This window comes from Paenibacillus sp. FSL R7-0210, from assembly GCF_038009085.1.
In the GTDB taxonomy this organism is placed as follows: Bacteria; Bacillota; Bacilli; order Paenibacillales; family Paenibacillaceae; genus Paenibacillus_AQ; species Paenibacillus_AQ silagei.
In genome coordinates, this window is the sequence record NZ_JBBPAR010000001.1 from 3747789 (window position 1) to 3805459 (window position 57671).

Genomic DNA, 57671 nt, shown 5'->3' on the forward strand with positions numbered 1-57671 from the left:
CTTCAGGAATAACGAATAGTGGCTCATCCCTTGAACCTGATATTTCAATTCAATGATGCCATACACCGGGCCATTCGTTATTTCCTTCACGCCTGAGAGGAGCCCCTCCGACCGCTGAACATTCATGCCTTTGCGGTTCCTGCCCATGATTCTACGCACGGTCATCTGGTCGTCACCGCCGCCGGGGGTCACTTCATACACCGGAGTGAAGGCTCCGTGAGCCTGACGGGGATCAATGAATTCCCGGCCGGTTTGCTTATCGATCCAGGAGACGATGCCTTCTCCGGCTCTCCACGCAATACGTACGTAAGGCGATTCAATATGATTCTCCGTGATGAACAGCCGGGGGGTCTCCTCCTGCACAGGAGGGAAGATATCCCGGATATCATGAATCCGGTCGGCTCCCCGCAAGCGGGTGCTGCTCGTCGTCACCGGGACGGTCTTCGAGGCTTCCCGGATACGGAACCGCTTCTCTTCCTTTGCGCCCAGCTTGACCATGACCGCAATCTGGTATCCTCTGCTTACCTTCTCCTGCTGATGGTGGACCACTTCTCCACTCTGCTCATCGACCACCTCGAGCCCCTGCCGGAAATAATCCGCTTCCCACTGCTCCTCGAGATAGAAATGAGCCAGATCCTCAACGGGGTAATCGAAGGAATTGATTACTTTATAGGTGAATGCCCGGTCAGCCCGCAGCAGCACATCGCCCCGCGCCTTCAGTACCGCATCCAGCGAGGCATGAACCAGTCTGCTGGCATTGGCGGCATACGCCTCTTTGCGGACGGCCAGCTCCTGCACCATGATGTGCCAGGGCTCCGAGATGGAGGAGTGATATCCCCAGGTATGCTCGGCATACATCATTAACTGCTGCTCTGCATGGGCAATATCGCTTGCCGCCGCCAGCTTGCGCTCCGGGTCCAGCCGCTTGACGACGTCCAGGGTCCGCTGGGCATTCCTGAAGATCTGGGTGTGCATCGCGGTTGATGCCACGCCATCGGACCACCAGTCCGGCCAGTCCCCGCTATAGACAGGAATCTCGGCCTCCTGCTGCCGCAACAGGTCGAAGTACCGGTTAAGCGTTGTCATTTCAAGCTCAACACGGTCCCCGTGCTTCTCATTCCATTCCTTGATGAAGGTTATGATTCCGGGGTTCGGCGCCGAGTTATCCCGCAGCAGCCCCATGACATTCACCAATACAAAATCGTAGGGATACTGCTCCTTCTCCAGCTGATCCAGATAGCGGGCAATCCGGGTCTCGGCCAGCTTCCAGTGATCTTTAGAGATCCCCCATACCGGGTCTTCGTCTTTGATGGTATAAGACAATGCCCCATCCGGATTGATCCCCAGATCATTCCCCATCATGTAATGCTCGCCGCTCCATACCAGCAGGCGGTTGCCTTTGGGTGTCTCCCAATAAAAGGGGAATTGCTTGCGCCCGATGGCAAACATCCCGTGATGCGTGTGGATACTGGACAGCAAATTCTCGACTCCTGCATCTGCCAGAGCCTGTGCATAACCCCAGCTGTATCCGTTAATATCCGCGGTCATGGCCGACTTCACCTGAAGCCCCAGCGGCCGGGCGAATTGCCCTGCCCGTGCAAGCATACTGCCCAGCAGCTCGAAATTAATCAGCTCCGTCATATTCAAGTAGGTGCCCGACAGCTCAATATCCCCGCGTCTGAGCGCGGCTGCAAATTGTTCCTTTTCCTGTTCCGTGGCTTCCTCCAGAAACTTCTCCACGGCCCAGAAGGTTTCGCAGGTCCATTTAAAGCCCGCCCATTCCTTACGGTCTTCCGTCTGAGCCGCCTCGCAGATCGCAATGGCCTGCCTGATAAAGTCCACGTGATATTGCTCGATCTTCTCTTGCCGCTCGGTGTAGCCAATATCCGTATGAGAATGATGAATCACATAAATCGTCCATTTCTTCTTGTTGTTCATGTTTGATTCTCCAATCAATATGGCATTTTATTTTTTACATTTTTATTATATCCAGCAGGCCAAATGGAAGGATATCCTACTTTTTTTTGAATCATATCAGATTTTTGAGGCTTGAGTGATATCAGGCAGTCCCCACACTTCAAGCTCATAGATCCGCGCCTGAAAATCATTCTGGGCCGGATAAGTAATATATAGTCTGATGTATCTGAACGAACAGCCGTCAGCCTCATGCACGGTTAAGACAGACTCATTATTCCGTACAGCCGCTATCTGCTCCCACTGCTCTGTGTCGTTGCTTCCCTGAAGCTCATAATCCATCGTGATATAGCCGGGGGCAGGAGAATGCCTGATCACAACTCTCAGAATATCTCTCTGCTTCAGCAGATCCAGCAGCAACCAATGGACGGGCCGGGCGGTGTCCGAATGCCAGGAATCCGTGACCCAGTTCTCCCACCTGCCATTCACCGCCTGGCTGGCTTGACAGACGGTCTCCGGGTCAAGGCTATACTCACTGTCCGCAGACACCTCAGCGCAAGCTGCATAATTCGTCCAGGCCTGTGCGGCATTGTGAGATTCCCGCTCCTTATGGTGATGGGTGAGCAGCTTACGGAGCAGAGAGAACAGCTCCGTATCCAGTTGGCTAATCTCCACTGTAAGCTGAAAAATTCGATCCGGCGGCAGCAGCTTCCGTCTCAGCGTATCCGCATGGAAACTAGAGATCAGATGGTATCTGAATTTGATATACCGGTCCCGGAACCCGCCGAATATCTGCCCCCATTCTTCATGAGAGGATAACCAGGGCAACGCCTTCTCGAAGATATCGAACATGATGATAGCCGAGCCGTGATAACTCCTGCGCATGGTTTCAAATTCAACCGCAACGGCATTTGCGTCATTGAGTCCATCCATAAGAGAGACATTGTCATTGAAACGTTCCACGGCTTCGATCAAATGACTGGAACGATTTTTATTGGACTCCACGAAATCCTCAACCAGCTCCAGATAGCTGTGAATCTCCGGTTCGCCTATTTTCGCTACGCTGAACAGCTTGTTATAACAATAATTCCTGATTTCCTTAAAAGAAGCATTGGATTTATTCCAGATATCCGCTATCAATTCCTCGGTCAGCTGCAGCTTGAAAAAAGGCTCCCCCTTCATCACATTCAGGGTTACCTCCTTGTTCAGCTGATTCTCCCGGATCACGATCAGTCGTCTGGCTGAATCATATTCCGTAATTAACACGGCATGATCGTCAACGACCGTCCTGTATTGGCTCAAAAAAAACAGATCGTTGTAGTTGGCAATCATCACGACCGGGCACTGCTGATCAATGTTCATGCGAATCGCAGACAGCAGCCCAGCAGCATCCAGGACCTCAGTCACCTTAAGGGTCAAGCCGAGCTTGTTAAGAATGCTGCGTCTGGAGGCCACCCAGTCCCCGTCCGCTGCCTCTCCCCAATTCATCATGACGGCATACAGGAAGGTATAGTAGAAATAATTCTCATACTGATGAAAGCCCGCAGCACCCGCCATGGGCAAATCCACGCAATTGGAGTGCATGGTCCGGTAGCCCTCGCTGTAATAGTCCATCTCCAGGGCCACTAACATACGAGATCCTGTGAATCAATATATTCTCTCCACTTCTGAAGACTGTATAGTTTATCTATATCGAGAAATTCCGGGCTTACCTCTATTGAGAAATGCTCTTCCAGGACCACCGCAAAATGAATAAACAACAAAGAAACCATGCCATAGCTTCGCAAATCCGCGTCCATACCTGCATTCTTCAGACGGGGAGAACCGCCGGGCAATTGAGCGAGCAGCTTACGAATCTCCTGTTCCCGGTCATCCATAATTCACAGCCTCCCCGTCCGGTCTATCTTCCAGGGTAGGCTGCCCAGCATGCTTGTTCCTCGCAATCTCATAGATGGCGTTCATAGTTGCCACTCGTTCATAGGATTCGGATAAGGGGATATTCTCTCTAGTGCCCCCAAGCACCTCAGCCAAAAACTTAAGCTGGTTCACATAGTAATTCTGCGGAGAGTATACAAGCCTGTCTGTTGTTCCCGCTTCCGTATGTTCAACCTGAATGATGATCTTGTAATCCCCATAACAAGGCTTGAAAAAGCCGCTGATCCTTACCCTGGCCCGCTCAAACTCCAGCCAGTGGGTGGCATTGTTCGGCATTTCAAAGGAACCCAGGAACTCTGCCTCGACGCCCCCTTCATATTGCAGCGCCGCATGAAAGGTCCAATCACATTGATTGACACCGGAGAAGGTCGAGAATCCGTCCAGTGTCTGCGGCTTCAAGCCGATGACCTTTTGGATAAACTGCAGCCAGTACGAGCATTCGTCGATGAAGCAGCCGCCGCCGTACTCCGGCTTGAACCGGTAATTATCCGCGCTGTAGTTGCTTTGCAGAATTTCAAAGGAGATCCGGGTTTTGATTTTTGTCAGTTTGCCGTAGGTTTCTGCTGCTATCATGTCTGTTATATCCTGCTGCCAGGAATGATGCTGGACCATTAGCGCTTCAAGGACGTGCACACCCTGCTCCTTCGCCCGTTCATTGATGAGCAGCACCTCATCGGCATGCAAGGCCATCGGTTTCTCAATCAAGACATGCTTGCCAGCCTCAATCGCCCTCAGCGTCCATTCCTTATGCAGGAAATTGGATAACGGAATATAGACCACATCAATGTCCGCCGACGCCAGCAGCTGATCGTAGCTGTCAAACACATGCGGAATCTGATGCTTCAGCGCATAGGCTGTAGACCGGTCCAAATCACGCGACGCTACACCATACGTTACAAATTGATCAAGCTCCCTGACCGGGTTAATGATCGAGAACGGAGCGATTGTGGAGCAGCCCAAAATTCCAATACGATATGGCTTCTGAGTATTCATATCCTTACCTCCTGTGATTCCGGATATCTAGCCGCCTGAGCTGTTGTAATTACGAATCGCTTTGGACCAGATCCATCTCGTAATTCCCAGCAACAGGATAGGAGACAGAATGGCCCAGAGGAAGAGGCCCGGATGTAACCGGTCCAGCACGAATAAGGGTGAGAAGTTAGTAATCAATAGAACAGGAACCACAAATATCCCTATTCGCTGTATCCATTTGGAGTAAATCATCATTGGCATGTTATTCAGCTCGAACAGGCCGTTTGAGATGTCATTGACAGCAGCAATCTGAATGAACCAGAACGATAATAACTGCGGGATCAGGAACAAGGTGTAGGTCACGAACAGCCCCAGCACAAGGAAGAAGATGAACCCGCCTATTGAAGCGGCATCGGCCGGAAGCCCCTGTCTTCTCCAGCCCACCACAATCATGGTCACTCCGCCCAGCACATTCGGAATCGCCAGCCCAAAGTCAACATTCCGTAAGGTCATCATGAATTGCAGGGAAATCGGCTTGGTTAGCAAAATATCAAGTGACCCGGTTCTTACATGCTCCGGGATCTGCACAAAGTTGATGGCAAATAGTCCCCAATATAACCCCGTCATCAAGGTATAGGTGCCAATAAATAGCAATATCGCATCCATGGGCACGCCATCCAGCGTTAATCCCGCCTCATAGACAATAATCACATACAGGAATTTGGCGAACAGATAGGAGGTCTCCACCAGCAGGCCCATCAGGAAGTTAACTCTATACTCCATTTGGGACATCAGGGAATTTTTGATGAACAAGCTGTATATGAAACCGTACTTCCGGAGTGATCTAAGCATCGGGTTCCCTTAACCCCCTACGGCAATATATTTCTTGATCGCCACTGTCCAAATATAGCGCGTAAGCAACAGAAGGAGTCCAATCCATAGCAGTTGCAGCTCTATCACATGCAGCGCCTGAAGCAGGGTCAGCTTGCCGTTGATTACATTCACCGGCATGTAGATCGTATACTTGAACGGCAGGTAATCGAAGACAGCCAGCCATGTCGCCCCAAAAATATCGAGCGGAAAAATCCCGCCGCTAAAGATCTGAATCAATAACGCTGTAACATGAAAAAAGTAAGAAACATCGGTTAACCAGAAGGCAATCGCGCTGACCGAGAAGGAGATCATGAAATTAAGGACAACCGCCAGTATAAGCACGACACCAAAAACCAGGATACGCGATACGCTGATTGGCGCCTTGAAGTAATAAACCATGAACAGTACCACGCCCAGCAGCATGATTAACGTAATGGCAAACGAGAGGACCTTCCCGCCAAGGTAGACACATATTTTATAAGGAAAATAACCGATCGGCCGCACCAGATATTTATTGAGCCCCCCGCTCTTGATATCATGGTTAATGTCATATTCCAGACCCGTAGCCACCAGCCGCGAGATCAGGGCAGCTACGATGGTGTAGACGATCATCTGCTGGTAAGTATAGCCATACAAGTTCATATTAGAGGCATGGCTATAGACCGCCTTCCACAGGAAGAGCTGGATGAAGATCGGGAAGAAGAGACTGGCAAAACCCATAAAAAAGTTAAAGCGGTATTCCATGGAGTTCTGGATTCCCAGCGAAAAGCTGACGGCAAATTTATTGTTCATCCGCGCGGCTCCGGCTGTTCATATAAACGTGCAATGGCCTCCTCCAGAGGAATGTCCTCCAGATTCAGATCAATGACGGGAAAGTGATCCATGGCCATTCTGGAATACTCCTTGAACTTCGCTCGCTCCACTTCCAGAATGACGTCATAGCCTCTATATTCTTTGATAGAACCCATAACGGCCAGATCCTTCCGCTCGACGATGGCCGAGAACGTCAGCTTCATTCGTTTTTTCTCATTCATGACCTCATTGATCTTGCGGATCTCCCCGTCATACACCAGCTTGCCCTGATTGATTACGATGGTCCGCTTACAGAGGTCTTCAATATCCTTCATATAGTGGCTCGTAAGCAGCAGAGTCGTGCGGAATTCATGATTGTAGGCCTTGAGGAACTCACGGATGTTCTTCTGAGAGACCAGATCCAGGCCTATCGTCGGCTCATCCAGAAAAATAATTCTCGGCCGGTGCAGCAAAGCTGCGATCAGCTCCATCTTCATCCGCTCACCCAGGGACAGTCTTCGGACCTGTACATGCAGCAGGTGCCTGACATCCATCAGCGTCACTAACTCGTCAAGTGTCTCCTTATACTTCTGATCGCTGATTTCATAAATACACTTGTTTAAATACAGGGAATCGCTTGCCGGCAGATCCAGCCACAGCTGGTTTTTTTGGCCCATGACAATGGAAAATTGCTTCTTGAAGTCATTTTTCCTCTCCCAGGGCGTGTAGCCCAGCACCTCCGCACTGCCATCAGTCGGATAAAGAATACCGGAGAGCATTTTCAAAGTGGTGGTTTTGCCTGCTCCGTTCGGACCCAGAAAGGCAACCATCTCGCCTTCGTTAATATCGAATGAGACCTTATTTACTGCATCCTTGGTTAATTTCTCCCTGTGGAACAGATTCTTGACAGAGTTTCTGATTCCCGTTTCTTTTTTGTAGTAGTCAAAGGACTTGCTCAATTGATCCACATGAATGACCATACCGGCATCCCTACTTTGCAATGGTTATCAATCTGATGAACGGGCTGTACCTCCGGATATGCTCCGGCTGCAGACCAAATATATTCTGTGCCTGCACTTCCGCAGCGCTATCCAGCTCAACAAGCTCCTCTGCGGACAGTTGAAAGAGTTGATACTGATACTCCTTCAAAAACCGGAATACATCACTTATCGAATTCCCGAACCGTAAAGCCAGAACTTCCGTCGCTTCCAGCATGAGCATGGGCTTCTCATGATGCTGTAAATACTGTTCCATTCCCTGTAATGCTTTTAATTCGCCGCCTTCAATATCGATTTTGATCAGGTCAATATGGCTGATCTGCTGCAACTCAATGTACGTATCCAGCGTTTGCACCCGGCAATGGTAGGTTTCATGCTGCAAGGCCGGGTCAATGATTAACGCAGCATCCTCAGATCCGCTTTGTACAGGCAGATAGATCTCGGCTTCCCCGTTATAGTCCGACAGCGCAAGCTGATTCAACACTACATTCTGCAGCTTATTTAATTGGATGTTTCTTGCCAGTTCAGAGAAGGTAGGGCTTACCGGCTCAAAGCTATGAACTCTGCCCCCAGGCCCCACCGCTTGTGCGAATAACGTGGAATACCATCCATAATTCGCCCCGATATCCAATACTTCAAATCCTTCACGGATCAGAATAGATAATAACCGGCTCTCTTCCCGCTCGACATATCCATCCCGCATCAGGAATCCGAGACTGTTCACATGCCCGAGATCCCAATGAAACCGTCTCCCATCTGTAAGCCTGATCCGGGTCTCATCCTTATGAATCTCAATCTGCTCCACCTGCTCTTTAAGCGCCCGTCTAAGCAATTGGACAGCCTCGACCCTCTTCTCCCAAAACATCCGCTGGATCTGCTCATACCTGGTTTCTTCCGGCATCATCGGCCTCCTGTTGCATAGGAATGTAAATAAGCCAGCTCATCCTCCGCAATCTGCTTCAATTGCTTCACGGTAGCGGTTAACCCTCTGTCCATATTCAGGGTCATCTTCATAAAGCTCACTTCAAGCTTCCTCCAGGCTGAGCCGTGGTGAGCAACATCCATGGTGCTGCAGGTGCCGAAATGCCTTGACCGTGATAGGGCAATCGTGCGGATGCAGCCAAACTGTTGTTTGAACACCGGATGATCCATTACATTCTCCGGCCCCCTATAAGCTCCAACATCCATGATCCGTTCCGAAATTCGGGCAAAGGCGCGGGGGAGCAGCTCTTCATAGGGCTGTGTAGTTAAGTAAGGCCGGATAGAGTTCAGGCCAGGCTTCAGGCTGAGCGGCGGGCTGATTTCGATAACCGGTTCACTGAAGGTGCGCCAGGCCTGCTCCACGCAAGTTCTGTCGGCCAATAGGCTTGTTGCAAAATAAGGATCTGTTATTCTCAGGCTCTGGTCGTCTGCCGCTTCCGCAAGCACATAATGCAGCATATGGTCCTTCCCGTAAAATTCCTTCATGTAGGGAACATGATAAGCGTCCACCGGCAGCAGATACATCCGTCCACGATCCACCGAGTCTAAACGGCAAGGCTTGCATTCAACCCCATAAGCATGCCGGATGAAGCTAAACAGCTCATTCACCGGCACCGAACTGTCGAACCAGTCATAGCCAGCATAATAATTAATGGAGAAATTATACCTGTACAGCGGATTCGGATCGGCATGATGGACAGACAGCCACAATGTAACCGCATTCAACAAACAATCATAGGGGCCAAAGGGAACCGCCCAATCCGCCAGTTTGCGGCTCACAGCGGAATTCTTCGTGATAGCCTCCATCCCTATTTTCCGTGAAGATACAGCAGAATGCATTTGGAGCATACCGGCATCAGGCCGCATTGCAGGGTTTCCCGTACCCTTTCAAAATTGTCGCCATCCCATATCTCTTTGAGATCCTGATCGGCCAGATTCCCCAGGGAGAACTCCGGAAATAATTTGCACGCACTGACTTCACCGTCAGCCAGCACATCCAGTCTGGTGCGGATCGACAAGCATTGCGTTTTATTCTGGGCAGGCTTCTCTGAACCGAGTACAAAGTCCCGTACTTCATCCAGTTCGAGCGCGGGCTGATACCGTGTTCTTAAATTCCAGGTTCGCTGGTTAATTCTCTCCATCTGCGCAAGCAACGGATCGATCCTGTCGGGCGAAATTTTATATTTAAACGAATGCCAGCTGTTGCGGTGCCCTTCCTCCAGATCATCCGCCAGCCACTTGAAATGCTCGTTGAAATAGCGGTCCATATTGCTCGATACCTCATCCGGCAAATACCACGGGAAGGTAATATACACCGAGTCAATTCCTTTATTCTCAAAAAACTCCACAAAATCATACAGCTTATCAATCATGACATCGCTAATGGTCAGATGGATGGAGATTTTCCCCTGATAGATGCCCTCCTTCTCCAGCTCCAGCAGCTTATCAATGCCCGCCATCACCTTCTTGAAGGTACCCTTTCCCCGGATCGCATCATTCTCTGCTTCGAAGCCTTCCAGGCTGATCAGACAGACCAGACTTTTGGACATTTTGAGGATGGAATCCAGCTTCTCGATGATTTGAATACCGTTGGTACATAACACCGTCCATCTGGGGTCCTGCTCCAGCAGGTCGGCCAGCTCATTGAACCGGCTGTAATACAGAGGTTCTCCTCCCCAAAGGAACATATTGGCGTTCGTTTCTTTGGTTTGCCGGAACACTTTTTCAATCACAGCGAAATCAAGCTCTTCCCGTTGCTCGGCTCTGCCCAAATCCCGGTGGTACCCCTCAGCGTTCCATTCAAAGCAATGCTTGCAGGTCGAGTAGGCGGGGCCTTTCCTTCGTGGATTGTGCCCCTACCCCTCACAGATCCGTACGTGCGCAATTTACGCATACGGCTCTTCACCCCATCGTTCACAATTGGCCTTAATCGTAGATATTGACGTAGATCCGCGGCTTAGGTAGCCTGAATTCGTTTAGCACTTCGTAGAACCTCTCCCAGGTGAAACTCCTGCGCTGACTTCTGCGGTTTAGCCATGTATAGATCAAGTCGAGCGTTTGCATGTAATAGGTTTTTATTTTCTCCGAGTTATCCGTGATTCCATAGTATCGGTAGTGTCCCGACAGTTTGGACCGGATGACGCCTAGGAAATCCTCCTGCTTCATGTGGCGATTCCACCTGACCCAGCTCTTCATGGCTCTGACCTTCTGTCTGAATTTCTTCCCACTCGTTTTACGCTTTACCCGGAAGGTTCCTTTTCGGCTCTTGGCGCAGTAGTGCGTGAAGCCTAGGAAATCGAATGTTTTCGGTTTCCCTTCGCCCTTCCTCCGTGATTCTGCTTCCGCAAAACGACCGAACGCGATGATTTTCGTCTTCTCTTCCGCAATGCTTAACCCGAATTTCTCCAGCCGGAGCACAAGTGCGGTATAGAAGCGTTCTGCATCTTCTTTGTACTGGAAGCAGCATACAAAATCATCGGCGAAGCGCACCATTTCGGCTTGCCCCCCGCACTGCTTCCTCACCGTCACGGTAAACCATAGGTCAAGGACATAGTGCAGGTAGACGTTGGCTAGCAGGGGCGACACCACCGAACCTTGGGGAGTTCCTTCCTCCGTCGGTTCAAAGTGTCCATCCTCCTGAATACCTGCTTTCAGCATCCGTCTCACCAGCCGGTGGATGTTTGGATCTCCGATTCGCAGTTCGAGGAATTTCATCAGCCATTCGTGATTTACATGGTTGAAGAAGCCGGAGATGTCTGCATCGACGACATAGCTGGTTTTTCCCTGCTCGATGACCCGGTTTAGATGTTTCAGCGCACTGTGCATGTTTCGGTTCGGGCGAAATCCATACGAGAAATCCATGAAGTCTTGTTCATAAATGGCTTCCAGTACTCTTTTCAGCGCATGTTGCACCAGTTTGTCTTCATACGCAGGAATTCCTAGGGGCCGCATGTTTTTCCCGTCCTTTGGGATGTACACTCTTCTCGCGGGCTGAGGTCTGTAGCTTCTTCGCTTTAACCGGTCCACCAGGTGTGTTACATTCGCTTCCACGTTGGCTTCGTACGTCTCTTTGGTCGATCCATCGACTCCGGTTGCCTTTCCCGGTTTCATCTCTTTGTGACTTCTCTTTAATGCTTCTGTGTCAATGAGATGTCCGATGGAGTTGAACCGTAACTTCGGATCTGCTTTGGCCATTTCTGCTATTCTTGTTAATTTCGTTTCCATTTTTTTTTCCCACCTCTGTGTGTGGCCAATGTGTCCTTACCAAGATTGATGGGGTGTCGCCTGCCTTTCCTCCGCCCCCATTACAGGGGTTTCACAGGTCTTATGCGGCAATCCGACTCCCTGAACGCCGTTTGACATTCTTACGTGTTACGGCTTGTTTGCCATACTCCTGCAAAGGTTCCTAAATAGTACTTCTCTCGCAGAAGAGCGTCAGGGTCTCCCGAGTTGCTGAGTAACCATGGGTATACATGCCTGGCTCTTCGACCCCGGGGAAGCTCCTCCATCCTCGCCTTTTTTTTTTTTTTTCGGCTGGAGTCATGTTGTCTTCCGGGAAAGTGAGCCCGTCGACCTTCCCGTTTGCTGCATTTCGAGGCTCCATCACTTTCAGGCCTGCATCCTAACTGTCTACGCTTAAACGGCAGGGTTACCCTTGCCGCTCCAAGACTCGCTATTGGTGGCGTGGCTTTCGCCTTTCCAAGCAGGGGTTCCACCTGCTAAGTTACTCAACCTAGGCTCGGTCGCTCCGCAGATTACAGCCATTGGTTAATTTAAGCCCGACCTCGACCGGAAGATTCGTGGAATACGCAGGATTGAGATGAACCTGCTTATGCGTGACCGACATATGTTTAATGGTTTTTTTCAGGCGCTCAAAGGAATCCCGGTCCAGAACTACGGATGTTTGCGGCTGTCTCATCAAAACACCTCCCGTAATGTAATACTTGAGTTTTATAGCTTTTGAGGTTCTCACTGCATGTCTCCAGCACCTCAAGCGGACACCCCATACTCATCCAGTGCTCATCCCTTATGCCAAAACCCAGCCGCTCCCATAGCTCCGCGTTGCAGGCTTCATGCTCACCCAGCGGCTCCAGGAAAATAACCGGCGTGAAGGATTCCAGCGAATCCAGCAGGGTTCCTCCCCCCGGCTTGCTGATAATAGCCTTCGAGTTACAGATCAGCTGATAGAAGCTATGCTTCACCCCGGTATCCTCGCTAAAACAATGATTGATAACTTCACCGAATGGCGGCAGGGTATATTCATTCTCGTCGTTCTTCATCCAGGGCGACCAGCCCGGCTTCACCATGTAGTAACGGTGGTCGGGTCCATAAGCCTGATCATCCGTCAACTCATGAATGACGATGTTCAAATCCAGGGAGTGATTCAGCTCTGCTGCCGTCTCCTTGTAGGTCCCCATTCCCCAGCCGCCGCCATGGATGACGAACCGGTTGTCACGTTCCTTATAGTCTTTAGGGGCAGCATGACCCATGGAAATACTGTAATTCACCCGCCCAGCCGCCCCGTCAAAAAACCAGACATCGTTCACCGTAAACAGATCATTCCGGATACTGTTGGAATACAGCTTCCACGATGGAGATATGACCGCGTCCATATGAATCAGCTCGACATGCACATCCTTGCGGTAACTCTTCGCGTACTCTTCCAGAACGGGCATCCAGAATCCCGAGAAAACCATAAACACCCTCCGGTTCTCTTCTGCCCACTTGCCTAAAAGCCGGGTTACCAGCTGCGGGTCCAGATTCGGTGTGATATCCCTAATCATTCTGTGACCCAGCTTGGCTACATCAAACCTGGTAGAGAAAACCTTCTTATTTTCGATTAATTTCAGTCTCGTTTCGGGCGGATACAGGCTCTCCAGCACTTCCAGATCGGCCTCATATGACCTGCTTAGCTCGTCACGTAACAGGACTGCGGGCGTATAGACTCCCAATGCGACAGATGAGCATAAAATGGTAATCATTTGTCAGCTCCCTCTTTTTACGATCAAGACTGGTCAGTTATAAACCTTAATGGTTAGAGACTTCAAGACGTCCTTCACCCGCTGGATTAGCGTGAATGCTTCACTCACATCAGAGGCATAGGGAGCAGCTACATAAAGCTTCCCCTTCCTCCATTCAGACTCCGCGTCAGCAAATGCGGTATTGCCGGAGCCGAACAGCGTGTTTGCACCCAGCGGTATAATTCCTTGCCTGTTCTCTTGCGTAAACAACAATTCGTTGGCTTGGAGAACCTCCAGTACGTGCAGCATGGTCACTTCCGCAGCGCAGCCTGCCGGGATAAAGGTCAAAAAGCTGGACAAGGAATACTGCTGTAAATCGTTATTGAGATGATGATTAATCAGCCCCATGGACTTTCTGGCATTAATCTCAACGATGGGCACCAGCTCACCGCTTGCCAGCTGCATGGAATCTATACATACCTCGCCGTGATAGCCTGTCTCGAACAAGTCCTTGCAGGCATATTCCATAATGCTGAAATAATTGTTTTTCCAGAGCATCTCAATGAACCCGGGATCGGCGGGATAAGAGCCTGAATAGGAGAAGGATTCGTTTACCATTTGTTGAACAGAGATGTACTGCACATCCCCCTGCTCTGTTATGAACAGCTGACAGGAGAAATCCTCGGTTTTATCAAGCAGGGGTTCGATTATGAACTGTGTTTGTTTGCCCCTACTCTCTTGCTCTAGCAGATAGGCGGCAATTCTCTTCAGCATTCTCTCGCTTGAAATTAACATATTGCCTTTGCCTGAGACACCCAGCGGGTCCTTCACCAGCACTTGTCCGGTCTGTAGCAGCTGAAGCCCGTAGGTCAGCAGTTCCTCAGAACTTTCAGCTATAGAAGAACTATTGCGAATGCCCAATCTTTGTCTTAGTTCATGAGAATAAATCTTTGAATTCACAGCTCGAACTGTATCTAAGGGGGGAAACTGATTACCGAAATTGAACCTGCGCACTAACTCACTGGTATCGGACAGAATAGAATAGGGAGAGATCAGAGCATCTTGCGGGAGTAGCTGCTGGTAGTAGCCTGCATCAGCCATTAGAAGATCAAACACATGCAGCCTGTAGTCATCCGCATGAATGGGATTTCTGCAATGAACATTGGTGAAGGTATAGCCGAGCAGCGATAAATAGCTTCTAAGATGCTCGTCCATGGGCTGCCGGGTGAACAGAATGTCCTGCTCCTTACATAACGGAAACAACAATTCATCCATGCCCATCGTCACAGCTTGGCTGCTGTTCATAGAAGGAAGCATAGATCCATGCGGACTCCGCCACCACGCTTCAGAATCAAAGGTGCCTAGAACCACGGTTGACTTCATCCATGAAGCCTCCTTAAGAAGCAGTTTGCGTCGCTGTGATGAACCCCATGAAATCCCCGATCGACTGGAAATCCTCATAGGCAAAGTGATCAAAATCAAACTCAATTTCAAATTCGTCTTCGATCCGGAGAATGAAATTAATCATCTGCAGGGAATCCAGACCTACCTCATTCACAATATCGGTGGCTTCAGTGGCAGTGAGCAACAGCTCGGGATTGTTCTTAATTTCACTCAAGATCCGCACAATGGTATCCTGCATATCACCGTTCTCCTCGCATCATGAATTTTAAATAAACAGCCTTGCTTACTAGTTATGATACAGCCTCAGGGTTCCGGCTTCTAACTCACATTTTTATGATATGTATAGGATTTTTATTGGATTGATTGCAGCTGAGAGATTACTGTTTGGAGTAAGATCCGCTTGAGCACTTGGGTGGACGCTGCGTGAACGGACCGCTGTTTAAGCGGGGAACGAACTAATCATTAAAATACCAAACAAAAACAGGTCCCTGCTGGCATAAATGCCAAGCAAGAACCTGTATTGTAAGCTATGATGCGGTCAAGAGGACTCGAACCTCCACGATATTGCTATCACTGGCACCTGAAGCCAGCGCGTCTGCCAATTCCGCCATGACCGCATATTATGTATTACAGTGATTCAATCACCGTAATTAAGAATATACTCTCTTTGGCCGGGAATTGCAAGCTTTTTTTGTGTGTATTTCTGTAGGGAGGTGTGCCTTAAGCCAATACCTTCAGCACATCCGCGATCTTCCGCTGATGCGACAGGACACCGTAATTCATCCAGGCCATGAAATCCACCTCGTACACGCAGCGGTTGCGTACTGCAGGCAGGCTTCTCCAGATTGGGGTATCGAGCAGTTCCCGCCCCTCACCTTCCTGCCGGTCGAACGTAATGAACAAATGATCTGTGTTCAAGCCGGACAGCTCTTCAGGGCTCAGGCTCACGCACTTCTGTCCACGGGTGAGCTGCCGTACCAGGGGATTCCGCCCCAGCTCCAGATCTTCATAGAGGACACCCGCTGCATATCCCAGATGCTCACTGCCATACAGAGCAATGCCATGGGCAGAAATCCGCAGCAGTGCCACTGTCTGCCCCCGGACGCTGCGGCTGAGCTGACGTTTTGCCTGCCGGGCCTGCTGCTCATAATCGCTGATGACCTCCTGCACCCGACCCGTTCTCCCGAAGACTGCACCTGCGCTGCGGAGCGTGGCACGCCAGTCCTCCTGATGGAACGGGAGCCGGAACAGCGGGGCGACACGGCTGCATTCCCCCAGCTGCCAGCGCTGGAAGCCGTCATCCAGCATAATCAGCTCAGGACTGTAACGGATGAGTCCTTGCCAGTCTCCGCTGGAGATATCGAACGCCGGAACCTGATCCAGCCCGAGGTATTCCTGCTTGCCCCACTTGGCATGGCAATACTGCACGACCGGAGTAATGCCGAGTGCCAGCAGATAATCCTCCAGAAAAGGGGCAAATACCCGGACGCCCTCCTGATGGAGGCTTCTGTATTGTCCGGGAGTCACCCCTACTGTTCTTTTGAAGCGCCGGTTGAAATAATACTCATTGCTGTAGCCTGCAGCCAGGGCCACCTCATGCAGCCGGTCCCGGGTCAGCAGAAGCTGCTGCTGTGCCCGTTCAATACGCAGACCGTTCAGGTGCTCCAAGGGCATCCGGCCCGTAATTTCTTTGAAAATCTGCGTATAACGCGCACGCCCGATCCCTGCAATCTCAGCCAGCTGATCGACAGATAACGGTTCACTGCAATGCTCTTCCATATAGCGGATCGAGGCTTCCACGGCCTCACGGTCATCCTTAGCCTTCAGTACCGGAGTATTCGCCCGCATAATCAACAGCAGCAGCTCCTGGAACCGGGTCTGGGCCGCGAACCATTCCACATCCTCCGGGCGCCGGAAGCTATAATAGATGGAATTCAGCAGCAGGGCACACTGGGAGAACGGCCGGCAATCCAGATATCCCGGGCAGAGCAAATATTCTGCATGTTCCTCCTGCCCCTTATCTCCGGTGCCAAGCTTGACGTGCCCTGCGGGAATCAGCGCGAACTCCATCCGGTACCAGCTGATCCCCTGCTCGCCGGCCTGAATCCGGTTCAGTGATCCGGCTTCGATCAGGAACCCGGCCCCTTTTTCCAAAGAATACCTTCTGTCTTCTGCCTTCAGCCACCCCTGCCCTTCGGACACAATAATTAAGGTATGCTCCGGATAGACTTCGATCTGTTCATTCCCGGATGGGGACCGGGTCACCGCTTCTATATTCATCAGGCTGTGGAGCAGCCTTCTCCTGGTGTGTTCCTGCAACTGTTCGGTCATTCTGCCGCCCCTCCTGACTGAGAATCATTATCATATACTCCAGTGTAAAACAAAAAAGAAGATCTATCAACCTTGCGGATAGACCTTCTTCTCGCTTATAGACTCACCATCGCTTAACGCTGAATTACTTCACCATTACCTTAAGCAGATCATCCAGCTTCATCTGGTTGGCCGTAATCCCCCCTGATTGCCAGTGCGAACGCTCCATCCTGTAAATGTTTCCGTTCTTGACCGCAGGCAGGTTCTTCCACAGAGGGGCATCGAGAATTTGGATCGCCTCCTGGTTGGCCGCAGTATCCCAATTCCCGTTGTCAGGGAACACAATGATATGATCCGCTTCAAGCTCGGGGATCACTTCTTCGGAGATGATCGACTGAAATTCCGTCATCTCAGCGGCCATAGGGACAGGTGTCAGACCGAATTGATTATAGAGCACACCGGTAAAACGGTTTTTGACTCCAAAAAGAGCAACGGTTTTGTCTGCCACATTAAGCCGGATCACAGCCACCTTCTCTTGTCCCAAGGCCTGCTGCAATGCGGCTTTGCCGTCTGCTACCTTCTGGTCATATTCGGCCAGTACAGCCTTCCCCTTCTCAGGAATACCGAGCGCGTCTGCAACCGCTGTAAGGATTAGCCTTGAATCCTGCAATACGCTCTCCGGCAGGCGGTAGGTTGGGGCTACCAGGGAATACTGCTCAACCTTAGCGGCATCTGCACCGCCATCGGTAATGATCAGATCCGGTTTCTTATCGAGCAGCGCTTCTATGCTGCCGCTGATATCAAATTCAGGCACATCCAGATTCAGATAATCCTGCTTGCCCCAGCTGGGATGGTACCACTGCACCACCGGGGTGACGCCAAGCGCCTTCAAGTAATCTTCCACGTAGATTCCCGCTACCCGCTGAGGGTTCGCCGGAATCTCCACCTCCCCGAATTCCCCGGTTACCGTCCGTGTTTCCCCTTCTGAAGCTGTCGCTCCGCCAGTCTCTGCAGGAGCTGCATTGGCAGCTGCCGCATTTCCTGTCTGGACATTCTTGCCGTCCGCAGCCTTGTTATTCGTTCCGCAGGCCGCGATAGCGGACATTGCCAGGATAAGTACAGCGGTCCAAATGATTTTCAGGCCCCAATTGTTCATGTCTCTCTTCACTCCTGTGTCTAATTTCATTGATAATCATTCTCAGATGATCTTAAACACAATAGTAGCATGCCAGGATCAGCTTTCAATGCACTTTCTCTGCGAAAATCTTATACAAACTTATAGTTTGACCCCGCCAAGCTGACGGGCCCATCGTTTATAACCGGTCTCCCACATATCTGTCGCGTCCGGCCCCCATACCGGCTGCGAACAGCAGTACGCTTGCTAAGACAAGCAGCGCAAGCGGTACATTCCAGCTCCCCGCAGCATCATGCAGCAGGCCAAACAGTGCAGGTCCCGCCGCCGCCAGCAAATATCCGGCAGACTGAGCCATCCCTGACAGCTCGCTGGCCTCCTGTGTGGTCCGGGTGCGCAGGCTGAAAAACATCATCGCCAGACCGAAGGCGAAGCCCCCGGCAATCCCTATGCAGATAGCCCATAATGCCATCAGTGCGGTACTGCCCAACCAGACGCCAAGGATGCCCGTGATAAACAGAACCGAAGTTATCACCACCGGCAGCCGCTGGCTCTTCATCCTTCCCACCCAGAGCGGCACGAAGAAGGTGAACGGCAGCTGGGCCAGCTGCATCAGCGAGAGAACCCAGCCGGCATGGCCGGCAGACATCCCCCGCTCACCTAGGATCACCGAAAACCAGGCAATCAGCACATAATAGAGCAAGGATTGCAGCCCCATGAACAGCGTAACCTGCCAGGCGAGTGGGGAGCGCCAGACCCTTGCCGCTGAAGAGGATGCAGTGCCTGCCTGCCCTGTGCCCAGACTCTTCAGCTGCGGAATCCAGAAAATTGTAGCCAGTGCAGCAATCATGAACCAGAGCGCCAGCGTTCCTCTCCACCCCAGCCCCGCACGGGTGGCCAAGGGAACACTCAGCCCCGAAGCAGCCGCTGCACATATGTTCATGGACACGGTATAGATTCCGGTCATCAGACCGATGCGGTGCGGAAATTTCCCCTTGATCAGTCCCGGCAGCAGCACATTACAGACGGCAATCGACAGACCGATCATCGCCGTACCTGCGAAGAAAGTTACCGTGCCGGAAGCCGAACGAACCAGAATTCCCATGGACAGCGTGAGCATGGCCAGCACCAGGATATTGGGCAGTCCCAGCTTGCGGGCCAGCCGGGGCGCAAACGGTGACAGCAGGGCAAAAGCCAGTAAAGGCAAAGTCGTAATCGCTCCCGCCAGAGTATTAGACAACCCCAGGTCATCCCGGATCATCTCCAGCAGAGGTCCGACGGAAGTGAACGGGGCGCGCAGGGCAGCGGCCACACAGCTGATTCCGGTGACGAGCATCCATCTGCTGCGGATATCCGCAGCAGATGAGGACAAGGCCGGGCTTGTCCTCTTGTTATTTTCACGGCCGAGCTTCATGTTGTACCTCCAGGTCGCAGCAAAGCACCCGTCAAGCCCGGAGCTTGTCAGTGAATACAGCCGCTATATGTATTACGCCCTTCAACCAAGGCGCATTATTTCATTATACCATATCGCTTGATGGAGCAGCCTCCTAGCCACAAGTGGAAACGGCTTTGCCGTCCTTTTAAAGGACGGTACCGTTTCAGCGAGAAATAGAAGGATAAGTTATCGTGTGCAACATATAAATTCTTATATTTGAAGAAAACCGCCGGTCTCAGGGCCGGCGGCAGGGCAACAGGTGAAACAGAATTAGAGACAGAAGGATTTAGTGATGATGACGAGCAGGATGAACAGAACCAGAATCGCTCCAGTTGAAGTGAAGACTCCGCCGTATCCCCCAATATTTTCGCTCATGTTAACTCCTCCTTTATGCCCGTATACTGTTAAAATATGTATAAAACCGCTTTTCGGTATGGGTTAAACGGCAATGAATTCCGCAGTATATTTCTAATTTAAATGTTCTCACCGTTGACAAAACGTGTAACCCGCTTTAGTATCCTAAACATAGGTTCAGTTGAGAATCAATCTCAATAACCAGATACATAACATATTACAGAAAAGAGTGAACAAGAGATGCTGCGTCGTTTTTTCTCCTATTACCGTCCTTACAAGAAGCTGTTTATCCTTGATTTCACCTGTGCGGTGGGTGCCGGTCTGCTGGAGCTTGCTTTTCCGGTGGCTGTCAATAAATTCATTGATGATCTGCTGCCGGGCCAGGATTGGCCGCTGATTCTGATTGCCTGCGTTGCCCTGCTCGGGATCTATGCGCTCAATACGGCGATGAATTACGTCGTTACCTATTGGGGGCATATGCTGGGCATTAATATTGAAACCAATATGCGCAAAAAAATGTTCGATCATATCCAGAAGCTCAGCTTCCGGTTCTTCGACAACAATAAAACAGGTCACCTGCTCGGCAGAATAACCAATGACCTGAACGATATCGGGGAAGTCGCGCATCACGGGCCGGAGGACGTGTTCATTGCCGTTATGACGCTGGTCGGCGCATTTGTGCTGATGGCCGATATCAATCTTCAGCTGGCCGTGATCACCTTCATCATCGTGCCGATTATGGCCTGGGTCATTATCCACTTCGGACGCAGCATGACTGAAACCTATCACCGTCTATTCGGCAACGTAGGAAACTTCAATGCCCGGATTGAAGATAATGTCGGCGGCATCCGCGTGGTCCAGTCTTTTGCCAATGAAGAATTCGAGAAAGAGCTGTTCGCGGTGGACAACCAGAAGTTCCGTGAGACCAAGCTGATGGCGTACAAGCTGATGGCCAAAAGCTCGTCGGTCAGCTATATGATGACCCGTCTGATCACTATTGTAGTGATGGTCTGCGGGGCGTGGTTCTTCATTCAGGGAGAGCTGGAAATCGGGGAATTCGTCGCTTTCATTCTGCTGTCCAACGTCTTCTTCCGGCCGATTGAGAAGATTAATGCTGTAATCGAGAGTTATCCGAAGGGGATTGCCGGCTTCAAACGTTATCTGGAAGTCATTGATACCGAGCCGGATATCGCTGACAAACCGGATGCAGTAGCGGTTGGCCCGCTTCGCGGGGATATCAGCTTCAGCAATGTCAGCTTCGGCTATGAAGACGACCGCAAGGTGCTGGAGGATATTAGCCTGAGTGTTAACGCCGGTGAGACGATTGCCTTCGTCGGACCCTCCGGTGCGGGGAAAACAACCATCTGCAGCCTGCTCCCCCGGTTCTACGATGTGACCGGCGGCGCGATCTCCATCGACGGGATCGACATCCGGGATATGAAGCTCAGCTCGCTGCGCAAGCAGATCGGGATCGTACAGCAGGACGTGTTCCTCTTCTCCGGCACAATCCGTGAGAATATTGCCTACGGCAAGCTTGATGCAGGGCTGCCGGAAATCTGGCAGGCTGCCCGTCAGGCCCGCCTGGAGGAGCTGATTAACAGCCTGCCGAATGGCATGGACACTGTGATCGGCGAACGCGGCGTCAAGCTGTCCGGCGGACAGAAGCAGCGCCTGGCCATCGCCCGGATGTTCCTGAAGAATCCGCCGATTCTGATTCTGGATGAGGCTACCTCGGCCCTCGACACCGAGACAGAAGCAGCAATCCAGCAGTCACTGGCCGACCTCTCGGTGGGCCGCACCACGCTGGTCATTGCCCACCGCCTGACGACGATCAAGAACGCTGACCGGATCGTTGTTGTCAGCGAGGACGGCATCTCCGAGGAAGGCCGCCACGAGGAGCTGGTGAACGCCGGAGGCACGTACAGCCGCCTGTATCAGGCGCAGTACAATGCTTAGAATATCGAAGAGTTAAGAGCAGAGCAGGACTCTAACGGCTGGTTAAGCTGGTCTATATACAAATGAAACCCTTCCGCGCAGCCTAAGGCTGCGCGGAAGGGTTTTTTGTTCAGATAAAACTCGACACTTCGGATAGTAGCGGACACCAGAGCCGTTATGTGCAAATCTTGCTCACTTTTTCCCGTCTTTTGGACTCCAGAGCGCTTATTGCTCAATTAAAAGTCCAATAAGCGCATTTTCAGGCAAATAACATCTCTGGAGTCCGTTAACTACCCAAAAACAGATTTTTCCGCCTAATAAGGCCTCTGGAGTCCGCAAGGCTCCTGATTTAGAAGAAAGCAGTGTTACATGTCTTAACTGCTCCAGCTTATTTTTTGGCAATATGGCACTTCAGCAGCTTGCCCTTCACGGTAGTCTCTTTCATCGTCTGCAATACGAGTGATCCCTTACCGTTCAGAATATCGACGTAGGTCACGTTATCCTGAATCGTGATGATCCCGATGTCCTCAGCCGAAATGCCCTCAAGCTTCGCAATGGTGCCGACGAAGTCCACCGCGCGGAGCTTCTTTTTCTTGCCGCCATTGAAATAGAGCTTCATGATGTCCTGATTCATGACCTCGGTTTTGCCGGCTTTGCGGACCTGCTGCTTACCCAGCTTCAGATCGAAGGCAGGTTTGGCATAGGCCACGGCATCGTCCGAGGGAGCCTTCATCTCCGGCAGGCTGAAGCCGATATAGCCTTCAATTTCCTTGACCCATTTGTGCTCGTTCGGCGTCACGAAGGTGATGGCTTTGCCGCTTTTGCCTGCGCGGGCAGTCCGGCCGGTGCGGTGGACGTAGCTCTCTTTTTCGAGCGGGATATCGTAGTTGATGACATGGGTGATGTTCTCGATATCAATCCCTCTGGCTGCAACGTCGGTGGCGATCAGATAACGGAACTGGCCCCGCTTAAAAGCATTCATCACCTCAAACCGCTCGTCCTGCTCCATGCCGCCGTGAATCTTGTCCACCGGATATTCGAGGTCGGCCATCCCGCGGAAGAGGGCATTCACCTGCTCCTGGGTCCGGCAAAAAATAATACAGCTATCCGGGTTCTCCACCGTCAGCAGGTCGCTGAGCAGTCCGAACTTGGCAGCTTGTACAACCTCAATCAAGGCATGTTCAATCGATGCTGTCGTAATTCCGCTGGCTTCAATCTCAATATCCACCGGGTCCGTCATATACTTCCGGCACAGATTCTTGATCACTTCCGGCAGTGTCGCCGAGAACAGCATCGTTACACGTTCCTTGGGCAGCTGCTTAATGATCTTCTCGATCTGCTCGATGAAGCCCATGCTGAGCATTTCGTCCGCTTCGTCAATCACCAGATATTGTATCCGGCTCAGGTTCAGCGTACCGCGCTCAATATGGTCGAATACACGGCCCGGCGTGCCTACAACGACATGCGTCTTCTGGGTCAGCTCCAGCTTCTGCGGGGCAAAAGGCTGCTTGCCGAACAAGGCTACCGCCTTGATCCGCTTGAAGCGCCCGATGTTCGTAATATCCTCTCTCACCTGCTGGGCCAGCTCCCGGGTAGGGGTCAGCACCAGCGCCTGGGGTTTGTTCTCCGCCCAGTCGGCCAGCTCGCAGAGCGGGATGGCGAATGCTGCGGTTTTGCCGCTGCCGGTCTGAGACTTGACGATCAAATCCTGCCTCTTCAGCGCTACCGGAATCACCTTCCGCTGCACCTCGGTGGGGTCCACATACTTCAGAACCTCCAGCGCGCGGATAATCTCCTCATTCAGACCATAATCACTAAACTGTACTTGTTCTTCACTCATATTATATTCTACCTCTTCTATGCTGATTGTTCCGGTTCAGGCGGGGCCAGCCCGCGTTCCATCCATCTTGCGCATTATTCCATTATAACACCTACTCCGCCCCCTGATTCCATTCCTTATCGAATTGCTCCAGAAAAATCAGCATGAACCGGTGCCGCTCCTCCGCCAATTGCTTGCCGTACGGGGTGTTCATGAGGTCCTTCAGCTTCAGCAGCTTCTCATAAAAATGATTGACCGCCGTACCCTTGGAATAATCGCGGTATTCCTTCTTCAGCGATTCGTCACGCGGGGGAATCTCCGGATCATAGACCGGACGGCCCTTCGCACCGGAGAAAACCATCGTCCGCGTGATGCCGATCGCCCCGAGTGCATCCAGACGGTCCGCATCCTGGACCACCTGCCCTTCCAGCGTTGACATGGGCTCGCCCCCGCCGCCGCTGAAGGACATTGTCCCGATGATCTCCATAATATGCCTGCACGCAGCTTCATCCGGCAGATGTGCGGTGAGCCATGTTTGTACTTTGAGCAGCCCCGCCTCCTTGGAGGGGTTCAGCTTCTCGTCTGCTACATCATGCAGCAGGGCAGCGATCGTGCAGATGACCACACTCGCCCCTTCCATTCTTGCGATCAGCGCCGCAGTATTCCGCACCCGGTTAGTATGGAACCAGTCATGGCCGGTGGTATCCTGGCCGAGCTGCTCCTTCGCGAAGTTCTCTGCTGCTGTAATCAGCTCTGTATGATTCATTATGATTGCTCCTTTATGGAAAATAATGCAGGTCTTGCGCGGTTGCTCCTGATCCGCTATAATGTGCTGTAATCCAGCCGGAAGGGAATTGATTCGCATGAACCGCTTGTCCATCATAACGAATCAGCTTCATCATCACAAGCAGCGTTAGCACACCTGAATTCATTCAGGGAGGGCTAGCGCATTTCGCGTTCGACCTCCCTGCGGCATAGATAAGCGCGCAGGACCATGGGGTCCGGCGCGTTTTTTATTTTACCGAAATTCACATTTAAAGGAGCTGTGCTGTATGCAAAATATTAAAGGAACTTACGATTACTTCGGCCGGGAACAGACCATCCGCCAGAAGGTGCGCACTACGCTGCAGGAGCTGTTCGAGCTGTACGGCTTCGAATCGATGGATACAACCCTGCTGAATGAGCTGGAGCTGCTGACCTCCAAATACGCCGGGGGCGATGAGATTCTGCGCGAAATGTACCAGCTGGCCGATCAGGGCGGGCGCAGGCTGGGGCTGCGTTACGATCTGACGATCCCTTTTGCCAAGGTGATTGCCTTAAATCCGGGCATTGAATTCCCCTACCGGCGATATGAGATCGGGAAGGTGTTCCGGGATGGTCCGGTCAAAAAAGGCCGCCTGCGCGAATTCCTGCAATGTGACGCCGATGTCGTCGGTATTGCCGGCCCGCAGGCGGAAGCGGAGCTGATGCAGCTCGCCGCAGAGGCGTTCCGCCGCCTTGCGATTCCGGTTGTGCTGAAGTGGAACAACCGCCGCTTCCTGGGTGAGATTCTCGGGGCGGTCGGGGTTCCGGCAGAGGAACAGCTCTCGGTGATGCTGACCCTCGACAAGCTGGCTAAGATCGGCAGCGGCGGGGTGTTGGCAGAGCTGACGGACAAGCAGCTAACCGCTCAGACGGTTACACTGATCTCAGAGCTCCTGGAGCTGAAGAACCCGGGATTCAAGGAACTGGTGGAGCGGTATAAGCTTGAAGGGCTGCCGGGGACGCTCGAAGTGCAGGCCTTGCAGCAGCTGATTGATGCGGTTGGACTTGCGGACATGTGCGTCTTTGATCCATTTCTGTCACGCGGGCTGTCATTCTACACGGGGACAGTCTATGAAATCTTCGATGCTTCAGGCAGCTATCCCTCAAGCCTGAGCGGCGGGGGCAGATATGACGCGATCATCGGCAAGCTCGTGGGGCGTGATGATATCGAATACCCTACCGTGGGGATCTCCTTCGGCATGGAGTCGATCATGGCCCTGTTAGGCGAACGCCGGGAGCAGGCAGCGGCGGAGCGTTCCGGTGTCCTGATCGTTCCGATCGGCGGGTATATGCCGCAGGCGCTAGTTGCTGCTGCTGCGCTGCGGTCGGCAGGCATCCGGGTCACGGTGGACACCGGCATGCGCAAGCTCAAAAAAACGCTGGCCACAGCCAGCGCCAAGGGCATCCGCTATGTGATTATGGTCGGAGAGAGCGAAGCCGCTGAGCAGAAGCTGCGGCTGAAGGATATGGAGCTGGGGAGCGAGCAGCTGGTTACAGCGGCGGAGGCTGTTCGCTTGACTTCGCAATAATGGTTGTTAAGTAAATTGGAGTATCTCCCCCTCGCCTGTTTGGCTATCAGTATAGGATCAGTTTCAGATTACGCGTGGCGACAACATATTGTTGCATTTTTAGCAGGATTTTTATCAGACTTATCTCCAATAATGCAAATTGTTGGTCGAGTAGGCGGGGCCTTTCCTTCGTGGATTGTGCCCCTACCCCTCACAGATCCGTACGTGCGCAATTTACGCATACGGCTCTTCACCCCATCGTTCACAATTGGCCTTAATCGTAGATATTGACGTAGATCCGCGGCTTAGGTAGCCTGAATTCGTTTAGCACTTCGTAGAACCTCTCCCAGGTGAAACTCCTGCGCTGACTTCTGCGGTTTAGCCATGTATAGATCAAGTCGAGCGTTTGCATGTAATAGGTTTTTATTTTCTCCGAGTTATCCGTGATTCCATAGTATCGGTAGTGTCCCGACAGTTTGGACCGGATGACGCCTAGGAAATCCTCCTGCTTCATGTGGCGATTCCACCTGACCCAGCTCTTCATGGCTCTGACCTTCTGTCTGAATTTCTTCCCACTCGTTTTACGCTTTACCCGGAAGGTTCCTTTTCGGCTCTTGGCGCAGTAGTGCGTGAAGCCTAGGAAATCGAATGTTTTCGGTTTCCCTTCGCCCTTCCTCCGTGATTCTGCTTCCGCAAAACGACCGAACGCGATGATTTTCGTCTTCTCTTCCGCAATGCTTAACCCGAATTTCTCCAGCCGGAGCACAAGTGCGGTATAGAAGCGTTCTGCATCTTCTTTGTACTGGAAGCAGCATACAAAATCATCGGCGAAGCGCACCATTTCGGCTTGCCCCCCGCACTGCTTCCTCACCGTCACGGTAAACCATAGGTCAAGGACATAGTGCAGGTAGACGTTGGCTAGCAGGGGCGACACCACCGAACCTTGGGGAGTTCCTTCCTCCGTCGGTTCAAAGTGTCCATCCTCCTGAATACCTGCTTTCAGCATCCGTCTCACCAGCCGGTGGATGTTTGGATCTCCGATTCGCAGTTCGAGGAATTTCATCAGCCATTCGTGATTTACATGGTTGAAGAAGCCGGAGATGTCTGCATCGACGACATAGCTGGTTTTTCCCTGCTCGATGACCCGGTTTAGATGTTTCAGCGCACTGTGCATGTTTCGGTTCGGGCGAAATCCATACGAGAAATCCATGAAGTCTTGTTCATAAATGGCTTCCAGTACTCTTTTCAGCGCATGTTGCACCAGTTTGTCTTCATACGCAGGAATTCCTAGGGGCCGCATGTTTTTCCCGTCCTTTGGGATGTACACTCTTCTCGCGGGCTGAGGTCTGTAGCTTCTTCGCTTTAACCGGTCCACCAGGTGTGTTACATTCGCTTCCACGTTGGCTTCGTACGTCTCTTTGGTCGATCCATCGACTCCGGTTGCCTTTCCCGGTTTCATCTCTTTGTGACTTCTCTTTAATGCTTCTGTGTCAATGAGATGTCCGATGGAGTTGAACCGTAACTTCGGATCTGCTTTGGCCATTTCTGCTATTCTTGTTAATTTCGTTTCCATTTTTTTTTCCCACCTCTGTGTGTGGCCAATGTGTCCTTACCAAGATTGATGGGGTGTCGCCTGCCTTTCCTCCGCCCCCATTACAGGGGTTTCACAGGTCTTATGCGGCAATCCGACTCCCTGAACGCCGTTTGACATTCTTACGTGTTACGGCTTGTTTGCCATACTCCTGCAAAGGTTCCTAAATAGTACTTCTCTCGCAGAAGAGCGTCAGGGTCTCCCGAGTTGCTGAGTAACCATGGGTATACATGCCTGGCTCTTCGACCCCGGGGAAGCTCCTCCATCCTCGCCTTTTTTTTTTTTTTTCGGCTGGAGTCATGTTGTCTTCCGGGAAAGTGAGCCCGTCGACCTTCCCGTTTGCTGCATTTCGAGGCTCCATCACTTTCAGGCCTGCATCCTAACTGTCTACGCTTAAACGGCAGGGTTACCCTTGCCGCTCCAAGACTCGCTATTGGTGGCGTGGCTTTCGCCTTTCCAAGCAGGGGTTCCACCTGCTAAGTTACTCAACCTAGGCTCGGTCGCTCCACTTTATGCAGGATTCCCACCGCAGTGACGCCTGGCGAGCACCGATTGTTGTCTTTTGTGCAGGATTTTCACCAGATTGCCGTTTTGGATCACGCATTGTTGTATTCTGTGCAGGATTTCGTATAACTCCATGGTTAAACGGGTTAAAGAGTAAAGAAGCTGCGAGCAGTCCTTATGATCCGTCCTTATGATCCATAGAAGCCGCCTGCACCATGCGCGAGCTGTCCCTGTACGCTTTGGGCGATAGACCGCTGCAATTCTTGAACACACGGTTGAAGTGGCGCACGTTGCCGAAGCCCGTCTCCTCAGCGATTCTGCTGATCTTCTCCCCGGTGAAGGCCAGCTTCCTGCGGGCCTCCTCCATGCGGATATGCGTGACAAATTCGCTAAAGGTGACGCCGGTCTTCTGCTTGAACAGGTTGCTGAAATACACCGGGTTCAAATATACTTTGTCGGCTACCTCCTTGAGACTCAGCGGATGATGATAATGCTGCGAAATGTAGCGCTGGGCCACAGTGACCGGATCGATATCCTTCATCTCTCTGGATTCGGCAATGCAGCCGGTCAGGGTGAGCAGCAGCCCACGGCATTGCTCGGCAAGCTCCTGCCGTGAAGAGAGGCTGCACACCTCGAACAGAATGGTGCGGATATCCTTCGAGCCCAGCCATGATTCGGTAACCCCAAGCTCCTCGGACAATTCATAATAATACAGCAGCAGCTTGCAGATTTGCTGGTGAATGCTCTCGGGTGATTCGGCTGTGCTGCACAGCTCTTCGATCATATGTTCCACAATCGGGCCGATGCCGGCTCCTCTTCCGCCGGTAATCGACTTCTCCAGGATCTCCCAGGACCACTTCAGGGGGCCGCTGCCTTCGTTGGGGCGCTGCTTCATTTTGGCATAATCCAGCAGCTTGTCACCGCCTTCAATCAACCGGTACAGGAGGGCAATTCCGGCCTCGTTGTAGGCTCTGGGGATTCCCGGCAGCCCTTCTGCCGGATTGCTGACCCCGATCGTCACCGTCAGATTGGACAAGGAACGGATCTGCCTGCGGATCAGGTCCCCCAGTGCTCCCGGCGCTGACAGGGAATGCTGCGGGTCTGCTGTATTCAGCAGGGCAACCACCTCGGTATCCGACTGCACGAAGCTTATCCCTACGGCCTGACGATCGATCATCTCCTGGACGACCTGCTGGATATACAGGAGGAACAACGATGCATCTCCCCGCTGATAACGCTCCTTCTCCACGGAATGCTTATCCAGCTTGATGACCATGCAGATGAAATAGGGATGACCGAAGGCGAAGCCCAGCTCACGCAGCAGCCGCAAGTCGCTGTCCGCTATCTTGCCTTTCAGCAGACTGTCCGCCAGATGACCGGCCACATGCCGTTTCAGCACAGGCTGCACCTGCCACGGCTGATCGCTTCGCGCAGACTGCTTGTGACGCTCGGCCAGCTCCTGCCCCAGCCGCTCCAGCACACGGCCCAGCTCCTGGCGTTCCACCGGCTTCATCAGATAGTCCTTCGCCCCCTGGCGCATGGACTGCTGTACATAAGCGAATTCATCATAGCCGCTGACCACGATGGTCATCAGATCCTTGAAGCGACCCGCAGCCAATTGCTGCAGCTGGATACCGTCCATCCGCGGCATGCGGATATCGGTGAGCAGCACCTCTGGAGACAGCTCGGCCAGCTTGTCGAGTGCATCATAGCCGTCGCTGGCTTCACCGACCACCTCCCAGTTGCTATCCAGGCTGGTGATCATTTTGCGCAGTCCTTTGCGGAAGACCGATTCATCGTCAACAATCAATATTTTAGGCAACCCCGTCATCCTCCCTTGCAATGCCCTGATGATGAATGACCGGCAGCTTCAGCACGGCCTTGAAGCCCTGATACGGCATACTCTCCAGTGAGAGGCCGTATTCCTCCCCGTAATGCAGCACGATCCGGCGGTGGACATTCAGCAGCCCGTTGCCTGAGCGCCCGCCGAGCTCCTCCGTATTTCGCAGATGCAGCCGGAGTGCCTCCAGCGCTTCTGCATTCATACCGATTCCGTCATCCTCGACTGTAATGGTAAGCACCTGATTGCTGCTGCCTGCGGTCAATGTAATCACGCCCCGGCCCACCCCCTGGTCCAGCGCATGATTAATCGCATTCTCGACCAGCGGCTGGATCATCAGCGGAATGACCTCGCAGTCCAACAGCGAGGGCTCAATATTCATCGTGAATTGAATCCGTTCCTCATAGCGCATCTGCTGGATGGCCATATAGCCGCTTACATGGTCCAACTCATCCTGCAGCGTCACATGCTCCTTGCGCCCGCTCAGACTGTAACGCAGCAGCTTACTCAGGTTGTTAGACATGGTTATAATCTCCGGGCTGCCCTCAAGCTCGGCATACATACTGATTGAGCCCAGTGTATTATACAGAAAATGCGGATTGATCTTGCTCTGCAGCGCGGCAATTTGCGCATCCTTCTCGCGGATTTCCGTCTCATAGAGCAGATAACCCAGCTCGCTGAGCTTGGCAATCATGCCGTTAAACGAATGGCCCAGCAGCCCCACTTCATCCGTTCCGCTCACCGGAAAAGCCTGACTCAGATCGCCGCGCTCAACACTGCGCATCAGCCGGCTCAGCTTGCGCAGCGGCTGGGTGATCCGGTAGGCGATGAACACATACAGCAGTAAGGCTAGGCCTACACAGATCACGCCAATGAGAATAAGATACGTGCGCAGCACCTCGGTATCCTTCATCAGACCGGACACCGGCACAACGCCCACGGTCGTCCAGCCAGTTACTTCTGAGGTGACATGCGCGACCAGCAGCCCTTCGCCCCCGGACTTCACATGGCTGACCCCTTCGACCGTTCTGCCGAAGGAACCATCCGCTACTCCCTGCGGAATTCCGTGATCCTTGCCGGTAACCAGGTTGCCGGAATCATCCGTAATGTACAGCAGCTCCTGGGGGTCCAGCGTTACCTTCGACAGAATCTCATGGATGAACTTGGGGTCCACATCAATGACAATGTACCCGAGCGTGACTCCGTCATCGAAGCTGCGCAGCTCCCTTACGATGGAGAAGGCCTGATATACATTTCCGCCGCTGGACCTTAAATCATGCGTGGCCACATAGACTGGCTGTCCATAATGCCCCTTGAACTTATTCAGCCAGCTTACATTCTCATCCAGCTTGTAAGTCGTGACATACTGGCTCTCCGGCATGACCACATAGGAAGCTCCGCCCGTACCATACAGGGATACGCCCAGAATATCGACCCGGCCGTTCAGAAACACCTGGGTGACGAAGCTGTTGAGTCCGCTGATCTCATCCAGCGTCAGGGGTTCGCCGGGGGCTCGCTTCGTGGCCAGATAATCGGTCACCTTGGGATATTGATAGGGCATCACGGTCAGCCGGTTCAGCTCATTCATATAGGTATCGATATTCAGGGTAAGCTGCTTCAGCGTCTGGAGCTGATAATCGCCTACCTTGCGCTCCGTCGTTTCGGTGAAACGGGCAAAGGCGAAATAGCCCATCAGTCCCAGCGGAAGCACAATGAACACGACATTGATAAGAATAAGCTTGCGCGCAAGCGCCAGGTTCCTGAACCAGCCGCGAAAGGATTTCAACCGCATTCCCCCCTTGCTCCCTTACAGTCATTTCTTCAGTTGAAGGTTGATGCTGTCCACCGCCTGCTGCAGCGCCTGCGCCGGACTTTGCTCCTTGTAGATCATCCGCTCAAACTGCCGGATGATCTCTTCATTAATACTCCACTGCTTCATATTCCGCGGCCAATAGACTACGGAGTTGGCGGTATTCGCATAGTCACTGCGGAATTTCAGCGCAGAATACGCCCCGCTCTCCACGACCTTCCGGGAGCTCGGGACATGGCCCGCCTCCGCCCACATCACCCCGTGCTCAACGGCCCAACGGGCAAAAGCCATCGCCGCCTTCCGTTTCTCCGTACTCATCTCACTTTGGGCCGGAATCGCCAGCGTATGCGAATCTCCCCAGACGGCCGGATGATCATAAATGACCGGAACCGGCACAACCCCTAGCTCCAGCTTCTCAGCCTTCTCAAAAGCGCCCGTGCCCCATACCCCGGTAATCAGCACCGCCGCCTCCCCGTCATAGAACAGCTTGAAGGCATCATTGATCCCTGGCGGAACCAGCTCCCGCTGGTACAGACTGTTGACGAACTCCAGTGCCTGCAGCGATGCCTTGTTATTGAAGACCGCCTGTGTGCCGTCCGGATTGTAAAAGACACCGCCGCCCTCGATCTGATTGTACAGGCTCCACCATAACCACACGGAATCAATCCGTGTGCTGGGCAGAGCCAGCGGTGCGACACCGGGCGGAACGGACTGCTTCAGCTTTTGCAGAAAAGCGGTAAAGCCTTGCTCTCCCCGGCCGATCACCGGTTTATCCGCTGTGTCCAGCAGCCCGGCCGCTCTTAAATATTTCTTGTTATAGTAGAGCACCAAGGTATGCGTATCCAGAGGCACCGCATAATGAGCGCCTCCGTAGACGGTGGATTCGGCAATTTTGGTGCTGAACTGGCCCCAGTCCAGGCCCGTCTCCGCAGCCAAACCGTCCAGCGATTCAATATAACCGTTCTGCACGAACTGCGGGAGATTGGTGGCATGGATCACCGCCAGATCCGGCGCATTGCCGGACAGAATGGCTGTCCGCAGCCGGGAATAGTAATCATCCAGCCGGGAGTTGATCTGATCGACCCGGATATCCTGATGCTCCTTGTTGAACTGCTCCACCAGCCCGGTCATGAAGATATTGTCTCCCCCGCTGAACGGGGTCCAGTATTCGAGAATCACCGGCTGGACAACAGGTGCCTGCGGCGGCTCCTCCCTCTCTGCACCACAACCGGCCAGCAGCGGCAATACCAGCAGCAGAATTGAAAGCGTACTCAGTTTAATGCGTCTGTATCCGGTCTTGCAGCTAGTATCTCTCATATGAGTAAGCCCCCGTCTTGCTTCCCGTCTATGAATCTGCCTGCTCATTCACTCTTCTGCCATATATCCATATAATCTATACTGAAGCTGCCTTGTCTGTCAAAAAGAATGATCTCGTTCGGCCCCCTCTGTAATTTCAGCTCCAGCTGCCAAAGGGAAGGCATATTGCGTTCCTGCGAGAGGGGGGAATAGAGCGTCTTCGCACCTCCGTTCACCGCCAGCTCCAGCTTCGCGTCCGGCGAAGCATTCATCACCGCCGCCAGAACCGTGTAGGTTCCGCTGTGCGGGACCTGAAGATGGCTGAACTTCAGCGCAGCTCCGCTGCCGCTTAAGACAGCCGCTGCCCCGCCCGAGGCATAGGGATTATCCTCTGCCGCCGCGTTCCCCTCCATGGCTTGAGCCTCGCCTTCATATCGCGGAATTTCAATCGCTTTCACCTCCGTCACAGCACCCTCGGGCAGCTCTATGGCTACTGTATTCTTCCCGGCTGTGAACAGCAGGCTCAGATAAGCATAGCCGGTCTGGCCCTCACCGGATGGCGGCAATGGAAGCACCGCCGCCGGCCCGCCATTCACCGAGACTGCCGCCCCGGCCGGTTCTCCTCCCGGATTCACATAATGCACCAGCAGCGGGAGCATGCTGTCCACCGTGGACGGCAGGGACGGGAATTCCAGCTTGTTCCCGCTGCGCAGGGCCGCTTCCGCCTGGAACACGCCCATGCCTGCGGGAACCGGGATGGCCTCACTCAGCGGAAGCGGCTTGCCGAAGACCGGCAGGCCGTCAGCATCCCAGCTAACCGGCTGGGCCCGTGCCTTGCGGTTATTCCAGCCGTCCTCCGCCCCTGTCGTGGCATGATAGACGATCCACTGCTCGCTTCCGTCCGGCGAGACCGTGAATGAATTATGCCCCGGTCCGTAGACTCCGGCAGCTTCATCCATGGCCAGCAGGGGCTCTTGCGACTTGATCCAGTCTGAGGCCTCCAGCGGGTTACCCCCGGGCTTCAGCGCAAGCAACCCCAGACTGTAGTACTTAGTCCAGCTTCCTGCACCGGAATATACAATGAAGACACGGCCGTTATGATGAAGGACGGACTGGCCCTCATTAATATAAGGCGGGCCTCCGGCCTGCTCCCAGGGAAGCAGCGGCTCGCTCAGCAGCACCCGCGGTCCGCTGATCGTCAGCGGGTCACTCATCGGAGCAATATAGGTATTCTGCGCAGCGTTTGCCTCCCCTTCCCAGCCGGACCAGACGAAATACAGCTCCCCGTCCACCTCCATCGCCAGCCCGTCGATCGCCCATTTATTACTGCTGTCTGTTACCTGGCCCTTGAAGGTATAGCTGCCCAGCGGATCACCGCTGTCCGCTTGCAGCACATACATCCGGTGGTTCTCGTTCTGTCCGTCATCTGCAGCAAAATAGATATACCAGCTTCCCCGGATATACTGCAGCTCGGGGGCCCAGAGATTCGCCGAGTAGGCTGTCTCCGCCGGCGGGTACCATACGACCTTCCGCTCCGCCTGGCGGAAATCCAGGGTGAGCGACTTCATCACCATAATATCCGTTCCATTATGGGTGAAGGTCATATAATAATATCCATCCTTGTAGATCACACTCGGATCAGGCGTATCGATCTCGGCCAGCGTATTCTTGAATGTTCCCCCATGCCCCTTATAAACTTCATCCTTAACGCCGTTATTGGGCTTCAGCAACAAGTATGCACCTCCTGCGAGTATAAAGAACAGAAGCGCCGCAAGGGAGTAGATTATTGTACGTGAATTTTTGCCTGCCCATGCCTTCTGCTGTGTATCAGGTTTCATGCTCATCTGCTTCCCTCCCCGTCTTCCGCTATTTCACTCCCGAGCTGGTAATCGCCCTAACGAACGACTTCTGGCCGGCAATGAACAGGATCAGCACCGGCAGCGCCGCGATGGTGGTCATGGCCATTAATTTACCATAGCTCTGGGTATAGCTGCCTGTGGCCATCATGGCAATCCCTGCGGTGATCGTCCGCATCTCCGGAGAGGTGGTCGCGTACAGCGGCCAGACAAAATCATTATAAATCCCCATAAAAGTGAAAATCCCCAGTGTCGTCATGATCGACACCGCTGAAGGCAGCAGAATTCTCCGATACAGATTCCATTTGTTCACCCCGTCGATCCGGGCTGCTTCCTCGATCTCCTTCGGGAAGGAGACAAAGAACTGATACAGCAGGAATACCCCGAATGCCCCGGCGGTAGCCGGGAGGATCAGCGCCTGATAGGTATTGATCAGACCGAGTGTATTGAATTCGATGTACATCGGCAGAAAAGTCAGTACGCCTGGAATCATCAGCGAAGCAATGAACATCGCCAGCAGCGTGCGGCGCAGCGGCAGATCCGGCAGACGGGCCAGGGCAAACGCCGCCATGGAATCGATCAGCAGCACGATCGCTGTGCCTGCAATCCCCACCGACAGGGAATTGACAATCCAGCGCAGAATCGGGGTATTCATCAGCTCCCCGCTCAGCCCCTGGACGAAATTATCAAGCGTCGGTTTCTTCGGCAGGAAGTTCATCCGCCCGGAGAGGGCTTCAAAATCATTTTTGAACGCCGTCGACAGCATCCAGACCAGCGGCAGCAACACGAACAGCGCAATCAGGATGGCCAGCAGCAGCAGGCCTGTTTTTTTGGCTTTTCCCATCTATACCTTCTCCTTCCGGTTCGTAAGACGGAACTGTACGATAGACACCAGCATGATCAGCAGCGCCATCAGAATCGCCATCGCCGAAGCCGAACCGATATCCTTGCGCACGAACGCCTGGTCCAGCACATTGATCAGCAGCACCCGGGTGGTATCTCCCGGCCCCCCGCGCGTCAGCAGGAACGGCTGGGCGTAAATATTGAAGGAGGCAATGGTTGATGTGATCATTACGAACAGCATGACCGGCCGGATGGAGGGCAAGGTAATTGACACGAAACGCTTCCAGGCATTCGCCCCGTCCATGGAAGCCGCCTCATAATAGTCCTCAGGCACCTCATTGAGCGCATTGACAAAAATAATCATATTGAAGCCGATTGTCCACCAGAGTGTCGTAAGCACCAGCGCAATCCAGGCCCATGGCGTAGCGGTCAGCCACGGAATGCCGGTCAGGCCCATCTTTTGCAGCAGACTGTTAATGAACCCGGCATTCGTATCGAACATCATCAGCCAGATGACAGCCATCACGGAAGCTGACAGCGCGTAGGGAAGGAAATAGAAGGTGCGGAACAGGCCCCGGAGCTTCGCCGGCAGCGCATTGACCAGCATCGCGATCCCCAGCCCGGTAATGATCAGCAGCGGAACCGAATACAGGACAAACTGGAGGGTGGTCCACAGTCCGCGGAAGAAAATACTGTTCTCATAGGTCCCCGGAGTGAAAATGGTCATGTAATTGCGCAGCCCCACAAAGGGGTGGGCGGCAGACAGCAGCTCGAAGTCCTGCAGGCTGATGACAAAGCCATACAGAATCGGGAAGAGCAGAAACAGCCCGAAGGCAGCCAGATAGGGCAGCACGAACAGAAATGAGGTCAAGCGTGAAGTCCATAGGGTTTTCAAAAGTGATTCCTCCTTAGCATAAGGATAAGGAAAAGCGGGAAGCTCCCGCTCCCCGCCATGCCAACCGAATGATCCGCTCCACGGACCTCTATTTCATCGCCTGACGGGATTTGGCTACAGCATCATCCATCGCCTGCTGCGGTGATTTTTTGCCAAGAAGGGCACTGCTCAGCTCTCCCCATACCGGCTCGATAATCGTTCCCCAATTCAGCACATTCGGTGCGAACTGTACGGAGGAGAAGCTCTGGGATACCGTACTCTGGAACTCCATAGCCTTGAATTCGGCGCTGTCCATCACGGTCTTGGAAGCTACCGCCTGCCCGGATTCCGCCCAGTCCAGCGAGTTGCCGGAGACATATTTCAGGAAATCGCCGATACCGGCCAGCTTCGTGCTGTCTGTCACGGACTTGGGAACGACGAAGCCATGCGAGCCTGCATAAATCGCCTGCTTCGCCTTGCCGATCTGCGGCATGACGGCGACGCCATAATTAAGCCCGGCTTCATCGAACTGGGATTTCATCCACGGCCCGTTGAACTGAATGGCGTTTTTGCCCTGCAGGAACAGGGTATTCTCACCATCCTGCTGAACATTGGCCGGGGAGACTCCCTTGTCTACCATATCGCGCAGCCACTGTACCATCTCAACCGCTTCAGGTGAATTGTAGGCTACATCCGTTCCGTTCCAGAGCTCCCCGCCATTCTGCCAGACGAGGGACGGGAAGATGAACTGCTGCGGCCAGAGGGTCGGCACCACGTATCCATAGACCCCCTTGGATTTGTCCGTCAGCTTCAGCACAGCGGCATCGAATTCGGCACGGTTCGCTGGAGGCGCAGTGATGCCCGCCTTCTCGAACAGATCCTTGTTGTAATACATAACGACCGGATGAATGTCCAGCGGGATCGTATACAGCTTATTGTCGATCGTGGCATATTTCACCGGAGCTTCGGCAAAATCAGCCGGGTTGATCCCGGCCGCGGCCGCCAGCTCATCCACAGGCTGAAGTTGCTCCTTGCTCTGGTACGTCGGCACCTGATCGACATGCATAATCATCAGGTCCGGCTGTTCCTTGCCGGTACTGAGCGCTACATCAAGCTGTTTGTAATATTCGCCATTCGGCTGGATCACGAAATTCACTTTATACTTATCCTGGGAGCTGTTGTATTTATCAACGATTTTCTTCATGAACGGGCCGTCCGAGCCGGAGAAGGGTGACCAGAACAACAGCTCTGTCTTTTTGCCGCTGCTGCCGCCTCCGTCCGCGCCCTGTGTGGCCCCTCCGCTGTTCGCGCCGTTATTCTTCGCATTGTTGCCGCCGCAAGCGGTTACAACCAGTGCCAGCATCATACCCATCAGTAAAAGTGATGCTCCCTTTTGCATGGATCGCTTCATCTGTATACTCCCCTTTGACCGGTAATTCAAAGCTGACTGCTCTTTGATGTCTATATGTTACCGCTGCGGGGGAGCGCAATAAATGTCCTCAGGCTAGGATCAGTGGACATATTTACAGATTGCACAGCTTCATTCCACTTGCACAGGTTCGATTCCCTTGAACAGAAAACGGGAGTCCGCCAGATATTCCTTTAGATAGGCCAGCGCATACGGCTGTTCTTCGCGCAAGCCGGGGTGCTCATCCGGATTGGTAATATGATGGCTGTAATTCCCGATCATGATCTTGACAAAGAAGCATTCCAGCTTCCGTTCATAATCCGGCTCCAGCGCACGGACACTGCTGTAGCCTCGAATTAGGCTCCTGCGTTGCTCCGTGGACAGCTCCAGCAGAGCGGCGGCCAGATCATACAGGTAGAAGCCGTAGCCGCAGAGGCCGAAATCAATCGCTCGGGGCTGGCCGTCAGCGAACACCACATTCCCAAAGTGCAGGTCACCATGGATCAGGCCATAGCTGCCGGGGTCTGGCGTCATGGCCTCGAGTTCACCCGGGATTCTGGCGGCGGCAGCCTGATAGAGCTTCCACCCCGGTTCCGGCACCAGAGCCGAAAGATGCTTCTCCAGCTTATTCCAATGCTTGCGAAAGCTGTCCGCTCCCCAAGCCGGACGGGTGAACTCCGCCGATGGTACAAACTTTTCGCCCGCTTCATGCATCCCGGCCAGCATCACGCCTACAGCGTGGAGCTGCTCATCTGTCAGATTGCCCGCTGAATGCTCCCCTTCGACCCAGCGCATCAGGGTAACATAGCTCAGCTGCTGCTCTTCACCGCCATCTTCATTGCCAGTCTCAAGAATATAACTGCCGCTTGAATCGCGCAGCCCCACAGGGACAACCAGCTCCGCTGCCCCGCTGAGATGGCTGAGCCATTCCAGCTCCGACAGAATCTCCTCCCGGCTGCACCGTTCGCCATGTATCCGCAGCAGCAGCTTGCCCGCAGTTTCCGTCTCTACCTTGAACGTGATACTGTCGGACTGCTTAATATATTCAACTTTTGTCCAATCCAACTCATATGCCTTAAGCGCCCGCAGTACTATATCCCTTGCTGCTGTTTCTAATTTCATCTTCCTGCCCCCTCATATGGATGTCTGCATTCATTATAGAGTTGGCGGAGGCGGCGGACATAGATAATAGACAGGTATAACCTGACTTTTGCACAAAACAAAGAGGCTGCTCCAAGAGTCATAACGCGACTTCTTGGGACAGCCTATTTGTTACGGGTGGATCAGGTTGAGTGCTAGGCGTGAGCGGTTGTGTATGGGCGCTTGTGTGTGGATGCTCGTGAGTTGGCGCTTGTGTGTTAGCACGTGTGCGTGGACGCTGCGATTGTATTTTCTACAATAGATTATGATTGAATGGGTCCAAAAACTCATTCTGCTGTATTTCATACACCAGATTTCTGCATATATGCTCCAAAAGGCCGCCTGCGCAAAATTCTACTGTACAGAGTGCAGCAGATGCTATTTTTCGGGAGGTTTTGAACGAATCTAGTGTATATAGTGCAGTCGAAGCCAGCTCGTGGTTGAATCTCACAAGCAGAAATGGCTGCGTCACGCGGCCTTAGATCTCTACTTTCTCTGCTTGCTTCCATACACAATCTTCTTGATGCTGTCGGCTGACAGGCAGAATTGCTCCGCCAGCTCAGTTACGCTCAATCCGCTGGCATAATGCTCACGAATGGACTGGTTCCGGGCGCTTAAGTAGGATCTGCCGCCTGAATTCTCACCCCACCGCTTGTGCTGTCCCTCAGGCTTCGGGATATACAGCATCCCGCCCTGCATGTATTTCTGAATCTCCTGCAGCAGCTGCTGCGGCAATACCACATCTGCATTTACATATTTCATTACTTGCTCCGCTCCTTTTAAGTTGTTTCAACTTATCAAGGCAGCAGAGTCTATCGGACAGGTGTTCACAGAGGAACTGGTGAATCGTTACAGCGGAGTATTGCTAACCGCTCTGCACATTAACCGCTGTGTGGTCCATAGACTCTGCGCAGAGCTGAGCATTAATCTGCTCATGAAGTTTCCTCCTCCCAGTATATTACTTACATATAGCATACCGGACACCCCGGCTTTTGCGCAAATGTTGTTTACCCGCGGCTTTTGACATTTCATCATAGATTTGTCCATAATACCAATAAATAAGGTAGAACCAATTGCCATTCTTAGTATCCTAGATGAGGCGGCAGGGGAGATGAGGTCATAATCATGAATAAACAATTAATCGCAGCGGCGGAGCGCGGGGATACCGCTGAGGTGTTGCGGCTGCTGGAGGCCGGAGCGGATATTCAGGCGCAGGACGAAAGCGGCCGAACGGCGGTGGTCGCCGCGGCCTATGGCAACCATGCCGGGACGGTCGAAGCGCTTATTGCCCAAGGTGCCGATATCAACATTCGCGACAGTATGCTTAATAATGTGCTGCTATATGCCGGAGCATCCGGATATCTGAACATTGTGAAAATGGCGGTTGAGGCGGGAGCGGATACGACGCTGACCAACCGCTATGGCGGGACTGCGCTGATCCCCGCCGCAGATCGAGGGCATGTCGAGGTCGTCAAGTATCTGCTGGAGCATTCGGATGTCGACATCGACCATATCAACAATCTGGGGTGGACCGCGCTGCTGGAGGCCGTCATCCTCGGCGACGGCGGGGAGCGGCATCAGACAATCGTCAAGCTGCTGCTGACGCACGGAGCCGATCCAGCCATCGCCGACCGCGAGGGTGTCACACCGCTGGCGCATGCCCAGTCGCAGGGCTATACAGAAATGGCCGCTATGCTGGAGACGGCAAGCCGCTTTTAAACAGCTGGAATAAAAAAGGGACCCCGCCAGCGTCCGGCGGGGCCAAAAGTTATATTAAAGGGGGGTATGTGAGTACTATACCCCGCGAAGCTTAAAAACAGATGAAGCCCAGGTAAAGATCTGCTGAAACGAGTTTAGATTTTGAATTTCTCTACCAGTTGTTGCATCTCCTTAGCACTCTGCGTATTCTCATCGGCCATTGTGGCTTCATGGAAGGTCTTCTCCACAATATCCGCCGTCTTCTCGGCGATATCCTGCACCCCGATGGCCCCCTCGTTCACCGTGGCCGCCACCTCATTGACAGCGATGGCGATGCTGGAGACGGTCTCGTTCAGGTGATCGGCCGCTTCCTCGAACTGGTTCATCAGCCCGTTAATTGTGGAAGCATCATCATTGTACTGCTGGCTGACCTCGGTCAGGCGCTCATAATCGCCCAGCACATTGCGGTCGATGAAGCTCAGCACGGCCTCGGAATGCCGGGTCATCTGCTCCACGGAGGCATAGACATTTTTGACCACCTCTTGAATGCCTGACGCTGTCTCGGAGGACTTCTCTGCCAGCTTGCGGATCTCCCCGGCCACCACGGCGAAGCCCCGGCCCGCCTCGCCTGCCCGTGCGGCTTCAATCGCTGCATTCAGGGCCAGAAGGTTGGTCTGGCTTGTAATGGAGAGAATCGTATCGGCCAATACGTTGATCTCGTGAATGGCTCCCGACTCTTCGATCGCCTTCTGCATCTCACTGCGGACCGAGCTGTAGATCTGCTTCGCATTCTCGGTGGATGTCACTGCATCATGCTGAAGCTCCAGGGCCCGCTGCGTAATCTGGCCCGATACTCCGGAGCCTTCTTTTACCTTATCGCTGATCATTCTGACATTATTCAGGGTCTCGTGGATAGCCGCCGTCATCTCCTCGGTAGAAGCCGCCGTCTCCTCCATCCCTGCGGACAGCTCCTCTGTCGTGGCTGAATTGTCATGCGCATTCTCTCTGACCTCGTTCGACAGCTTCTCCAGCGTCTCGGCATTGTCCAGTACCTTGGTGGAGATCGCAATCAGACTGCCCGCCATCTCACGCAGCGCCGCACGGGTACGGAACATAGCCTTGGCGATGGTTCCTGTCTCATCTTTATTTTTAGTCAAATATTCATATTGGTTATCATATTTGAGATCCAGCTCTGCCGTGCGGTTCACCAGCTCCGTGAGCTTGATGATCGGCGAGGAGATCCGGGTAGCCACTGTAGTCCCGATCAGCAGAGTGAGCAGTAGGCTTCCCAGGCCGAGCAGCATAATGAAGTTCGTCATTTCGCTAACCGGCTGCAGCACCTCTTCCACATCTCCGGTCAGCACCAGGGTCCACTTCGTCTCGGGGAGCACGGTATAGGCCGCTTTTTTCTTGGCCCCGTTGAAGGTATATTCCACAATGCCATCGGCAACGCTCTCCCCCGCCTTCACCCGCTCGACCACGGCTTTGATGGATTCGTTCTCCACCTGGGAACCTATCTTCTTCCCGTCGGGATGATAGAGCGTATTCCCCGTTTCATCCACCAGATAGGCGTAAGAGGAAGGCGCACCCGCCACCTTGGCATCGGCCAGATAGGTCACCAGACTGTCCGCCCTGACCGCCGAAGCTACGAACCCGATCATCTTCTCACCACTCATCACCGGATGGACAAAAGCCACAATATATGCCCCTGTTGACTTGGATTTCAGCGTCTCGCTAATGACAGGCATCCCGGTCTTCAAGACATTCTTCGTATAATTTCTATCGCTGAAATTGGCGCCTACCAGCTTGGTATCGCTATCCGCCACCGCCGTTCCCTTCAGATCAACTACAAACATATGTTCCAGGTTGCCCGCATCCTTCACCTGGCCCTGAAGCTTGACATTGATCTGGTCGTGTAGCGCTTCCTCCACTGAGCCGCCATTTGCAGCCTGAAGCAGCAGCTCGGTGATCTCACTCTCCCCCGCAACCAGCTGTATGTTCCGCTTCTCCTTGTCGATCATTGCGCCGATGGTCTGTGCCTTATCCGTGCCTACCTGCGCCATGGAAGATTCGGTCAGGTTCATGATGGTGCCTGTGGATTTGGTGTACGTAAAAATCCCCATTAATGCTGTAGAAATCAGTGTAACGACAATCATCATAACCGATAGCTTCATACGAATCTTCATCTTCTTCTACTTCCTTCCGCCCCGTTGTCTTTCCTTAGCCTTTAAACAACCAAAAAGATTGCTTTATTACAATAATTATCGGATTTTCCTCGAACGTAATGAATAATGGAATGTTGTATTTTCAGAAAAAATATCGATTTTTGTCGAATGATAACATAATATATCTATTTTCTTACATAGTAAAAAAACCGCCCTCCTTAACAACCGCACTCAGCGGATAAGTAAGGAAAAGCGGGTTCGCATTCCGCCTATGAAGTTGGTATTCTACTACATGCCCGGGCTGTCCGGCGAAGCTGAGGCACCCGGCAGCACTGCTGCCGAACGGGCCTGCTGCAGGCGTCTGGCCCTGCTGCGGAGGAACATGCCGGAGCAGGCAGCCAGAATCTGCTGGAACAGCATCCCGGAGATTACAGGCAGGGCCACTGCCGGCGGAAAATACCGCACCGCCAGCACCGCTCCCGCACTGAGATTGCGCATACCGGAGTTGAACTGAACGGCTACAGCATTCGCATGATCATAGTGCAGGCGGCGCGAGACTACGGCTCCAATAACATAGCCGAGGGCAACAGTAACGAAGGTTACGGCAATGATCAGAGCAAGCTGGCCGTCCGGATGCTTCAGATACCGGGCAATGCTGGCCCCATTAATGGAGACCACGGTGAACAAGCCCACCTTGACAAACGGGGCCAGCGGAGGCCCGCAGACCGTGCTGATCTTGCCTTTAGTGAATTGATTCAGCAGCATCCCCGCTACGGAAGGCAGGACGACCATCCAGAGCAGGCCCCGCATCATCTCGCCGGCGTCCATCTGCACGCTTGCCCCCATCAGGAGATACAGCGTAGCTGGTACAATCAATGGCGACAGCAGCGTATCGATCAGGATCAGCGCCAGAGTCAGAGCGATATTCCCGCCATGCATCGATACCCAGACTACACTGACCACTCCGGTCGGAATGGCGAAGAGCAGCACATAACCGGTAACCGTATAAGGATCGCCTGGAAAAAACAGCATCGCTGCCAGCCAGCCGATCAGCGGCATGACGATATGCAGAATAATGAGCAGGATGAGCAGCTTCTGCGGCTTGGCAAGCACGGTGAACAGATCCCGGAAGCTTGACTTCAGGCTGCCGATCAGCGTCATCCCGGCGAAGATCCAGGGCACCAGCCACGTTAACGGAAGCAGCGACGCCTCATTCAGCACGCCAACCACGATGGCTGCGGGTGTAAGCAGCGGCATGATCCGCTCCAGCACTGTATTGGAAGATACTAATCCGCGTCTTACTGCACCAAGCATGTATTTCAACCCCCTGTGTGAACTATGCCATTATACTCTGCTGCACTGACTGTCTCTGCTGTAAGGTCCGGTAAGGGAACTATACCCCTTGCGGGAACAAGGCGTCCAGCGCCGGGCAAGGCCGTTTCTCCAGATAGTCCGACAGCGGGGCCGGCATATTGCTGTACAAGTCCTTCAGTGATGTTCCGTTATAGATATTGCCGATAATGACCGGATGGCACAGCTCGGAGATCAGAATGTCGCCGTTGCCATGCAGATGAAGCTGCTTCATCCCTTCGATACAATGCGGGAAGTAAACGCCCGGCTGCTCCTCGAAGCCCATCGCCTCCATGAACCGGTCCATACAAGTGAAGTAGAGCGTCGTGTCCTCCGGCTTGCGGTCGATCAGCTCCTGGACAGCGTTCTTTAGCTGCTCACGGGCGGCAATCGCCTTCCAGCCGGTGTGATCCATAATGATGCTGTTCTGAATTTCATGCGTTCTTACGCCCATAGAATAGACATGCTCGCTGATCTCCTGCATATGATCCTGCGTCTCATTGAACAGAAGTGTCTCCAGCACCACATTGACATTGGTTTTGGCGAACATAGTGATGTTCTCTCTGATTTTGTGATAGACACTCGGATGAATATTATAATACCGCGAGAAGCCTTCAGCCGTGGTGAAATTAAAAGAAATATGAATCGTCGTCAGACCTGCGTCCACCAGTTGCCCGATCCGCTCCTCATTCAGCAGACTGCCGTTCGAGTTGAGCTGGGTCTGAATGCCGCGCGAAGAGCAGTACGCCACAATCTCCACACAATCCTGGAATTTCAGCGTAACCTCGCCGCCCGAGAGCCGGACACGCTTCAGATTAGGCAGCTCCTCCAGAATGCGGATGACCTCCTTACCGTCAAGGGTCTGGCCGTCATTTCTATTGTAAGCGCAGCAGTAATCACAGCGGAAATTGCAGTTCGAGGTCACGCCGACTTCCAGCCCTTCCAGCTCATAAGTCATCGGCTTATCCAGTTCCAGTGCTTTATATTTCGTGCTCATCTTCTATAGTCCTCCTTGGTTGTTCAATCCATCTGTTCTAAGGTCAACTATAGAATTATACAGGTAAGCCCGTGAGGTTAATGTGACATTTGATATTTGATCTTTGCAAAAAGACTGCTCTACGGTTATAGGCTCACCATACAGCAGTCTTCATTAAGATAGATGTACCTGCTACAGCTCGATAGCTTCTCCCATCTGGTTCAGCACCGGCTGGCCGATGATCCCCAGACGCCAGATCGCAATCCCCTTAAGGCCGTACCGCTTAGCCAGGCCGATCTTGGCATTGACGGAGGCTTCGTTCTCACTGTAGACCGATATCCCGAGAATCAGCTTCTCCTTGCTGACCTGATCAAGCGCCAGCCGGATGCTCTCATCGACCTTATTCATCGGCTCCGGCCCGGTCTCCCCTTCATAGGCGTAAGCCATGATAACCAAATCGTCGGCAAGTGTCCCTAGCGTCTTGTAATCATACCCCTTGTAAGAGCTGTTCAGCGGATGCAGAATGACGGTCAGCTTGAGGCTGGCGGCGCGGGCTGCTGTGGAGAGATTTTTGACAAAAGCGTTATATTGGCTCTGCACCAGCGCCTTATCCCCCGTCAGTCCCAGCCCTTCCAGATCCAGTCCAATGCCCTTGAAGCCCTTCTGCGTGGCCAAATCGACAATACTGGCGATCGTCTGCTGCTGGAGCTGCGCGTCCTCCAGATTCTTGCTCAGCTCCAGTGACGAGTCACTGGAATAGACCATCAGGTAGGGAGCGGTCCCTCCCGCTGCCGCATTCTGCACAATCGATTCCGGCGTTACATCACCTGCAGCCTCCGGCCACCAGAAATCCTTACCGGTGGTTGTGAACTGGCCGTCCTTGTCGATCCTTGCCCAGCCAAAGGCAACCGCATCGAAGCTTGGAATAAGCGAGACCTCACTGTAGGCCTTCTGTGCGTAGAAGCCCAAGGTATACATATCCCGCTTCGGGGAAGTTATGGATACGGTCTTGGACGCCTGATTCCAGGAGGTCACCGCCCCGAACTGCTGGCTGAAGAACTTAAGCGGCAGCATCGTGGTTCCGCGAATGTCCTGCGGTGCGACCTCCAGCTTCACCACTGTTCCGTTCACCACGGCATTTTTGCTCCCGAGGGTCAGGACCACTACGGTTGGAGCGGTGCCAGTTGCGTCCTTCCGGGTGGCCGTAATTTTGCGGGCCTTCTGATTCCATTCGACCTGAATCCCCAGGGCTTCCGAGATGGCGCGGAAGGGCACCATGGTCGTTCCGTTCATCATCACCGGCTCCACCGGGAACGGCAGCGGATAACCGTCCAGCATGATACTGACACCCGCAGGTGCCGCATGGACCGCACTTGCCGGAAGCGCCGAGAGGCTGCCGAGTGAGATCGCTGCGCATAATACTATTTTGGCCAAATGCTTCATATAAGTTAGTTCCCCATTCTCTAAGATAGATTGTGAATCTCTCAACCTTACATCCCCTACTATTCTAGCAAACTAGATAAATATAGCAAATGAAGAGATTGTAACCATTGCAGATTCACCCGTCCGGGGTTCCCTTAATACCTATATGAACACGCTCAAAAAGACACCAACAGCCCGTTCAGCATCCACCTCTACAGCCACTTCGATGAATTCGCCTTCTTTGGGCTGTGCCCGCAAGTCTGCTACGACCATACCCGAGGTGAACGCCCCCTGATGCTCTACACGGACCTTCATCCGGCGGCAGGTTACAAGATCCGGCTGCAAGGCAGCCATCAGGGCCAGCGGATCATGCAGCGGAGCGCTGTTAATCAGATAGTTCGCCTCGCGGTAAAATTTAAAATAATACGCAAGCGACTCTTCCATAAACTCGATGACCGCCTTATTCTCTTCCCGACCATGCCGTTTCAGCAGTTCCACATGCTCTGAAGTGATCCGCGTCTGCAGAGTCACATCCAGCCCGATCATCATTACAGGCAGCCCTGAAGTGAATACTCGGTCAGCCGCTTCCGGGTCGCCCCACAGATTGGCCTCGGCCACCGGTGTGACGTTGCCCGGCTTATATACCGTACCGCCCATAACCACTACCTTCTTCAGCTTGGAGGTCAGCTGCGGGTCCAGATCCAGTGCCAGCGACAGGTTCGTCAGCCGTCCGAGCGTCACCAGGACCAGTTCTCCCGGATTCGTATCCGCCATCCGCGCAATGAACTCTGCTGCCGTCTCTTGAACCGGCACCTGCCGGGAGGGCGGCAGCTGAACGCCGCCAATGCCGTTCTCCCCGTGAACATGGGTGGAGAAGCCGGTCAGCTCGCGTACCAGCGCCCGGGAAGCTCCGAGCGCTACCGGGATTTCATAGCCCGGAGCCGCAAGCTCAAGCAGCCGCAGCGTGTTATCCGCCGCCTGCTGCACATCGATGTTGCCGAACACTGTCGTAATCCCCTCAACCACTACCCCCGGCGCCCGGAGCGCATACAATATGGCCAGTGCGTCGTCTATTCCTGTGTCACAATCTATAATTATCCGGGTCGTATTGCTGCTGCTCATCTCTATCTCTCCCACTCTCTGTTTATACTTACTCATTCAGCCGTACTGCACTGCCCATCTTATCACGGGTCTGCGATCTGCTCAATAAGGGAGCCTAGTATATGAGACGCACTTAAGAGTTGAACTTGAAGCTTATCGTCACTGCGGTGAACATTTGGACTTCCGGCGCTGCCCATCCCCAGATTTCTTGATTTAAACCGCTGTTCGCGGTGGAAATCCGGGGAGGCGGACGCTACCGCTCCTACAGTTCCAAATTTCCCCTCCGCTCCTTTTGCTTTTGTTATTTTCTTTAGTGCTTCATATATAGATGAATATATTGGGAGAGAGGGGCGGATTAGGGGGAGAGAGGAGCGAGTTGGGGAGGAGTTTGAGCAGATTGTTGCAGTTTATGCAGGATTTAGGCTAGGCTGATGCCCCGCAGCATGGATTGTTGCAGTTTGTGCAGGATTTCTCCCAGATGAGGAGCTTACCTGCTCGGATTGTTGCATTTCGGGCAGGATTACGGCATGCTGAGCGACTTAGAAGTGCTGAGAGTTGCAGTTTGTGCAGGATTTCCAGACTTCCGTATATTGGACCAGTAAGGAACGGGAAGCTGCATTGCTACTATGGAGGTTCCCCTGCAAAAAAACAAAAAAACGCCGCTCCCTCCGAACATGATGTTCAAGAGGAAACGGCGTTCACTATTACATGTAAGGCAATATCTATTTCACATAAGCAGCCGCAGCCTTGACGAACCGCTCCAGCGCTTCAGCCAGCAGGGAGCGCGGGCAGGCGAGATTGATCCGCAGATGACCCTGGCCTTCCGCACCGAACACAGACCCTTCGTTGAATGCTACCTTAGCCTCGCGGTACATCAGCTGCTTGAGCCCGTCAGCATCGAGTCCGAGCGCCCGGCAGTCGATCCACAGCAGATAGGTGGCTTCCAGCTGCATCGGCTTCACCTGCGGAAGATGCGCGGCAAGGTAGGAGATGGCGTAGTCAGCATTGCCGTTAATATGCAGGATCAGCTCATCCAGCCATTCTCCGCCTTCGTTATACGCCGCTTCCACAGCCTCCGGCGAGAAGAACGCCGACATATGCAGGCTGAGCGTCTTAATTTTATAGTCGAACTTCCGTTTCAGCTCCGGGCTGGAGGTGACGATATACGAGGTCTGCAGCCCCGGCAGATTGAAGGTTTTGGTAGCCGCTAGTGTAGTCAGCGTAATGTCTGACAATTCTGGTGACAGGGAAGCGAACGGAATATGCTTGTGTCCGGGCATGATCATATCGCAATGAATCTCATCCGAGATCACGGTTACCCCGTACCGCAGGCATAGCTCGCCCAGAAGCAGCAATTCCTCCCGTTCCCACACTCTGCCTCCCGGATTATGCGGATTACACAGCAGCAACAGCTTCGCGCCGCCGGCCATCAGCTCTTCCAGCTGAACGTAATCCATGACATAACGGCCTGCTTCCAGCTTCAGCGGATTCACCGCCACCTTGCGGTCATTCATCCGGATCACATCATAGAAAGGATAGTAGACCGGCGACTGCAGAATCACCTGATCTCCCGGCGAGCTGAACAGCTCCACCGACAGGCTGAGTGAGGTTACAATCCCCGGAGAATCCGAGATCCACTCCTCCTGAATCTCCCAGTCATGGCGTCTGCGGTACCAGCCGGTAATCGCCTTTTTGTAAGAGTCGCCCGTCACGCTATAGCCGTATATTCCTGACTGTACGCGGCGCAGAATCGCTTCCTGTACCGCAGGAGGGCTTGCAAAGTCCATATCTGCTACCCACAGCGGAAGAATCTCCTTGTCTCCGAACAGCTTCTCGGACTGGTCCCATTTGTAGGAACGGGTATTGCGGCGGTCAATGATACGGTTAAAATCATACTTCAACTAAAATCACCCATCCTTTCTACTTGTCCGTACATTGTACCATGGGCAGACAACATCCGGCATCCCTGATTCCGTCCGCCAGCCTGCTTCAGCTCCCCTTGCGCAGCCGTTCCAGAGACTGGCCCAGCCGGACCTCCTCCAGCGGCTTCAGCACATAATCCACAATGTCCTGGTCGAAGGCCCACAGGGCATGCTGCTTCGTCTCTGTGACCACCACAATCTGAATATCCGGCAGCCTTTTCTTCACCAGCTCGGCTACAACGACTCCTTGATGGCCGGGCAGCTGAAGATCCAGAAACAGCACATCGGGCTGCAGCAGGACAATCTGGTCCACAACATTGTCGGGATAAGCAGACATGCCGATCACATTCACCTTGCCAGTATGCTGAAGCATCGATGACAGCTTGAATAGATCGTTCTGGTTCACATCCAGCAAATAGGCCGTAATCACATGGGTTCCTCCTCCTTCCATAGGGGTGAATTACGATCATCGAGCTGCTTATACATTCTTGTTTGTAAAAAAAGTGCTGTCCCCGCGTTTGCCAAGAAACGCCTGAGGACAGCCATAGTCGGTATTATATTGCAGCCTCAAGTGTAAGCTGCTTCTGGTATTGCTTTTAGTTGAAGGAAGCTGGCAGCAGGCTGCGCAGATCCTCCGTATTCACAATCAAATGAATGTTAGTCATCGTCCGCAGGGAACCGGAGATAATACCCGCCAGCTCGCCATGCGTATCCAGCAGAGGACCACCGGACATTCCGCTTGCCACCTGGGCCGAGGTCAGAATCCGGCTTCTGCCGTTAATGTCGGCTGCCGGAGTGTTCACAATCCCCTCCGTGATGATCGCTGTATTCTTGAGCGGATAGCCCAGGGCATACACCGCTTCACCATGTCTCAGCTTGTCCCCCCGCAGCGGCAGAAAAGCATAGGCATTATCCTTTTGCTTCATCGCAGCAGGAGTTGGCAGTTCAAGAATGGCCACATCCTTCAACTCGTCGGACTTCGTGACTTTAATCGGACTGATCACCGTTCCATCCGCCATGACTCCTTCAATGCGCTGTGCGTTTTTGACCACATGATACGCCGTTGCTGCAGTACCGGCCGGAGACAGGATCACTCCTGTTCCGGTGGAGCTTGCAGTACCGTCGCTTTTCAGCACCCGCAGATAAAAGATCGCCTTACTCGCTATTCCATAGCTTTGTTCAGCGTTGTACGCCTCAGGTGTATCCGCACTGGTGGGGCCGGAATAGAAGAGTATCGCCGAGATCAATGAGAGGACCAGGCTTACGGCAAGCAGCTTTGTTTTCATCCGCCGATCTCCTTCACTTATGAATTTCTGTTATTTCACAACCGACATGATGTCTTTATAAGCCCAGTGGGTAGCCGGAAGATCCTTGAATTGTACAGCCGTTACCGTCAGCTTCTTCGTGCCGGCAATCCGGTTAATCAGCACTACGGCCTGCGCACGGGTAATCGGTGTTCCCGGCTTGAAGGTTCCGTCAGGGAAGCCTTGCACATAACCTGCCTGCGACAGGGCATTGACATATTTCTCTGCCCAGTGTCCCTTCAGGTCCTTCTGCTTCGTTACGCCTGTCTCAGTTACATCAAGCTTCAGCACAGTTGTCATGATTTTGGAGAACTCGGCTCTGGTTAAGCCCTTCGTTCCGCCGAATCCGCCATCCGGGAAGCCCTCAATAATGCCGGCCGATGCGAAGAATCCGGTCAGTCCTTCATTCTCGGCATTGACATCATTGAACAGATTGCCTACATTCACTTCTTCCATGTCAAGCAGCGGTGCAAGCGACTGGATCAGCTCATACCTGGTGATGGCTGCGTTCGGCATGAACAGACCGTTCGGATAGGCTGCCATATACTTGATCTCACCGCTGTTACTCTTCAGGCTGTACTTCGCATTCTCCACCGCATACTCGATGGTAATGACTTTATCGTCTTTGTCCGTAATGGCTTTGACCGTCATGCTCTTGGTAATCAGCAGCTCACCGGTATACTTCGTGCTCTTGGCAGTCGGAATGCTGCCGTCCGTTGTGTAATAGATCGTCTGCCCTTCTGGAGCCTTCAGCGCAAGCTTGCTGTTCTTAGCGATCTTGACCGGAGCTTCACTGTCACCAGTTACTGTCGATGTTCCAGCGACCGCTGTGATCGACGGAGCTGCCGGTGCAGGTGTCGGGCTTGGAAGCGGAGCAATTGGACCGCCACCACCACCGCCGCCATTGCCGGTACCAGGGTTTGGATTAGGGCTCGGATTAGGGACTACAAGCGTCCAGGTCCAGGCTGCAACCGGGCTGTACTCTTTGCCGGATACAATCGTAATGGCTCTAACCGTTGTTGTGCTCTTAAGATCGATAGGTCCGCTGTACAGCTGGGAGGTCTCTGTAGGTGTTGTACCGTCCAGTGTATAGTAGATGCTTCCTCCCTGCTCGCCTGTTGCCAGCTCCACCTTCACTTCAGTAGTGAAATTCTTATCTGCAGGAGTTGCAGTTGGTGCAACTGCTGCGCTCGGGTACTGGAATGCAGCGGTATTAATAGCAATACTTCTGCTCTGTCCTCCAGCGGTTGCCTTCAGCACTGCACTGCCACCTGATATCAGGCTGCCGGTTGTACCGTTCACTACAGCCTTGGACGGATCAGCGCTCCAGGAGAGTGCTCCGCCGCTGCTCATGTGGAATGCCGAACCCACGCGGTTAATCAGATCCTGCGAGTTCAGGATAACAGCGGCTGAAGCCAGAGTCCCTTCATTTGTTCCGTTAAAGGCCTGAGGCAGCGGATAGAATGTGTTCCGGGCTGTCCAGATTCCGGCATCCAGGCCTGCCGGCAGATTCGCGCCAGTAAGCTCTGCACCCGGCAGCCCCATGGCACTGCTGTTATTGCCAGACACTGCCTGGCCATTCAGATTGTAGTACGCAATATTATTCTTCAGCATTTGTCTGTTGAACAAGGAGCCGCTGATCGTGGCATTGTCCGATTTCTGTCCGGCAATCCCGCCGAAGAAGGCTTGCAGCGGTTGAATCTTGCCCTTCACTCCAGCCTTCACTTCTCCGGTGTTCAGGGAAGTAATAATCGACCCGCTCTCTGCCAGACCGGCAATACCGCCAGCCCATGCAGTAGACATGCCTTCGGCGAGGACCGTGGCGGCAGAGTAGCTGTTCTTGATCTCTCCAGCATTCAGTCCGCTGATCCCGCCAGCGATCGCCTGGGCTGAAGCTACACGGATATCGCCATAGACCAGCGATTCAGTGATGGAGCCTTCTGCACTGTTCTCACCGGCAATTCCGCCTGCGGCCAGTGCAGATGATACATCAATGTTGCCCTTCGATACAGCCTGGTGAATCACACCAGCGTTGCTTCCGGCAATTCCGCCAATCCGGCCTGCTCCGGCAAGCTTCACTCCTTCATTCGTGACCTTCTCCAGAGTGCCCTGATTCACACCAGCTGCCCCGCCTGCGGCAGCGCTGGCAGCCACGGAACCGCTGACCTTCACATTCTGGATGACTGCACCCTTATGGTTGACTCCAGCAGCAATACCTGCATTCACTGCACCGGAGAGTTCTGCTCCGGTAAAGTTCACATTCAGGAGCTGGCCACGGTTATCCTTGATGAATCCGGCGGTCTGCTGGCCGGAGGCTTTCAGTGAAAGTCCGCTTAACGTATGGCCTTGACCGTCGAACACACCCGTGAAGCTGTCGAATGCCGTCCAGTAGCGTCCGGCAAGATCGATATCCGCACCAAGCAAAATCGTTGTCAGCTCCGGCTTGTTCTCAGCCGTTCTGTTGAACAGCTTGTAATAATTCAGTCCTGTCTCGTTATAGAACATGACTGCCCCCGCGAGCTGCAGCGGAGTCTGTACAGTAATGGCCCCATCCGTCAGGTCGTTCAGGAAGGTAGTATCATAGTCGATACTCCAGAGTCCTGAAGTCAGCGGATCAACTGCTGCTGTACTTACGGCAGCTGCGGCTGCACCCGAATTACGGCCTACAGCATCCAGTGTGCCGGTATAGGATGAGCTAAGAATTTTGCCGTCCCGGAAGTTGTAGCCGACCAGTGCGCCTTTGGAGACATTGTCCCCTGCAACTGTAACGCTAATCTGCGGCACATTCGCGTACACACTAGTAAGCATTCCGTCATTATATCCGGCGAAGCCGCCATTATAGGAACGGGTCGAGGACTTCACCCCGACAGTAGAAATCTTGCTCTGTAAAGCGTAAGACTTGCTGATGCTGCCGCTTCGCTCCACGGAGGCTGCGAAACCACCGCTGCGTGTGTCGAAGCCGGTATTGCTGATGTCACCGGAGGCATAGGAATCTGTGATCGAGTAATGATCTACAGACCCGGCGAATCCGCCGACATAGGAGCCTAATCTGCCGCTGACATTCAGCTTGCCTGTGGCATAAGACTTCTGAATCTGTCCGGCAAGTGTACCGTTCTCACCCAGGAGTCCGGCAAAGCCGCCTGCATACATCGTGTTATCCTGATTGGTATCTGCAATCACTACCGGAATATCCGTATGGGTATTCGTAATCAGGACATGATCGGCCATACCGATCACTCCGCCAACGCGTGTATTCGGTACTGATTCACCCAGAGTAACTGCTGATCCGACGTTGATGGACTGGCCGGAGCCGGAGATCACCTTACTGTAATGAATCTCGCCGCCGTCTCCCCAGCCGACAAGCCCGCCGGCATTGATTACTCTGCTGTTATCTGCGTTCACACCGCTTCTGACAATGGTATCCACAATGATACCGTTACTGTATCCGGCAACTCCGCCTGCACTCACGGTATTGCCGCCGGTTACCTTCAGACCTGAGGCAACCTCGGAGCTATAGATGGAAGCATCCGTATTCTTGCCTGTCAGACCGCCCGCATAGAGGTCAGCACGATGGTCTGTTCCGGTGACTGTGATCTGTCCATCATGAACCTTAGCGATGTAGATCCCTTTATACAGCGGATATGCCTTACCAAAATCAAAGCCCTGATTAATATCCTGGGCTGAGATCGTTCCGGCGATCCCGCCGACAGTGGCCTCACCGCTCTTCGCCGCAGCTTGAAGCTCAGGTGACGAATCTGCATTGTAGATGATGGAGTTATCACTCTCTCCCACAATACCTCCGGCAGTGATTACTTCACCTGCGGCACTAAGAGAAGCCTTGAACCGGGCGTCATTGATTGCTGTCCGGGAAGCCGATCCGGCAATCCCGCCGAGCACAGCCTTCAAGCTGTCGCCTGTTGTAGCCAGCTTCACGCCTGATACTGCTGCATGTTCAATATCGAAGCTGTTGCCGTTATCCACAGAACGGGTCAGCATTCCGCCGAGTCTGCCTTCCTTCGCGCCCACAACACCGCCAGCCGTACCATTAGCTGTCAGCTGTATGCCGCTTCCGGAGCCGGTTACTATTACATTGCGGATGCTGTTCCCTTGATCGGATTGACCGATCATACCGCCAAGGATGGAGCCAAGCCCCCGCGCTTCCAGAGTTCCGTCTGCAAAGCTTACGGTCAGCCCTTCAGCTTGACCTGTCTGGTAATGTCCAACCAGTCCGCCAACCGTGGCTTCCATTCCCGTGGAGGAAATCCGGTATCTGGAATTCACTTCAAGGGCCAGACCAGTCACATTACCATTCTGAACTCCAATAATTCCGCCGATAACGGCATGGTCAGCCGCGCTGCCGATGCTGCCATCCTTATCGTGGATGACATAAGTGTCAGCTGTAATATCCGCTGTGTTGTCGCCGATAAGGCCGCCGGCGATGCCGCCTTCAGCTACCGTCTCAATCCGGCTTCCGCCGTCGAGCGTAAGCTGCAGAGCGGCAACACTGCCTGAGTTCTGGCCGATGATGCCGCCGACAATCCCGCCGCTGACCTTCACGCCGTCCAGCAGCTTAAGGTCCACATTCTTGACTGTACCCAGGTTCGTTCCGGCCAGAACGCCGGTGTAGCCGTTGCCGGCAACCGTGAGCGGCTCCAGATTCATGTTCTGCACTGTAGCATTCGCTCCAATGATTCCGAACAACCCGGAATGCGTATAGACAGGCTGCAGGGTCAGACCATCGATCAGCTGGCTTTTCCCGTCGAATGTTCCTTCAAAAGGATTGACTTCCTTATCACCGATAGGTACCCATTGCTTGGATTGGATATGGACCGGATTCATCACAGTCACGGTTCTGTCCTTAAAGCTGAATTGCTCTACACCGGCAATGGTGCCGTTGACAATTCCCGCCAGACCGGCCAGCTCAGCCTCCGAGGTGATCTCGAAGCCGATCGCATCCTTATCCTTCGTGTACCAGTTAATATTGGCATTTACGTTATTGCCGTTGTCTCCGCCGCCGGTATTGGCAATGCGATTGACTTCAGGGTAACGGTAGGCCGCACTGAGCGAGCCGTATTTCCAGGCTCCCTCGAAATCCCAGCCCGACAAGCCCGGGAATACCGTTCTGTCTTTCAGTGTCTCTGACAGAATGGTGGTCAGCCGGACATGCACATTCAGCCAGCGGTGATTGCCCTCTGCGAAATCAGGCAGATCGCGGTTGATATTCAGTCCTTCATCTTTAATATAGTAGGATTTATAGAGCAGTTCTTTACTTGCATTATCGTAACGTCCGGCGAAGCCGCCGGCATAAGCAGTCTTTTTCTCGTCTGCATTAACCTCTGCTGCTGAGTAGACGTTGCTTATTTTACCGTTTGTAATTCGGCCAACGAAGCCGCCCGCATAAGAATTGTCGTTCGCAGCGTTAACACTTTTCGCTACATAGGAATTCTTGACCGTTCCGCCGGACAGTTCTCCGATCAGACCGCCGACAATGGTGTAGACGTTCTTCGCGGTAACCTTGGAAACAGAATACGATTGCTCCACCGTACCGGCTGTATTTCTGCCGATGAGTCCGCCCAGGTAAACGGAACCGCCCGAGGTTCCTTGAGCATCTCCTGTCACATCAATATCTACATAAGAGCCAATGACAGCACCGGCATTGCTGCCAGCTAATCCCCCGGCATGTGTACCTGTTCCTTCAATGGTCAGGTTCGCATTGGAATACGTGTAGTAGAGTGTTCCCGATGCTGTATTCACACCGGCCAGACCGCCGATGATGGAGGAATTGCCTCTTGCGATCACCGAGATCTTATCGGTAATGCTGTTGTTGGCAATCAGCGTGCGGTTCTCACCAACCATACCGCCCACAATGGCATTGGCGGATGTAGCGGAGACCGTACCCAGTGTCCGGGTATTCTGAATCGTGCTGACCGAGGTCACTGGATTGAGTACCGGGTCAATACTCTGAGCCGCATTGAGGCCGACAATCCCCCCGGCATACGAGGACACTGCCCCGTTGTTAGCCTTCAGATTCAGACCGCTGATATAAGTGTCCACAATAATACCTGTAGCACTGCCGTGGTTATATCCGGCCACCCCGCCCGCAGTAGCGCGCGGTGCATTAAGGGTCAGACTCACCGCTGAACCTGCCAGACGTTCCAGCCTGGAGGATTCATTATAGCCTACAAGCCCGCCAACATAGGCATCTGTAGCCGCTGGCCCTGCCAGAATCAGCATATTCTCCACATTGACCACTTTGCTGTCACTGCTGATGCTGCTGTTCGTAAGGGTACCTGCCAAGCCGCCGACAGACGGCTTCGCCGCTTGCGCCTGAATGAGCATCAGCGCACCGTCTTGCGCGTTCACTTCCGGCGTTGTAATATCTGTCGTTGCCGCTGCTCCAACGATCGCTCCCGCTTTGGCATCCGCCGCAGTCAGCGTAATCAT

At 53.2% G+C, this 57671-nt stretch carries 42 protein-coding genes, 1 tRNA gene and 1 pseudogene (2 of these 44 cut by a window edge); 3 read left to right on the forward strand and 41 right to left on the reverse strand.

Annotation, left to right across the window (positions count from 1 at the left end):
• The 20 genes and pseudogenes from MKY64_RS16200 to MKY64_RS16295 form a co-directional block, all read right to left on the reverse strand.
• Window positions 1–1938, reverse strand: partial view of a glycoside hydrolase family 38 N-terminal domain-containing protein gene (locus tag MKY64_RS16200; RefSeq protein WP_340954259.1) — the 5' portion only. The gene continues 507 nt to the left of window position 1, outside the view; 1938 of the gene's 2445 nt are visible here — the first part of the coding sequence; it begins with the start codon at window positions 1936–1938; its stop codon lies off the left edge, out of view.
• Window positions 1939–2034: 96 nt separating this feature from the next.
• Window positions 2035–3546, reverse strand: a complete 1512-nt coding sequence (locus MKY64_RS16205) for a discoidin domain-containing protein (RefSeq protein ID WP_340954261.1) — start codon at window positions 3544–3546, stop codon at window positions 2035–2037.
• The gene (locus MKY64_RS16210; protein WP_340954263.1) at window positions 3540–3791 is read right to left on the reverse strand and encodes an acyl carrier protein; all 252 of its coding nucleotides are present in this window, start codon (window positions 3789–3791) and stop codon (window positions 3540–3542) included. Before MKY64_RS16210 ends, MKY64_RS16205 begins: the two co-directional genes overlap by 7 nt.
• Window positions 3784–4842 carry a Gfo/Idh/MocA family protein gene (locus MKY64_RS16215; protein WP_340954264.1) on the reverse strand — a complete coding sequence of 353 codons (1059 nt, stop codon included), beginning with the start codon at window positions 4840–4842 and terminating at the stop codon, window positions 3784–3786. The genes MKY64_RS16210 and MKY64_RS16215 overlap by 8 nt, the downstream gene beginning before the upstream one ends.
• Window positions 4843–4869: 27 nt before the next feature.
• Window positions 4870–5673 (reverse strand): ABC transporter permease, encoded by an 804-nt coding sequence (locus MKY64_RS16220; RefSeq protein WP_340954265.1) that lies wholly within the window; start codon window positions 5671–5673, stop codon window positions 4870–4872.
• Window positions 5674–5682: 9 nt separating this feature from the next.
• Window positions 5683–6486 carry an ABC transporter permease gene (locus MKY64_RS16225; RefSeq protein WP_340954267.1) on the reverse strand — a complete coding sequence of 268 codons (804 nt, stop codon included), beginning with the start codon at window positions 6484–6486 and terminating at the stop codon, window positions 5683–5685.
• Entirely contained in the window at window positions 6483–7466 is a 984-nt protein-coding gene (locus MKY64_RS16230) for an ABC transporter ATP-binding protein (protein WP_340954269.1), read from the reverse strand. The genes MKY64_RS16225 and MKY64_RS16230 overlap by 4 nt, the downstream gene beginning before the upstream one ends.
• A 10-nt stretch (window positions 7467–7476) precedes the next feature.
• Window positions 7477–8385, reverse strand: a complete 909-nt coding sequence (locus MKY64_RS16235; RefSeq protein ID WP_340954272.1) for an FkbM family methyltransferase — start codon at window positions 8383–8385, stop codon at window positions 7477–7479.
• Window positions 8385–9245 (reverse strand): hypothetical protein, encoded by an 861-nt coding sequence (locus MKY64_RS16240; protein WP_340954274.1) that lies wholly within the window; start codon window positions 9243–9245, stop codon window positions 8385–8387. The genes MKY64_RS16235 and MKY64_RS16240 overlap by 1 nt, the downstream gene beginning before the upstream one ends.
• A gap of 29 nt (window positions 9246–9274) precedes the next feature.
• Complete coding sequence (locus tag MKY64_RS16245) at window positions 9275–9838, reverse strand: SPASM domain-containing protein (protein ID WP_340958097.1); 564 nt, start codon at window positions 9836–9838, stop codon at window positions 9275–9277.
• A pseudogene (locus MKY64_RS16250) lies at window positions 9830–10270 on the reverse strand (radical SAM protein); the annotation flags it as partial. The gene MKY64_RS16245 and the pseudogene MKY64_RS16250, both read right to left, overlap by 9 nt.
• A gap of 121 nt (window positions 10271–10391) precedes the next feature.
• The gene (ltrA, locus tag MKY64_RS16255) at window positions 10392–11690 is read right to left on the reverse strand and encodes a group II intron reverse transcriptase/maturase (protein ID WP_340950427.1); all 1299 of its coding nucleotides are present in this window, start codon (window positions 11688–11690) and stop codon (window positions 10392–10394) included.
• Between the two features lie 647 nt (window positions 11691–12337).
• Entirely contained in the window at window positions 12338–13447 is a 1110-nt protein-coding gene (locus MKY64_RS16260) for a hypothetical protein (protein ID WP_339223898.1), read from the reverse strand.
• A 33-nt stretch (window positions 13448–13480) separates the two neighbouring features.
• Entirely contained in the window at window positions 13481–14809 is a 1329-nt protein-coding gene (locus tag MKY64_RS16265) for a hypothetical protein (RefSeq protein ID WP_340954276.1), read from the reverse strand.
• A gap of 13 nt (window positions 14810–14822) precedes the next feature.
• The gene (locus MKY64_RS16270) at window positions 14823–15068 is read right to left on the reverse strand and encodes an acyl carrier protein (protein ID WP_076078321.1); all 246 of its coding nucleotides are present in this window, start codon (window positions 15066–15068) and stop codon (window positions 14823–14825) included.
• Between the two features lie 295 nt (window positions 15069–15363).
• Window positions 15364–15447: transfer RNA gene (locus MKY64_RS16275), tRNA-Leu, on the reverse strand.
• Between the two features lie 103 nt (window positions 15448–15550).
• Window positions 15551–17161 carry a helix-turn-helix domain-containing protein gene (locus MKY64_RS16280; protein ID WP_340954278.1) on the reverse strand — a complete coding sequence of 537 codons (1611 nt, stop codon included), beginning with the start codon at window positions 17159–17161 and terminating at the stop codon, window positions 15551–15553.
• 124 nt (window positions 17162–17285) lie between these two features.
• Window positions 17286–18296 (reverse strand): ABC transporter substrate-binding protein, encoded by a 1011-nt coding sequence (locus tag MKY64_RS16285; RefSeq protein ID WP_340954280.1) that lies wholly within the window; start codon window positions 18294–18296, stop codon window positions 17286–17288.
• A 157-nt stretch (window positions 18297–18453) separates the two neighbouring features.
• Window positions 18454–19686 (reverse strand): CynX/NimT family MFS transporter, encoded by a 1233-nt coding sequence (locus tag MKY64_RS16290; RefSeq protein ID WP_340954284.1) that lies wholly within the window; start codon window positions 19684–19686, stop codon window positions 18454–18456.
• Between the two features lie 291 nt (window positions 19687–19977).
• Window positions 19978–20082 carry a YjcZ family sporulation protein gene (locus MKY64_RS16295; RefSeq protein WP_209874443.1) on the reverse strand — a complete coding sequence of 35 codons (105 nt, stop codon included), beginning with the start codon at window positions 20080–20082 and terminating at the stop codon, window positions 19978–19980.
• Between the two features lie 219 nt (window positions 20083–20301).
• Between MKY64_RS16295 and MKY64_RS16300 the strand changes: the two genes are divergently transcribed.
• Window positions 20302–22017 (forward strand): ABC transporter ATP-binding protein, encoded by a 1716-nt coding sequence (locus MKY64_RS16300; RefSeq protein ID WP_036725333.1) that lies wholly within the window; start codon window positions 20302–20304, stop codon window positions 22015–22017.
• Window positions 22018–22384: 367 nt separating this feature from the next.
• On the opposite strand, the gene MKY64_RS16305 is transcribed toward MKY64_RS16300, so the two are convergent.
• Window positions 22385–23836 carry a DEAD/DEAH box helicase gene (locus MKY64_RS16305; protein ID WP_340954286.1) on the reverse strand — a complete coding sequence of 484 codons (1452 nt, stop codon included), beginning with the start codon at window positions 23834–23836 and terminating at the stop codon, window positions 22385–22387.
• Window positions 23837–23927: 91 nt separating this feature from the next.
• Window positions 23928–24581 carry an HD domain-containing protein gene (locus MKY64_RS16310; RefSeq protein ID WP_036725340.1) on the reverse strand — a complete coding sequence of 218 codons (654 nt, stop codon included), beginning with the start codon at window positions 24579–24581 and terminating at the stop codon, window positions 23928–23930.
• A gap of 286 nt (window positions 24582–24867) precedes the next feature.
• Between MKY64_RS16310 and MKY64_RS16315 the strand changes: the two genes are divergently transcribed.
• The gene (locus tag MKY64_RS16315; protein WP_340954289.1) at window positions 24868–26148 is read left to right on the forward strand and encodes a histidine--tRNA ligase; all 1281 of its coding nucleotides are present in this window, start codon (window positions 24868–24870) and stop codon (window positions 26146–26148) included.
• A gap of 253 nt (window positions 26149–26401) precedes the next feature.
• Here the strand turns inward: MKY64_RS16315 and ltrA (MKY64_RS16320) are convergent, their stop codons facing one another.
• The 10 genes from ltrA (MKY64_RS16320) to MKY64_RS16365 all read right to left on the reverse strand — a co-directional run bounded on the left by ltrA (MKY64_RS16320) (window position 26402) and on the right by MKY64_RS16365 (window position 40051).
• Entirely contained in the window at window positions 26402–27700 is a 1299-nt protein-coding gene (ltrA, locus tag MKY64_RS16320) for a group II intron reverse transcriptase/maturase (RefSeq protein WP_340950427.1), read from the reverse strand.
• A 697-nt stretch (window positions 27701–28397) separates the two neighbouring features.
• Complete coding sequence (locus MKY64_RS16325) at window positions 28398–30044, reverse strand: response regulator (RefSeq protein WP_340954291.1); 1647 nt, start codon at window positions 30042–30044, stop codon at window positions 28398–28400.
• Complete coding sequence (locus tag MKY64_RS16330; RefSeq protein ID WP_340954293.1) at window positions 30037–31848, reverse strand: cache domain-containing sensor histidine kinase; 1812 nt, start codon at window positions 31846–31848, stop codon at window positions 30037–30039. The genes MKY64_RS16325 and MKY64_RS16330 overlap by 8 nt, the downstream gene beginning before the upstream one ends.
• A 27-nt stretch (window positions 31849–31875) precedes the next feature.
• A complete protein-coding gene (locus tag MKY64_RS16335; protein WP_340954296.1) occupies window positions 31876–33189 on the reverse strand; it encodes an ABC transporter substrate-binding protein in 1314 nt (437 codons plus the stop codon).
• Window positions 33190–33233: 44 nt separating this feature from the next.
• Window positions 33234–35012: a family 43 glycosylhydrolase gene (locus tag MKY64_RS16340; RefSeq protein ID WP_340954299.1), complete on the reverse strand. Its 1779-nt coding sequence runs from the start codon at window positions 35010–35012 to the stop codon at window positions 33234–33236.
• 22 nt (window positions 35013–35034) lie between these two features.
• Window positions 35035–35868, reverse strand: coding sequence for a carbohydrate ABC transporter permease (locus tag MKY64_RS16345; protein ID WP_036725349.1), 834 nt, complete (start codon window positions 35866–35868; stop codon window positions 35035–35037).
• A complete protein-coding gene (locus MKY64_RS16350) occupies window positions 35869–36762 on the reverse strand; it encodes a carbohydrate ABC transporter permease (RefSeq protein WP_339255241.1) in 894 nt (297 codons plus the stop codon). It abuts the gene before it with no gap.
• An 88-nt stretch (window positions 36763–36850) separates the two neighbouring features.
• Window positions 36851–38152 carry an ABC transporter substrate-binding protein gene (locus tag MKY64_RS16355; RefSeq protein ID WP_339255239.1) on the reverse strand — a complete coding sequence of 434 codons (1302 nt, stop codon included), beginning with the start codon at window positions 38150–38152 and terminating at the stop codon, window positions 36851–36853.
• 129 nt (window positions 38153–38281) lie between these two features.
• Window positions 38282–39271 (reverse strand): phosphotransferase enzyme family protein, encoded by a 990-nt coding sequence (locus MKY64_RS16360; RefSeq protein WP_339255237.1) that lies wholly within the window; start codon window positions 39269–39271, stop codon window positions 38282–38284.
• A 504-nt stretch (window positions 39272–39775) separates the two neighbouring features.
• A complete protein-coding gene (locus MKY64_RS16365) occupies window positions 39776–40051 on the reverse strand; it encodes a CD3324 family protein (protein WP_036725355.1) in 276 nt (91 codons plus the stop codon).
• 363 nt (window positions 40052–40414) lie between these two features.
• On the opposite strand from MKY64_RS16365, the gene MKY64_RS16370 reads away from it, so the two are divergent.
• A complete protein-coding gene (locus MKY64_RS16370; RefSeq protein WP_036725358.1) occupies window positions 40415–41008 on the forward strand; it encodes an ankyrin repeat domain-containing protein in 594 nt (197 codons plus the stop codon).
• A 134-nt stretch (window positions 41009–41142) separates the two neighbouring features.
• On the opposite strand, the gene MKY64_RS16375 is transcribed toward MKY64_RS16370, so the two are convergent.
• From MKY64_RS16375 to MKY64_RS16415, 9 genes are all read right to left on the reverse strand, one after another.
• Entirely contained in the window at window positions 41143–43173 is a 2031-nt protein-coding gene (locus tag MKY64_RS16375) for a methyl-accepting chemotaxis protein (protein WP_340954304.1), read from the reverse strand.
• A gap of 267 nt (window positions 43174–43440) precedes the next feature.
• Entirely contained in the window at window positions 43441–44466 is a 1026-nt protein-coding gene (locus MKY64_RS16380; RefSeq protein ID WP_340954307.1) for a bile acid:sodium symporter family protein, read from the reverse strand.
• 79 nt (window positions 44467–44545) lie between these two features.
• Window positions 44546–45499 (reverse strand): radical SAM protein, encoded by a 954-nt coding sequence (locus MKY64_RS16385; protein WP_340954309.1) that lies wholly within the window; start codon window positions 45497–45499, stop codon window positions 44546–44548.
• A 171-nt stretch (window positions 45500–45670) separates the two neighbouring features.
• The gene (locus MKY64_RS16390) at window positions 45671–46921 is read right to left on the reverse strand and encodes a stalk domain-containing protein (protein WP_340958098.1); all 1251 of its coding nucleotides are present in this window, start codon (window positions 46919–46921) and stop codon (window positions 45671–45673) included.
• Window positions 46922–47062: 141 nt separating this feature from the next.
• Window positions 47063–48022 carry a nucleoside hydrolase gene (locus MKY64_RS16395; protein ID WP_339313524.1) on the reverse strand — a complete coding sequence of 320 codons (960 nt, stop codon included), beginning with the start codon at window positions 48020–48022 and terminating at the stop codon, window positions 47063–47065.
• Window positions 48023–48723: 701 nt separating this feature from the next.
• Entirely contained in the window at window positions 48724–49902 is a 1179-nt protein-coding gene (locus MKY64_RS16400) for a MalY/PatB family protein (protein ID WP_340954312.1), read from the reverse strand.
• Window positions 49903–49990: 88 nt separating this feature from the next.
• Window positions 49991–50353: a LytR/AlgR family response regulator transcription factor gene (locus MKY64_RS16405; protein ID WP_051478017.1), complete on the reverse strand. Its 363-nt coding sequence runs from the start codon at window positions 50351–50353 to the stop codon at window positions 49991–49993.
• Between the two features lie 166 nt (window positions 50354–50519).
• Window positions 50520–51209, reverse strand: coding sequence for a S1 family peptidase (locus MKY64_RS16410; RefSeq protein WP_340954316.1), 690 nt, complete (start codon window positions 51207–51209; stop codon window positions 50520–50522).
• A 30-nt stretch (window positions 51210–51239) separates the two neighbouring features.
• A protein-coding gene (locus MKY64_RS16415; RefSeq protein WP_340954317.1) for a chitobiase/beta-hexosaminidase C-terminal domain-containing protein crosses the window boundary here: on the reverse strand, window positions 51240–57671 show its 3' portion. It continues 2295 nt past the right edge of the window; the window shows 6432 of its 8727 coding nt (coding positions 2296–8727); its start codon lies off the right edge, out of view; it ends in the stop codon at window positions 51240–51242.

Excerpts from the sequence above, each read along its gene's own strand:
- MKY64_RS16235 (WP_340954272.1), bottom strand. The coding sequence starts at position 8,385 with ATGCCGGAAGAAACCAGGTATGAGCAGATCCAGCGGATGTTTTGGGAG.
- MKY64_RS16230 (WP_340954269.1), bottom strand. The coding sequence starts at position 7,466 with ATGGTCATTCATGTGGATCAATTGAGCAAGTCCTTTGACTACTACAAA.
- MKY64_RS16345 (WP_036725349.1), bottom strand. The coding sequence starts at position 35,868 with ATGGGAAAAGCCAAAAAAACAGGCCTGCTGCTGCTGGCCATCCTGATT.
- MKY64_RS16395 (WP_339313524.1), bottom strand. The coding sequence starts at position 48,022 with ATGAGCAGCAGCAATACGACCCGGATAATTATAGATTGTGACACAGGA.
- MKY64_RS16245 (WP_340958097.1), bottom strand. The coding sequence starts at position 9,838 with ATGATTGATAAGCTGTATGATTTTGTGGAGTTTTTTGAGAATAAAGGA.
- MKY64_RS16295 (WP_209874443.1), bottom strand. The coding sequence starts at position 20,082 with ATGAGCGAAAATATTGGGGGATACGGCGGAGTCTTCACTTCAACTGGA.
- MKY64_RS16390 (WP_340958098.1), bottom strand. The coding sequence starts at position 46,921 with ATGAAGCATTTGGCCAAAATAGTATTATGCGCAGCGATCTCACTCGGC.
- MKY64_RS16210 (WP_340954263.1), bottom strand. The coding sequence starts at position 3,791 with ATGGATGACCGGGAACAGGAGATTCGTAAGCTGCTCGCTCAATTGCCC.
- MKY64_RS16310 (WP_036725340.1), bottom strand. The coding sequence starts at position 24,581 with ATGAATCATACAGAGCTGATTACAGCAGCAGAGAACTTCGCGAAGGAG.
- MKY64_RS16360 (WP_339255237.1), bottom strand. The coding sequence starts at position 39,271 with ATGAAATTAGAAACAGCAGCAAGGGATATAGTACTGCGGGCGCTTAAG.
- MKY64_RS16215 (WP_340954264.1), bottom strand. The coding sequence starts at position 4,842 with ATGAATACTCAGAAGCCATATCGTATTGGAATTTTGGGCTGCTCCACA.
- MKY64_RS16340 (WP_340954299.1), bottom strand. The coding sequence starts at position 35,012 with ATGAGCATGAAACCTGATACACAGCAGAAGGCATGGGCAGGCAAAAAT.
- MKY64_RS16365 (WP_036725355.1), bottom strand. The coding sequence starts at position 40,051 with ATGAAATATGTAAATGCAGATGTGGTATTGCCGCAGCAGCTGCTGCAG.
- ltrA (WP_340950427.1), bottom strand. The coding sequence starts at position 11,690 with ATGGAAACGAAATTAACAAGAATAGCAGAAATGGCCAAAGCAGATCCG.
- MKY64_RS16370 (WP_036725358.1), top strand. The coding sequence starts at position 40,415 with ATGAATAAACAATTAATCGCAGCGGCGGAGCGCGGGGATACCGCTGAG.
- MKY64_RS16285 (WP_340954280.1), bottom strand. The coding sequence starts at position 18,296 with ATGAACAATTGGGGCCTGAAAATCATTTGGACCGCTGTACTTATCCTG.
- MKY64_RS16265 (WP_340954276.1), bottom strand. The coding sequence starts at position 14,809 with ATGAAGTCAACCGTGGTTCTAGGCACCTTTGATTCTGAAGCGTGGTGG.
- MKY64_RS16220 (WP_340954265.1), bottom strand. The coding sequence starts at position 5,673 with ATGCTTAGATCACTCCGGAAGTACGGTTTCATATACAGCTTGTTCATC.
- MKY64_RS16290 (WP_340954284.1), bottom strand. The coding sequence starts at position 19,686 with ATGAAGCTCGGCCGTGAAAATAACAAGAGGACAAGCCCGGCCTTGTCC.
- MKY64_RS16225 (WP_340954267.1), bottom strand. The coding sequence starts at position 6,486 with ATGAACAATAAATTTGCCGTCAGCTTTTCGCTGGGAATCCAGAACTCC.
- MKY64_RS16260 (WP_339223898.1), bottom strand. The coding sequence starts at position 13,447 with ATGATTACCATTTTATGCTCATCTGTCGCATTGGGAGTCTATACGCCC.
- MKY64_RS16315 (WP_340954289.1), top strand. The coding sequence starts at position 24,868 with ATGCAAAATATTAAAGGAACTTACGATTACTTCGGCCGGGAACAGACC.
- MKY64_RS16205 (WP_340954261.1), bottom strand. The coding sequence starts at position 3,546 with ATGTTAGTGGCCCTGGAGATGGACTATTACAGCGAGGGCTACCGGACC.
- MKY64_RS16305 (WP_340954286.1), bottom strand. The coding sequence starts at position 23,836 with ATGAGTGAAGAACAAGTACAGTTTAGTGATTATGGTCTGAATGAGGAG.
- MKY64_RS16375 (WP_340954304.1), bottom strand. The coding sequence starts at position 43,173 with ATGAAGATTCGTATGAAGCTATCGGTTATGATGATTGTCGTTACACTG.
- MKY64_RS16385 (WP_340954309.1), bottom strand. The coding sequence starts at position 45,499 with ATGAGCACGAAATATAAAGCACTGGAACTGGATAAGCCGATGACTTAT.
- MKY64_RS16355 (WP_339255239.1), bottom strand. The coding sequence starts at position 38,152 with ATGAAGCGATCCATGCAAAAGGGAGCATCACTTTTACTGATGGGTATG.
- MKY64_RS16380 (WP_340954307.1), bottom strand. The coding sequence starts at position 44,466 with ATGCTTGGTGCAGTAAGACGCGGATTAGTATCTTCCAATACAGTGCTG.
- ltrA (WP_340950427.1), bottom strand. The coding sequence starts at position 27,700 with ATGGAAACGAAATTAACAAGAATAGCAGAAATGGCCAAAGCAGATCCG.
- MKY64_RS16280 (WP_340954278.1), bottom strand. The coding sequence starts at position 17,161 with ATGACCGAACAGTTGCAGGAACACACCAGGAGAAGGCTGCTCCACAGC.
- MKY64_RS16335 (WP_340954296.1), bottom strand. The coding sequence starts at position 33,189 with ATGAGAGATACTAGCTGCAAGACCGGATACAGACGCATTAAACTGAGT.
- MKY64_RS16300 (WP_036725333.1), top strand. The coding sequence starts at position 20,302 with ATGCTGCGTCGTTTTTTCTCCTATTACCGTCCTTACAAGAAGCTGTTT.
- MKY64_RS16410 (WP_340954316.1), bottom strand. The coding sequence starts at position 51,209 with ATGAAAACAAAGCTGCTTGCCGTAAGCCTGGTCCTCTCATTGATCTCG.
- MKY64_RS16270 (WP_076078321.1), bottom strand. The coding sequence starts at position 15,068 with ATGCAGGATACCATTGTGCGGATCTTGAGTGAAATTAAGAACAATCCC.